The following is a 57,671-nucleotide window of genomic DNA, read 5'->3' on the forward strand; positions in this document are numbered from 1 at the left end:
TCGCGGTCCATGTACCAGTCCGTGTCTCCCAACTGATGACTTCTCTCCCAAAGAGCCTTCTTACGGTACGTTCCCGTTTCGGGATCGTGCTGACTCGGGCGCAGTTTTGCGGGGACTGACTTTCACCACACAACAGCCGGCGCTTTCAGCCTTACTTGTCATCCGGGTTATCAATCCTGCAATACCGCTTTTGCCCAAACTCTTGCCGTATCCGGCTCTCTGAAATGCTTTGTATGAGTTCTTCTCCACAATGACGATGCCGGCCCTGCCGAACACCTGGTTAATCACTTCGCCGTGCAGGCAGCGGCGGGTTTGCGCCTGGCGGCGGTACAGATCCGCAAGTTTTGCCTTTGTTGCCTTATAGGTCTTGGATTCCTTCCAGACAATCTTTTTTCCGGCGGCTTTAACGGTGTCGTCCGCGTTGTAGCACTCCCGATTCGTGTCTCTGCGGGAGCGGTCCATGGCACGTAAAAGACGCGCAATCTCCTTTTCCTGAGAGACAGTGCCCGCGCTCACCAAAATCTTCTGCTGCCACTCGGAGCTGTAAAAAGTCATGATCCTCGGGCCCGGGTCAACAGCCACCTTGAGATCCTTGGGAGCATAAACGTGCTTGACGGGCGGTACGCCTTCGACAATGAGCTGAACAAAGTAGCGCATACGGCCGCGGATCATCCGCCAGAGAAGACGGCAGTATTTGACACGCTTAAAGCCGGACGGATCTGTTGCTGAAAGAAGCGCTTCAGCCTTTATCACCAGATCCAGTACCTCGAGCGTCCACGTCTTAGCCTTCCAAAGCAACCCTGTTTTGTTTGATTTTCCCTCAACGCTGTGCAAGCCCCGTTTAGCACTCTTAAACCGCGGCTGACCTCCCTGATGAAGCAGCCAGCGCTCAATGCCCTGCCAGACACGTGTGGCAATTTTCTGCGCTTCGTTGATGCCGATGCGCTTTGTAAAGCCGCCCTTGGCACGGTGCTCTTTCACGACATCATGCAGGGCATGCTCGGAAAGGCGGGCGGACTTTCTGAATTTCCTTAAACCGCTTGTTACGGTCTTTGCCCTTGGGCATCGCGGCCATGAGCTTTCATGCTTCAGTGCTTTTCATGGCGCGCACGCGTTTCGTTGCTGTTCCAAGAACAGCATTGAAGCGCTGGCGTGCATCGGAGAAGTAGGTCTCCAGCGCACTTTCCTGATCCTCTCCGGTTTTCAGGTCCAGCTCGATGACAAAGGACGGGGTGCGCGATTTCATTGCGGCTGAATATACCTTAAGCGAAAACTATGTGCATGGTTTGGCTGCGTTTGGGCCAAGATTAAAAAAATTTCGAAAGCCCGCATTCCTCCCGGGACTCAAGCCCCGGACTTCCTGCGGGAAATTCTGTGACCGGAGTAGCAACCGCCATTGTCCTCCCGTTTTGCATTCCTCTTGAGAACAGCCTCAAGTGCCCCTATATATTTTAAGATGCGCCGCACAACCGCTCCGGGGCACAATCCGGGCGACAACAAGGAAAACAACGAATGGCCGACGACAAACTCGTAAAACTTCTTTTTCTCGACAAGAACTGCCACGCCGAGGTTCTGCATTTGGGTGAATGCTGGCAGAACATCATCCGCAATCAGCACCTGCCGGTGCCGGTTGCGCATATGCTCGGGGAACTCACCTGTGCAGCCCTTATGCTTGCCGTCAACCTTAAGTTCAAGGGGTCCGTCATACTGCAGATCCAGGGGGACGGCCCGGTGCGGCTTGCGCTCGTTGAAGTCCGTGATGGGCTCACGGTGCGCGCGACCGCCCAGATGAACGTGAAGGCCGAGGAAGTGCCTGAAAACGCGACCTTTAAGGACCTTGTGAACGCTCACGGTAACGGCCGCTGCGCGATGATTCTCGATGCCGCTGACCGTGCGGCGGGCGAGCAGCCCTACCAGAGCGTGGTGCCGCTTACGGGTGAAACCGTTGCGAAGACGCTGGAGAGCTTTCTCACGCAGTCCGATCAGTTAAGCACGCGCCTGTGGCTTGCCGCGGGCGAAACCAGTGCCGGCGGCATTCTCCTGCAGCATGTTGCCAACACCGGCGGCAAGGGCGGCGACAGCGAAAAAACGCCCGAAGAGACACTTGCTGAAATCACGGTTTACGCCGATACCGTAACGCGCGAAGAGCTTCTTAACGACGATGCGATGACGCTCGCGCGCCACCTCTTCTGGGAATTAAATCCCACGGTCTCCAAGGAACTTAAACCGAAGTTTCAGTGCCGCTGCTCGATGGCCGGCATCCGCAGCATCGTCAAAAGCCTCGGTAAAGACGAAGCCGAAAGCATCATCAAAGAGCGCGGCACGATTGAAGTCACGTGCTCCTTCTGCGGCGCAAAGTACGTGATGGACGCGATCGACGTTGAAGCGCTCTTTCATCCGCAGACCGTGACCCCGCCCACCACGAGTCAGCCTCAGTAATTTCAAGCGCAATTTAAAAGCGCCGGAAAGCCAACAAATCTTCCGGCGCTTTTCTTTTGGAGTAACAGCCGGGGTGATTCAGAGAACCCCGGCATTACGCTGTTACACCCACCCCTTCTGACGGAATTCGCGCAGCTTCTTCACAAAGTACGCGGTCTCAGCGGGGGTGCCCAGCGAGACGCGGCACCACTCCACGGCCGGCGGGAAAGGACGGCCCACCAAAATGTGCTCAGCCTTCATGCGTTCGGCAAAGGGCTTTAAGGGGGCCTTCAAGTTCATAAAGACAAAGTTTGTCTGGCTCTTAAGGTATTCAATCCCGAGCTCGTCCAGCGCTTTGCACAGAAGCTTGCGGGCCTTTGCGTTTTCGCTGCGGCTGAAGTCAATGAACGCTTTGTCGGTGATTTCAGCAAGACCTGCCTCAATCGAGCAGATATTCATCATGACGTCGTAGGCGACATGACGGCGGATCTGGTTGATGGTCTTGGGGTGCGCAAAGGCAAACCCGAGACGCATGCCGGCCATGGCAAAGATCTTGGAGAAGGTCTTTAAGACCACGAGGTTTTCATACCCTTCCTTTACGAGCGTCGTCGCGGACACGAATTTCGGGTCGTCCACAAACTCCGTGTAGGCCTCGTCGATCACAAAGAAGGTCTTCGCGGGCTTACTGCGGATCCAGTCAAGAAGCGCCTTGCTGTCGGCAAGCGTCGACGTGGGATTATTGGGGTTCACAAAGTAGACGATCGAGTGGCCCTTATGTGCCGCTACCGCGCTTTTCATCGCGGGAATATCGATCGACCAGTTCTTGCCCATCGCAACGGTCGTCACCTTCATATTGTTCTTGCGGGCCGTGTCGGCGCCGTCACTGTAAGTGAGTTCCGGCACCACGACCTGCACATCAGGCGTGTTGTAGGCTTCAATGGAAGCGCGGATTGCTTCAGCTGAGCCGTGCGAAGGCATGATGTTGGCAGGCTTTGCGCCCATGTAGTCGGCAATCGCCTTTCTCAACACTTCCGTTCTTAAAAACGGATAGCGAGAGCCCTGCACCGTGGCGTGCGCGGCGGCCTTACGGGCAGCGGCACTCATCCCCAGGGGATTTTCGTTAAAGCACAGCAAAAGGGGGTTTTTCGCGGTCGGCGCCTTAAAGGCAGGTACGGCGGGTGCGGCTTCGGCGGCCGACACGGTTGTTCCCAAAAGTGCAGCTCCGGCGGAAGCTGCGGTCAAAAGCGAGCGGCGGTTAAGAGCCATCTTGTATCTCCCGTTAGTCTCATGAGCCGTCAGTGCGTAACCGACAGCATTATTGCCCGCTCATTTTGCCTTGCAGGACGACTCTTCAGAGCAAAGATCCCCTTCTCTTTCCGCTTAATTTCAACTTTCTTGAGCCGATACGGCACCATTTAGGCACAAACACCAAAAGCGAAAAACCCGCCGATACGGATATCGGCGGGCCNACGCCTTCGACAATGAGCTGAACAAAGTAGCGTATACGGCCGCGGATCATCCGCCAGACAAGACGGCAGTATTTGACACGCTTAAAGCCGGACGGATCTGTTGCTGAAAGAAGCGCTTCAGCCTTTATCACCAGATCCAGTACCTCGAGCGTCCACGTCTTAGCCTTCCAAAGCAACCCTGTTTTGTTTGATTTTCCCTCAACGCTGTGCAAGCCCCGTTTAGCACTCTTAAACCGCGGCTGACCGCCCTGATGAAGCAGCCGGCGCTCAATGCCCTGCCAGACACGTGTGGCAATTATCTGCGCTTCGTTGATGCCGATGCGCTTTGTAAAGCCGCCCTTGGCACGGTGCTCTTTCACGACATCATGCAGGGCATACTCGGAAAGGCAGGCGGATTTCTGAATTTCCTTAAACCGCTTGTTGCGGTCTTTGCCCTTGGGCATCGCGGCCGTGAGCTTTCATGCTTCAGTGCTTTTCATGGCGCGCACGCGTTTCTTTGCCGTTCCGAGAACAGCATTGAAGAGCTGGCGTGCATCGGAGAAGTAGGTCTCCAGTGCACTTTCCTGATCCTCTCCGATGTTCAGGCCCAGCTCGATGACAAAGGACGGTGTGCGCGATTTCATAGCGGCTGAATATGCCTTAAGCGAAAACTATGTGCATGGTTTGGCTGCGTTTGGGCCAAGATTAAAAAAATCGAAAGCCCGCATTCCTCCCGGGGCTCAAACCCCGGGCTTCCTGCGGGAAATTCTGTGAATGGACACAACCTTGTGGCCGAAGGGCTTAAAGGCCTTCTGCACGCGGGCTTCGTAGTCGCCGTAGGTACCCGCGACCATCGCGTACGGGATGAAAAGCAGATCGGGTTTCTTACTCTGGAAAAGAAGTTCGTACTGGTCACCCGCAAAATCGAGGTAGCCCGACTTGTGGTAGCGCGAGCTTGACTGGATGAGCACGCGGCGCTTGCTGCTCACAGGCATCGGTTGTAAAGGCGTCTTTTGTTTGGCGGCGGCTTCTAAAGCCGGCACCGTCAGCGCAGCGGCGCCCAGTGCGGCAGCGATCATCGAACGACGGGAAAGTTCCATGGTTAACCTCGGTTTGCCGCATTGTCCGCGGTGGGAATACCGCGGATGGCTTCGGTTAAGAGCCTTCCTTTTGTGTCGGCCCACACAAAAGATGCCGTTGAGCTTACCAAAGAAGTAAGCGATTTATCCTAGGCTTAAATAATTAGTTTCAGTCTTTACAGACAAAAAAAATCCCCGGCAGAAATCTCTTTCCACCGGAGACTCGATTGCCCGAATCCGAAACGGATTATTCGGCAGCCTTCGCGTCCTTGCGGACGAGACGTTCGCGGATGCGAGCGGCCTTGCCGGAACGGTCGCGCAGGTAGTAGAGCTTGGCGCGGCGCACGGCACCGTGGCGCTTCACTTCGATCGAGGCGATCGTGGGCGAATAAAGCTGGAACGTACGTTCAACGCCTTCGCCGGAAGAGATCTTGCGAACGATGAAGGACGAATTGAGACCGCGGTTGCGGCGGGCGATCACAACACCTTCAAACGCCTGAGTGCGCTTGTGGTTGCCTTCGATCACGTTGACGAGAACGCTGACAGTGTCGCCGGCCTGGAAGTCCGGGTAGGTCTTACCCTTGCTGACGCGTTCGATTTCTTCTTGTTCCAGTTTGTCGATGAGATTCATCTTTAACTCCGTTACCATCATTCGGCGGCTCATGAAATTGTCGTTTCTGACAGACCGTCCAGAGGATGGGGTTTCATGTTCCGGGAAGGGTTTGACGCCCGCCCCGGGCTTTAAGAATTTTTCCGCGGATTAATTTTTCCGCAGAAACGCTTCATCTTCAGACGACAAGCGTCCGAGTGAACGCGCGATTTTAATCAAATCCGGACGCTTTTGTCCAGTGATTTTCAAAGATTTTTCACGCGTCCAGCGCGCGATGTTGGCGTGATGGCCGGTGAGGAGCACCTCGGGCACCCCCTTGCCCCGCCAAACCTCGGGCCGCGTGTAGTGCGGTGCGTCAAGTAGCCCCGTCGAAAACGATTCGTCAGAAGCCGAAAGCTCCTTAATGGCCCCCGGCAACTGCCTTACCACCGCGTCAATCAGCGCACAGGCTGCAAGTTCTGCGCCTGACAGCACAAAGTCTCCGAGGCTGACGGTGTGGTCAACATAGGTCTCAAGAAAGCGCTCGTCAATGCCCTCATAGCGCCCGCACACCAGCACCATCTGCCCCGCGGGCTGCGAGGAGAAACTGCGGACATAAGCGTCGGTAAGACGCTCGCCTGTGGGCGAAAACGCAATCACGGGGCCGCTGTTGCCGGACGCGCGGACATATTCCAGTGTTTTTGCAAGAGGCTCAGCCATCATCACCATGCCGGGGCCGCCCCCGAAGGGCCGGTCATCGACCGTCCTGTGAACGTCCTCGGTGACGTCTCTGGGGTTCCAGAAGTGAATGTTCCAAAGGCCCCGCTTCATCGCGCGGGCACTGATCCCGTAGTCGGTGATCGAGGCAAAGATCTCGGGAAAAAGCGTAATAACGTCAATACGCATGGCGGTTAATCCCAGTCGGCGTGCCAGTCAACGTGCACCACGCCCGCTTCCGTATCGATTTTTTCCACGTAGGCGGGCACAAGGGGTATGAGGCGCATGCGCTTTTTGCCCTCTGCAGTAAATTCGATCTTCAACACCTGCTGACCGCCGTTATCCACCACGCTTTCCACGGTTCCGAGGTTCTCCCCTTCCCGGTTAACGACACTCGAACCTTCAATATCGGTCACCCAGTGTTCACCCTCTTCGAGTTCCGGAAAGTGCTCGCGCGGCACGGCAATGCGGCCCTTCATGCGGTCGGCGTCCTCTTTGCTCGTGCTCTCTTCAAAGCGCACGAGCAAAACGTCACCGTGCGCCTTCATCTCAACCGGTGTGAGGGGCTTCACATTGCCCCGGAGATCCTGCAGCCACCAGTCGTCCGTTTCCATGAGCGCCTCCCCCGTTCCCAGGGGCACCACGCGCACCCAGCCTCTGACGCCGTAAGCGCCTGCGGTACGGGCTACCGGCACCAGGTCTTCAGGCGGCGTCAGTGTTTCGTGAGTTGATGCGGTCATGGCACGTGTTCCTAAAAAATGACGGGCAAAAGAAAAGCGGCCTTGGCGTCCTTACTGGAAGGCGCAAAGACCGCTATCCGGTTTATCGGTTCATTGAGGGTTTTGTTTAACTATCCGCACCGAAGGTAGATACCGGACTCATCTCAAAAGAGGAAAGTCGGCTGTCGCATTCGAGTGTGCTTTGACACGGGAGGCACGGCGAGGCAGTCGGCATGGTCCGCGGTCGGAGCGGCGTTAATTAAAACGCAAACCCTTCTTGCCGAAAAACTTATTCAGCAGCAGCCGGAGCAGCGGCGGCAGCCTTCTTGGCCGTCTTGATGATACGGGCCACGGTATCGCTCATAGTGGCGCCCTTTTCAACCCAGTAGTTCAGGCGGTCTTCCTGATAGGTCAGACGCTGCGGACCTTCGGCGATCATCGGGTTGTAAAAGCCGATGCGTTCGTTGAAACGGCCGTCGCGGCGGTGACGGGATTCGGTCACAACGATGTTGAAGAACGGACGCTTCTTGGCGCCGGAGCGGGAGAGACGAATAACAACCATTTTTTCCTCTTTTGCTTGAAATGACGCCCGTACCAGGCGTCGGGAATATGTTTTTTCTGAAGCGGGAACACACGCCCGAGATCAGAAAACGTGTGATTTTACACGCCGAAAGCACTAAAAATCAAGCCTCTGCAAAGCGGCGAAATCCTGAGCCCCCCGCACCGGCGTTTCGGCGGCGGTACCGCGGCCGATCTGAGGCTTCAAGGCAACGATTCCGTGTTCCTCTTTCCTTTTCCGCGGCTTCCGCAATACAAATAAATAATAAAATATTATCAAATAAATGGATTTTCTAGCTCTAACAATAATATGTTGTCAATTAAAGCCAAAACGCCGCCCGACGTTGCGAGCGAACTTGCCGGGCGCGTTAAGGCCAGACGCCTGGAACTTAACCTCACACAGGCAGCCTTTGCCGCGAAGGCGGGACTGAAGCTCCCCACGTACCGGCTGTTTGAACGGACAGGTCAGATTTCGCTGCGCGGGCTTTTGCAGTGCGGCTTTGCGCTGGACATGCTTGCGGACTTCGATGCCGTCTTTGCCCAAAGAAAATTCCGTACGATGGAAGAATATCTGGCAGCAGAAAAACCGCCGCGCAAAAGAGCGTCCTCCCGCAGCAAATGACTGCTGTAGTGTCTTCGAAGAACATCTCATCACAGCCTGCCGGAACAATTCGCTGTCCTGACGAACAAAAACAAAGTTCCGGAAGCGATAAGCCCGGTGCGCTAACACCGGGCCCGTCCTTCACGAGGCGCTTAAGATGCCGCACCATCTGTCCTCGGCGCCGACAGCAACGGGACAGCTCTTCCTCTCGCCCCTTCTTTTGGCATTTATCTGACAAAAGTCAAACAGCCGCTTCGCGTTTTTGCAGGAATTGATCCTCAGGGCAAATCCAACAACAAAGCCCGCCCGCAAAGCATCAGCAATCCGTCAGCACCAAAATATCGCGGTTTTAAGCGGTCTCCGCCACAAGAAGCAGAAGATCAATCATTGAGTTTTTCCGTTTGAGCAGTCGCTTCTCTCACACCACAATGCGGTTCATAACGATCCGTTTTGCGAAAAGCGTCATGAGTACCGTTTTACAAAACCGCCATCCGTGCGAAAAAGCCCGTCAGATTCCTGTCATTGAGCTTGATGCGCCCCTGCACCTGGCGCCCGCGCTCTTTGACTACTTTGCAGGTAAGACGCGCGCGGCTTTTGTGACGACCGGGTCCGGCGCGGCACTCCCCAAAGCCCGAGGGCATTTCGTGAGTCCGTGCGCCACCGTCAAAAGCGCTCTGTGGTGTCTGGAAACCGTGCTTTCCGGCGAAGCCGATGTCCGGTGCCTCTTTGTTGCCGTCACGGACGAAACGGACGCTGACCTCTACCGGCTTTTTGCGGTACTCGGCAACCTTGCTCAACGCCGCTTAATTCCGGTCGTTCTTTTAAGAGCGCCGTCAGCGGCGGCACTTCCCTCGCCCGCCTCCCGACGCTTTGCCGTAACAAGCCGGCCGGGACTTTTCTCAGAAACCGTCTTCATCGCGGAAACAGTGCTCGGGCAGCCGCAATACGCTGATCTCCCGTTACTTGCGGCGCCCGGGCGACTGGCCGCTTATGCAGAATCGGCCGGCCGTTATCTGCACGCGATCACAGAGCGCATGAAGCGGGCAAAAACAGCTCAGAGCCGCCGCACGGTCCCCGCCTGAGACACTGCCTTAGGCGCTGGCGGTAAGCCAGAAGCGTCCCGCGATATAGTCGCCCACGGCGGGACGCTCACCCAAGAGCTTTCTGGAAATCAAAAGATGCACTTCAAAGGGTGCAGCCCCTTCGGCGCGGATACATTCCGCCTGCACGGCAAAGCAGCGCTGCCCGCAGTAGTCACTGTTAAAGACCTTCTTGACAAGCACCCGTCCGTCGTAATAGGCCGGATAGTCCGTAGGAACGAGAAACACGGCGTCCCCCATTGCTAGACCCGTCGCCTTATTCTCTCCGTCCGTAAACTTCGTGCCGGCAGGGATGATTTCTGCCGTAAGTGCCACCGCGGAAAAAACGACCGGCACATCTTTGCCGAGCTGATCCTCGGGAAGCCGTGCTTCCATCACGGGAGCCATGGCGGTGACGGCCCTCTCAGGCGCCACCATAAAGGCCACATCCCCGCACGGGCGCTTTTCCCAGGGACGTGCCGCAACGTAGCGGACCGTGCGCTCGATCCCGGGCATCAGGGGCACAGGCTCATGCACGCCGAACTGATTGCCTTCTTCGAGCTGAAAGCGCATCATCAGCACGGGGTTCTTCGGGGGCATCTGCGTACAGCACACCGGGTGCGGCACACCGGCCTTGGTGCGCTCGGCAAGCATGCGCCCCACCTCAAGCATTTCCTTTTCATTGGCCTTTGCCAGGCCCCCCATAAAGCGGCCGAGCTCTTCTTTACTCTGAAAGCCGATTGCTTCCCAGACTTCCCAGAGATTCTCATCGCTTTTTTCCGGGAAAAGATCCGTTTCCCCGAAGGGTTCGGGGCGGTTTGATAAAAACTGAAACTCTTCGTTTGCTGCGTCTGCCATTTTTTCTTCCTAAAAAAGCGATCCTGTTGTGCCCACCGGCGGGGTCTTTGTGCCTTCAGTCTGTCCCAAAAGGCGCCTTAAGTCATCTTCATCAATCACAAGAACGCCTAGCGCGCGGGCCTTTTCAAGTTTGCTTCCGGCCTCAGCACCGGCCACCACGTAGTTGGTCTTTTTGGAAACAGACCCCGAAACCTTGGCGCCCGCGGCAATCAGCATATCCTTGGCTTCATCGCGCGAAAGCGTGGGGAGCGTCCCCGTGAGAACAAAGGTTTTACCGGCCACTTCCGACGTTTTGGCTTCGGAAGCCGCAATCACGGGCCAGGTGATGCCTTCATTGACGAGTTCCTTAATGACCTTACGGTTGTGTTCCTCGGCAAAAAACGCCGTCACCGACTCGGCAATCACTTCGCCCACGTCGCTTACTTCCATGAGGGCCTCACAATCGGCCTTCATTAAAGCGTCAAGCGTTTTAAAGTGCGCCGCAAGGTCCAGGGCGGTGGATTCCCCGACGTGGCGGATGCCGAGCGCAAAGATAAAGCGCCCGAAGGTAGTGCTGCGGCTCTTTGCAATCGACGTTACAAGGTTTGAGGCACTTTTTGTGCCCATGCGGTCCAGAGCCGCAAGGTCTTCGATCTCGAGACGGTAAAGATCCGTGGGCGTTTTTACCAACCCCTTGTCAACAAGGACGTCCACCATCTTTTCCCCGAGCCCGTCGATGCCCATCGCGCGGCGCGAGGCGTAGTGCACAAGGGACAACTTCATCTGCGCGGGGCACACGAGTCCCCCGGTGCAGCGGCTGTCTTTTTCTTCTTCGTCACGCACGACAGCGCTGCCGCAGACCGGGCACACCGCGGGCATCACAAAAGGCCGTGCGTCCTCAGGGCGCTTTTCGGGGAGCACCCGAACGATTTCAGGAATCACATCTCCGGCACGGCGCACAACGACGGTGTCTCCGATCATGAGGCCGAGCTCGGCAATATGGTCGGCGTTGTGAAGCGTTGAATTAGTGACGGTTGCGCCCCCCACAAAGACGGGCGTGAGACGCGCGACCGGCGTCATGCGGCCCGTGCGGCCCACCTGCACGTCAATGGCCTTGACGACACTCAAAGCTTCCTGCGGCGGATACTTGTGCGCGCAGGCCCAGCGCGGTTCCCGCGCCACAAACCCCAGGCGCTTTTGCTCGTCAAAGGAATTCACCTTGTAGACAACGCCGTCAATTTCAAAGGGAAGTGTCTCCCGGATCTGGGCCACGTGATCATGAAATTCGGCGAGCGGCGCAGGGCCCTCAACGACACGGCGTTCAGAGGCCACCGGAAAACCCGCGGCCTTCAGTTTGTCAAGGAGCTCAGACTGCGACTTGACCCAGGAGGCGTCTGAAATCTCGCCCACGCTGTAGGCGTAAAAGTGCAGCGGCCTTTCCGCCGTAATGCGGCTGTCAAGCTGCCTTAAAGCACCTGCCGCGGCATTGCGGGGATTCACAAAGAGCTTCTGGCCCGCGGCCTTTTGCCGGTCATTCAACTTTTCAAAGTCCGCCTTGTGCATGATCACTTCGCCGCGCACTTCGATCACTTCAGGGACGGCCTTGGCGTCCACCACCAGAGGAATCGAGCGGATCGTGCGGACGTTCGCGGTAACGTCTTCGCCGACGGTACCGTCACCGCGCGTGGCGGCAGAGGTGAGACGGCCGTTCACGTAATGCAGATTGACCGCAAGGCCGTCAAACTTGAGTTCACAGTCGTACTGAACGGGACGGTCGGCGTCGGTGAGATCAAGCTCCTTTCTCACGCGCCCGTCAAAGGCAAAGGCCCCCTGGGCGGAGAAGTCCGTTTCCGTGTGAATGGAGAGCATCGGCACACGGTGCGTGATTTTGGCGAGGTCACTGCGCACTTCGCCCCCCACACGCTGTGTGGGCGAATGCGGCGTCTTTAAGGACGGATACTCGCTTTCGAGCTTTTCAAGCTCCTGAAAGGCGGCATCGTACACGGAGTCCGGTACCGACGGATTGTCGTTGACGTAGTACTCAATGTTCCAGCGGTTGAGCTTTTCGGCAAGTTCCGCCGCACGGCGCGCGGCGTCTTCGGGCACCGTCACGACTTTGGCAGAATCAAACAAATCATCTTGCTGCATGGTTTATCTCAGAAAAAAGCGCGCGGGTTTACACGGCCGCGCGCTTTTTAATGTTCTTAACGGACGGACTCAGACAACCGAGAAAATGCGGCGCGCACGGGCGCTGCCGGCAGCGGCACCCGCAGCCTGCATTTCGCGGTAGCGCTCAGCAAGCTGACGCGCGACACCCGCGGCAGCACGGCTTCCCATGGGAGCGCCGAGCTGGTCGGTCAATTCGAGATCCAAGCGCGCCGCAAGGTCGTTGGCGACACTGAAAATCTGCGCCAAGGGGTCGGAGGCCGGCACCGAGAGCGCAATGTTTAACGCAAGTCCTAGTTCGTTTTTAAATTCGGGCATGCGTCCGAGCACGATCAGGGGTTCGGTCTGCGTGCCCTCACGCTTTTCATAGTGCCCCTCGGTGTAGGAAAAACCGCAGGCCACGGCCGCCTGATTCAGCGCCGAATCATCGATGTCACGGCACCCCACGAGCTTAAAGGTGAGGTACTGCGAGAAGCGCTCCACGATGCGGCGCACTTTTTCGCTTTTTGCAAGAATCGTCTCGCCGTCGGGAACTTCGGCTTCGGCCGGAAGGTCAATCGCCAGGCGCTCAGCCAGCGAAATAAAGCGGGAGGCCGACATGCTGTCAAGGCCTTTCAGGCTGTCCGCGGTCTGCACCGAGAGGTAAATCTGAGAGCACGTGCGGCAGCCGGCAGGCAAAGACGCCGACCAAAGCCCCGTATCGGCATTGAAGAAGCTGAGGTTTAAGGGGAAGGGCATCTCGGTGTCCCTCACCGCGGCCTCACACATCGCAATCGCTTCGGGCGTAAAGTATTCGCCCGCTTCCGGCGTAAAGTGCGCGACCGCCTCAACCCCTTCGTCGATCTCGGCGAGGCGGTGTCCGGCCGGACGCACGTAACGCGGCACTTCAACCGAAGTCTGCGAGAAATTCAGTTCCTTTTGTTCGGGCTCACGGGGCGCTGGCTTTTCTTCCGGGGCTTGCGCAGATTCAGACTCCGCAGCGGCCGAAGCCTTCACTTCCGGCATGATCTGGTCTGCGGCCGAGAGCATCGGCGCCTCTTCTTCGTCGGCGGCGAGTTTGTCCTTGAGTTTTTCCTGATCGGGATCGACCTCGCCCTTTAAGGGGTCGTTTTTCCCCTTCTGATTGCGCAGTTCGTCAAGGATTTTGCGGTCTTCCTTATCGGTTTTGACGTTTTTCTGACGGTAAAACCAATAAGCCCCGCCGCCGATCACGGCAACAGCAAGCGCAATGTGCCACGGCTCGATTTGAAACGACATGAACGTATACCCTGTGTTCTTTCTGTGCTCTTTATTTCAGCAGAGGGCTCACTTACACGCGCACTGTGCGCGCAAAAAGATTCCCTTTGTTCCCTTTGCCAAGCAAATCAGACGAATCATAAGAGAAAGGAGCGCGGCGGGAAAGCGGCGGGACGGAAAAACCGAAAAATTTTCTGTGAGGCGAAGAAAACCCACCTTAATGCTGCGCCATGCGGTCGGCTTCGGCAATGTCCACGCTCACCACGCGGGAAACGCCGGGCTCACGCATCGTCACACCCACAAGCTGCCCCATGTATTCCATCGTCACGCGGTGGTGCGTAATCATCATGAACTGGGTGGAGCTGCTCATCGCCACGATCTGACGCGCAAGGCGGTCCTGGTTGGCTTCGTCAAGCGGGGCGTCAACTTCGTCCAAAAGACAGAAGGGAGCCGGATTAAGCCGGAAAATCGCAAACACCAGTGCCGTTGCGGTCATGGCCTGCTCACCGCCCGACAAAAGCATAATCGTCTTATTTTTCTTGCCCGGGGGCTGCGCCATGACTTCCACACCGCACTCAAGGATTTCGTCTCCGGTCATCTCAAGGCGCGCAGTGCCGCCGGAGAAAAGCGCCGTAAACATTTCGGCAAAGTTGGCGTTTACGGCTTCAAAGGTGGATTTGAGAAGCCCGCGGGTTTCGGTGTCGATTTCGCGGATCGTGGCTTCAAGGTTTCTGATCGCTTTTTCAAGGTCCTCCACCTGCCTCGCGGTCTCTTCCATCGCTTTTTTGCTCTGCTCGAGATTTTCGAGCGCCGCGTGGTTTACGGGCCCCAAAGCCGCCATACTTTCCGCGAGCTTCGTGACGCGGGCCTTCATCTGAGAGGCCTTATAGTGCTCGGTCTCGGCTTCGACCGTGAGTTTTTCACGGTCGGAACCGAGTTCGTTAAGGCGCGCGGTGAAAATTTCGGTCTGCGTCAAACCCGCCTGGCGCTTCGTTTTAAGGTCACCGATCACTTCAAGTAGCGGCCCCTGCTCTGCGGTTAACGCGCGGCTGCGTTCGCTTGCTTCAGCGAGCTTTGCTTCGGCAGCGTCTGACGCCGCAAGCGCCTCAGCTTCCGCGGCCTTAAAGCGCTCAAGCTCCTCAATGACGGCCGCAAGCCCCTCACGCTCTGCGGTTTCATCCAGGCCCTCAAACTGCGCGCGCAATTCCTCGATTTCCGCGGCGGTCATTTCGATTTCGCCGTCGGCATCCTGAAGCTGCCGTTCGGCGTCGGTCTGACGGTCTTTGGTGGCCTGCGCCTCAATCTGTGCGCTCTTGGCTTTCGCCTGCACCGCGCGCTGCCGCTCTTGGGTCATCGCCTGCGCTTCTTCGGCTTCTTCAAGGTGCGTCTGCGCGTCCCCGGCCTTTTGCTGCAGTTCCGAAAGTTTGGCGTCCAGGGTCTCAAACCGTCCTTCGGCTTCTTCCTGACGGCGCGCCAGTTCCTCGGCGCGGGCCGTGAGTTCCTTTAAGGTCTCTTCAATCTGTCCCCGGCGGTTTTTCCAGGCCGCCAATTTTTCGCTTTCGCGCGAATAGTCAAGTTCGAGCGCATGCACTTCACTTTCCAGGCGCTCGGCACTTTGCTGCCGCTCGTCCAAATCGCGCCGGTCGGCGTCAAGCGCGGCTTTGGCGCGCGTCATCGCGGCGTCCGCGGCCTCAAACTGTGCCTTAAGTTGCGCGAGGGCTTCCGTTAAGTGCTTGATTTCCGCGATGCGGCTCATCAGGCCCGCGGCCGCATTTTCTTCGGCCCAGAAGCTCACGCTGTCGCGCTCAACGATGTGGCCTTCCGGCGTCACAAAGCGGGCACCGGCAGGCAAATCCGTCCTCACTTTAAGGGCCGCCGCAAGATCGGGAGCTGTGAGGCTCGTCCCAAGCCATAGTGTCAAAAGTGCCGCCACCGCCGGATCGGAGCTTGTGACGAAGTCCGTCAGGGGCTTGGAATCGATCCCTGCCGGGGGCGTCACGGCCTCTGCCTTTTCCGTAAAAAGCGTGTTGTAAAACACGAGCCGCGCGGGCGGCGCGTCAAGCGCAAACCCCGCCACACGCGCGAGGTCGGAAACCCCGATCGCAAGCGACCGCACGCTTAAAACCGCCTCAACGGCCTTAGCCCACTGCGCGTTAACCATCGTGCGCTCAAAAAAGCGCTTCACGGAACTTAACCCCATTTTTTCGAGCCACTCGGGGAGTTTGCCTTCCGCCTGCGCCTTCGCCTGGACGGCTTCCAGGGTCTGAAGCCTTGCTTCACTGCGGCTGACCTCACCCTGCATCCGCGTTTTTTCTTCGCGGGTTTCTTCTAAAACGGCTTCGCTTTCTTCAAGGGACGCCCTCACGTCCTCCATAACCGCCTTTTGTTCGTCAAGCGCCGCACGCTTTTCACTGAGCTTTTCGCCGAGCTCGGCGACCGCGGCTTCGTCGGGAGCGTCCGAGGCTTTCCTTTCCCCCTCCAATTTTTCTTTCTGGCGGTCAAGTTCAATCGCTTCGCGCTGCATCGATTCGATTTCAACGCTCACAACACTGATGCTTTTTTCCGCTTCCTGCGCATCCGCCCGGGTGTCTTCATAGCGTGAGCGCGCTTCCTCGCACTGCGCGGCGCGCTCTTCGACTTCGTCCGTAAGAGCCTCAGCTTCCGCAGCAGCTTCTTCCGCTTGCGCATTTAATTCCTCGATTTTGGCAGAGAGCATCGCAATACGTTCAGCCGCCTCTTTTTTTGCGTCTTTACGGCGCTCAAGTGCGGCCTGCGTCTGAGAGATACGCTCTTCAAGCGTTCGGCGCTGCTCGATGATGTGGCGGACGTTGCCTTCGGCCTCCGTCACGCGGGCATTGGCTTGCCAGGCGGCTTCGCGGGCTTTGTCGGCGGCTTCGCGCTTTTTGCGGGCGGCTTCTCTTAAGCCCGCTTCTTCTGCGACGAGCTTTGCGGCTTCGCCTTTAGCCGAAATCAGGGCATTTTCTTTTTCGGCAATCTGCGCTGAGAGTTTGTCGGTTGAATTCTTGGCGTCACGCTCCTGAAGGAAGTACCACATCTCTTCCGAGCGCGCTCTTTCGTCGTCCAGTTTTTTCCAGGACTGCGCGGTTTCGGCTTCGGCGGTGAGGCGCTCCACCTCCTCGGCTTTATTGGCCTGCAGCATCGCGACCTTTTCAAGGTTGGCGCGTGTGGAATTAAGGCTTGTTTCGGTTTCCCTGCGGCGCTCTTTGTATTTACTCACGCCCGCGGCTTCTTCAAGGTAAACGCGCAGTTCCTCGGGTTTTGCCTTGATGAAGTTACTGATCATCCCCTGGCTGATGATGGCGTAGGACCGCGGCCCCAGGCCCGTGCCCATAAAGATATCCTGAACGTCGCGGCGCCTCACCTGCTGGCCGTTAATAAAGTAGGCGTTTGTGCCGTCACGGGTCACCACGCGCCGCACGGCGATTTCTCCGTAGCGCCCCCAGGCACCCTTCACCGACCCGTCGTTATTGTCGAGAACCATCTCAACGCTTGCGCGGGAGCTCGCTGGTCTCCCCTGAGATCCGGCAAAGATGAGTTCGCTCATCGAACCTTTACCCCGGAGTTCGCTTACGCGCCCCTCGCCCAGGACCCAGCGGATCGCGTCAATGACGTTGGATTTTCCGCAGCCGTTGGGGCCCACGATGCCGCTTACCGCCCCCGGGAATTCAATCACCGTGGTATCGGCAAAACTTTTAAACCCGCTGATTTTGAGCTGACGCAGACGCACGGCAATGGAACCTGACGGTTAAGGAAAAGACGGAAATGAGCGGGACAAACCCCGATCTCGGGCGGTACGTTAACAGATTTCCGGGAGGCTGCCGCGGTTAACGGGCCCTGAACCGGCTTTCGTCTTTACGCAGCAAACGAAAAACCGCCCGGCAGCCGGTCCACAAACAAAGACCGGCCGCACGGGCGGCGTCTGACTTTAAACGCCTGTCAAACTCAGAACTTCCAGGACGTATTGAGCATAAACGCGTGGTTTTCGCTCTTATCCGACCCGTTGAAGCTGTAACTTAACGTGGAAGAGAACATCTCGCCGGTGATAAACCTCAGGCCCGCGGACACGCCGTAGGAGAGATCCCCGATGGTTTCAGGCCGCACATGGTCAGTACTCGTCAACCCCTGCCCCGTCACAACGTTATCGGCTTCCGTGTCCCGGAAGTTGGGCTGCACGTAAACGTCCATCCGCGGGCGGAGGATGCGGCCTTCCTCAAACTTAAAGTCAGCCTTCATCTTTAAGCCCGCGGAGACGCTCCCGATATGCCGGTTGCTTGCTTCCGTATGGAAGGCGTTAAGGCCGTTGAGTTTCGAGGTGTAGCTTCCGGTTCTAAGCCACGTGTACTGCAGTGACGCGTGCGGCGTCACAGAATTTCCCGCAGGAAGCCCGGGGCTTGAGCCCCGGGAGGAATGCGGGCTTTCGAAATTTTTTAATCTTGGCCCAAACGCAGCCAAACCATGCACATAGTTTTCGCTTAAGGTATATTAGGCCGCTATGAAATCGCGCACACCGTCCTTTGTCATCGAGCTGGGCCTGAAAACCGGAGAGGATCAGGAAAGTGCACTGGAGACCTACTTCTCCGATGCACGCCAGCTCTTCAATGCTGTTCTCGGAACGGCAAAGAAACGCGTGCGCGCCATGAAAAGCACTGAAGCATGGAAGCTGACGGCCGCGATGCCCAAGGGCAAAGACCGCAACAAGCGGTTTAAGGAAATTCAGAAGTCCGCCCACCTTTCCGAGTATTCCCTGCATGATGTCGTGAAAGAGCACCGTGCCAAGGGCGGCTTTACAAAGCGCATCGGCATCAACGAAGCGCAGAAAATTGCCACACGTGTCTGGCAGGGCATTGAGCGCTGGCTGCTTCATCAGGGCGGTCAGCCGCGGTTTAAGAGTGCTAAACGGGGCTTGCACAGCGTTGAGGGATAATCAAACAAAACAGGGTTGCGTTGGAAGGCCAAGACGTGGACGCTCGAGGTTCTGGATCTAGTGATAAAGGCTGAAGCGCCGGATGCCTGGCAGAAAGAAGCTCTTCTTTCAGCAACAGATCCGTCCGGTTTTAAGCGTGTCAAATACTGCCGTCTTGTCCGGCGGATGATCCGCGGCCGTATGCGCTACTTTGTTCAGCTCATTGTCGAAGGCGTACCGCCTGTCAAGCACGTTTATGCTCCCAAGGATCTCAAGGTGGCTGTTGACCCGGGCCCGAGGACCATGACTTTTTACAGCCCCGAGTGGCAGCAAAAGATTTTGGTGAGCGTGGGCACTGTCTCTCAGGAAAAGGAGATTGCGCGTCTTTTACGTGCCATGGACCGCTCCCGCAGAGACACGAATTGGGAGTGCTACAACGCGGACGGCACCGTTAAAGTCGCAGGAAAAAAGATTGTCTGGAAGGAATCCAAGACCTATAAGGCAACAAAGGCAAAACTTGCGGATCTGTACCGCCGCCAGGCGCAAACCCGCCGTTGCCTGCACGGCGAAGTGATTAACCAGGTGTTCGGCTGGGCCGGCACCGTCATTGTGGAGAAGAACTCATACAAAGCATTTCAGAGAGCCGGATACGGCAAGAGTTTGGGCAAAAGCGGTATTGCAGGATTGATAACCCGGATGACAAGTAAGGCTGAAAGCGCCGGCTGTTGTGTGGTGAAAGTCAGTCCCCGCAAAACTGCGCCCGAGTNGAAACCCCGCGCTTTCAAGCACGGGTTGTTTAGGGACACGTTTGTGAGGTTGATAAGCATTACTCGATACGTTTTATTCATTTTTGCAGGTCGAGACTCAATGGCCCGCTCAATGGTTACTGAAAGTTATAATTTTATAAATTTCCACCTTCGTACGCCTCTATCAACCCCATATTTTCCGCGGCTTTCAAGGCTTTGCACACACCCCTTAGGCAACTTTTTTCCAACGAACGCTGGCTCATTCGGACTTCTCCCTGACTTCGACAACCGCACTCAGCTCAGAGAGCACTCCCTCCCACCCCTAAGCCAAACCGCCCAAATGCCCTCAGGCATCCGCCCATATAATGCGGGATTACCAACGGGAAACCGTTTCCCAATTCCACTTTTTGTGTGACGGAGTTTTATCCATGTCAACCACCGCAAGCCGCGCGCTTGAAACGTTCGACAATCCCAATCCCGCACGCGACTATCTCGTGCATATTGAAATCCCAGAGTTCACGTGCCTGTGCCCTCTCACGGGCCAGCCTGACTTCGCAACGCTCGTTCTTGACTACATTCCGGATCAGAAGAACCTGGAATTGAAGGCGCTCAAACTTTACATGTGGAGCTTCCGCAACGAAGGGCACTTCCACGAGGATGTCACGAACAGAATTTTGAACGACTTCGTCGAAAAGACCGATCCGCGCTTTATGCGCCTTGAAGCCCGCTGGTGGGTCCGCGGCGGCATCTACACGACCGTGCGCGCCGAACACCGCAAACCCGGCTGGGAGCCGCAGCCCACGGTGGACCTTCCGCACTTTGCCGACAACAACCCAATGCGCACCATCGGTTAAGAGGATTAACGCCCGTGACAACTCCCCGCCTGCGCGAAACCCGTCCCTACCCGTTTGCCCGGTTACGAAAACTCTTTGAGGGTGTGACACCCAACCCGGCATTCAACCCGGTGTCGCTCGGAATCGGAGAACCCAGGCATCCGACGCCCGAGTGCATTACGAAGGCCCTGGCAGCAAACTTCGCGGGCCTTGCAAAGTACCCCGGCACAGCGGGCAGCCCCGAATTTAAGGCGGCCGTCATCTCGTGGTGCGAAAAGCGCTACGGCGTGACGCTCACGGCAAACCAGGTGCTGCCGTGCCTCGGAAGCCGCGAGGCGCTCTTTAGTTTCGTGCAGTCGGCGGTGGACAGTACGCGCGAGGCGTATGTCGTCATGCCCACGCCCTTTTATCAGATCTATGAGGGCGCGGCGATTTTGGCGGGTGCGAAGCCCTACTTTGTGCCCCTGACACCGGCAAATCACTTCCGGATGAATATTGAGGCGGTACCCGCCGAGGTGCTCACCAAAACCCAGGTCGTTTTTGTCTGCTCGCCCTCCAACCCCACGGGAAGCGTGATGCGCTTAGCTGACTGGAAGCGCATTTTTGAGCTTTCCGACACCTACGGGTTTGTTGTCGCAAGCGACGAGTGCTACAGCGAAATTTATTTTGAAGAAGGCAAAGCTCCCTTGGGCGCCTTAACGGCCGCCAAAGAACTCGGCCGCACCGACTTCAGAAACCTCATCGTCTTTCAGAGTCTCTCCAAACGCAGCAACGCCCCGGGCTTACGAAGCGGCTTTACCGCAGGCGACGCCCGCCTCATGGAAGACTTTCTCCTGTACCGCACCTATCACGGCTCTGCGATGAGCCTTACGGTGCAGGCGGCTAGCATCGCGGCCTGGAGCGATGAAGCGCACGTCATCGAAAACCGCCGTTTGTACCGCGAAAAATTTGCAGCGGCGCAGCCGGTGCTCGCCTCGGTCCTTGCAGCCCCGATGCCGGAAGCGGCGTTTTACCTCTGGGTCAAAACGCCCGGAGATGATCAGATTTTTGCGCGCGAGCTCTACCGCGAAAAAGCGGTGACGGTGCTCCCCGGGAGTTTCCTTTCCCGGCCCGTCAACGGCATTGATCCGGCGGCCGGCTTCGTACGCCTGGCGCTTGTCTCGGAACCAGAGCTCGGGCTCGAAGCCGCGCAGCGCATCCGCGATTTTGTGAAAGAACACTACTGATTAACAAACAACAAAACAGGGAGTCAACGAAAATGACCGACCAGAACCTCATCCGCGTGATCGACACCGCGTGGGACAGCAGAAGCGAATGGAAAGACGCGACAGTCGAACTTAAGGACGCCGTCGAAACCGTGATCGCAGGGCTTGATAACGGCACGCTCAGAGTCGCCGAAAAAATCGACGGCAATTGGGTCACGAACCAGTGGATCAAAAAGGCGGTGCTCCTTTCTTTCCGCCTCACACCCAACACCCTGATGACGGCAGGCCCTGCCGCTTATTACGACAAGGTCCCTCTGAAGTTTTCCGGGGCCTCCGCAGAAGACTTCGCGGCAGCGGGCGTGCGCTTTGTGCCGGGCGCCGTGGCCCGCCGCGGGTGCTTCCTTGAAAAAGGCGTCATTCTGATGCCGAGTTTTGTCAACATCGGTGCGCGCGTGGGCGAAGGCACGATGGTTGATACGTGGGCAACAGTGGGGTCCTGCGCTCAGGTGGGCGCTCACTGCCATTTATCCGGCGGCGCCGGTATCGGCGGGGTTCTTGAACCCGTTCAGGCCGGTCCCACCATCATTGAAGACAACTGCTTTATCGGTGCGCGCAGTGAAATAGTCGAAGGCGTCATCGTGGAAGAAAATTCCGTGATTTCGATGGGCGTCTTTATTGGTCAGAGCACGAAGATTCTGGACCGTGCCACAGGCGAAATCTACCGCGGCCGCGTGCCCGCGGGCTCCGTCGTGGTCCCGGGTTCGATGCCTTCCAAAGACGGCACCCACAGCCTCTACTGCGCTGTGATCGTAAAGCGCGTGGACGCGAAGACCCGTGCCAAAACGTCAGTGAACGAACTGCTGCGCGACTAATCTTTCCAGAGATCAGGCCGGGCCGCATGCCCGGCCGCTTTTTTCTATTCCCCGCCATGACCAAAGCCCTCTCGCTTGCCCAAAGTCTCATCAACTGCCCGTCGGTGACGCCCGATGAAGCCGGCACGATCCGGCTTCTTTCCGACGTTCTCTCGCCCGCGGGCTTTACCGCGGACGTTGAAACAACGCCAAACGGCACCACAAACGCGGTCTTTGCGCACGGCTCCGGCCGCCCCGTCTACGCCTTTGCCGGGCACGTGGACGTGGTGCCCGCAGGGGACCCCGCGCGCTGGGCAACGCCCCCGTTTACCGCGACCGTTAAGGACGGCGAATTACGCGGCCGGGGCGCGGCGGACATGAAAAGTTCCGACGCTGCCGCAGCTGTTGCCTTTGCGCGGTTTGCTGAGGAACACCCCGATCACCCGGGCACATTGATGCTCATCATCACAAGTGACGAAGAAGGTGACGGCGATGAAGGCACGCGCCTTGTGGTGGAAAAAATGAAGGCACAAGGCGTCACGATTGACGCCTGCATCGTGGGAGAGCCCACCAGCAGCAAAGTGTTCGGCGACACCGTCAAAAACGGCCGCCGGGGGTCGTTAAACGGCGTACTCACCGTCAAAGGTAAGCAGGGCCATGTGGCCTATCCGCATCTTGCGGACAACCCCGTGCACCGGGCGGCACCGGTTTTAGCCGAACTCACCTCCCGCGTCTGGGACAACGGCAACACCTTTTTCGGACCCACCACCTTTCAGATTTCCAACATTCATGCGGGTGTGGGCGCCACAAACGTCGTTCCGGGTGAATGCGTCATCACCTTTAACTTCCGCTTTAACACCGAGTGGACGGCAGAAAAATTGAAGGCTGCCGTGACGGATGTCTGTGACAAGGCGGGCATCCGTTATGAAATCAAGTGGCAGTTGTCTGCCGAGCCCTTCCAGTCAACGCCCGCCAAACTCACCGCGGCGCTTACCGCAGCGATCACCAAAGAAACCGGTGTAACGCCGGCTCTGAACACCGCGGGCGGGACGTCCGACGCCCGCTACATCAGCCGGATCTGTCCGGAGACCGTAGAATTCGGGCCGGTGAACGCCACGATTCACGCGGTTGATGAAAGGATTGACGCGCGTGACGTAGAGCGTCTTGCCGCCATTTACCACGACACACTCAAAACGCTTTTTTCCTGAGGAACACTGCCATGCCCCATCAACCCGTTGCCAATTTACTCACCATTCGCGACGTGACCCGCTGGGCCATGACGGAAATGGAAAAAAACTCCATTTCGCTCGGGCACGGCACCGAGGACTTCTGGGAAGAAGCAACCTTTCTTGTGATGCGCACGTTAAAGCTCCCCTTTGACCGCCTGCAGGCCTTCTGGGAAGCGCATTTAACGCCCGAAGAACTTGAAGAGGTGCTCTGCAACATCGATCTTCGCGTGCACATGAAAAAGCCTGTGCCCTACCTCATTAAGGAAGCGTGGCTCTCAGAGCACTGCTTCTACGTGGACGAACGGGTGCTGATTCCGCGAAGCTTCATTGCGGAGCTCCTTGAAGAAAGCCTCTCCCCGTGGATCGAGGATCCGGAGTCCGTCACAAGTGTGCTCGATATGTGCACGGGCAGCGGCTGTCTTGCGATTCTTGCCGCTGAAACCTTCCCCAACGCTAAAGTGACGGGCGCTGACGTGAGCCCCGATGCCTTGGACGTTGCGGTCATCAACCGCAAGCGCTTCGGGATGGAAGACACGCTGGAACTCGTTGAGACCGACCTCTTTGAAAATCTGCAGGGCCGAAAATACGATCTCATCATCAGCAACCCCCCGTACGTGACGCAGGCCGCGATGGACGCGCTGCCGAAGGAATACCAGCATGAGCCGGCGCTTGCTTTGGGCGCCGGTGTTGACGGCATGGACATCATGCGCCGCATGATGCCGGTGCTTGCCGACCACCTCACTGAAAACGGGATCGCCGTCATCGAAATCGGCGACGGGCGTGAAGCCTTTGAAGCGATCTGGCCGGAACTTCCCGTCACGTGGCTTACCACATCAGGGGGCGATGACATGGTCTTTATGGTAAAGGCCGAAGATCTCAGTAACCACCTCAAAGCAGCTGAATAACGCAGTTTATGTTGAGACTCAACGACGTCACCATCGCGCGCGGCACGCGCATTCTCTACGAACACGCCACGGCGGTCGCCGATGCCGCCGACCGCGTGGGGCTTGTGGGCGAAAACGGCTGCGGCAAAAGCTCTCTTTTTGCCGCCATTCTCGGGGAACTCGCGCCGGAAGCAGGCACGATTGACGCGCCGCCCTTAGAGCGCATTTCCCACGTTGCCCAGTCCGTCGTTGAAACTGACGAAGAGGCACTTGCCTACGTTTTAAGCGGCCACGCGCCGCTCATGGCAGCCAAAAAGGAAGCCGAAGAAGCCGCAGAGTCCGGTGACGCGATGCGGGAAGCCGCAGCGCTTGCACAACTCGCGGAAGTCAACGAAGGTGCCGTGCGCGCTCAGGCCTTGACCATTATGGGGGGCTTGGGGTTTCTGCCCGCGGACGCAACGGCCTTGGTTAAAAGCTTTTCGGGCGGCTGGCGAAACCGCCTGGCTTTGGCGCGCGCCCTGATGCGCCCCGCAGACCTCTTGCTTTTGGACGAACCCACCAACCACCTTGACATGGACAGCCTCATCTGGCTTGAGGCGTGGCTTAAACGCGTGCACTGCACCGTTATCATCATCAGCCACGACCGTGAGTTTCTGGATCGGGCCACCAACACCACCTGGGCGATTGAAAACGGAAAGCTTGAGCGCTACGGCGGCAACTACTCCTTTTACGAAACGCAGCGCATTGAAAAAATGCGCCTGCAGGATGCGGCTGCCAAAGCCTATGAACGGCAGGCCTCGCACCTTGCGGCCTTCATTGAGCGCTTCCGCTACAAAGCAACGAAGGCCCGTCAGGCGCAGTCGCGCATCAAGATGCTCGATAAGCTGCAGGCCGTCGAACCCGTGCGTGCGCGGCGCGAATGGCGTTTTGAATTTCCGGTGCCGGAAAGAACGCCTGAGCATCTGATCGACATCGAGCATCTCACCCTCGGATACGGCGAACACGTCGTTTTAAAAGACGTGACGCTCACGATCCGAAGCGGCGACCGTGTGGGTGTTTTAGGTGTGAACGGCGCGGGCAAATCCACGCTCATCAAAGCGATTGCCGGGACTTTAGAGCCCATGTCAGGCACATTGCGGCGCGGCCAGGGTCTTGTGATCGGGTACTTTGCCCAACATCAGCTCGAGCAACTCGATCTTGAGAGCACCCCTCTTGAAGTCTTTAAGCACAAGGCCCCCACGGTGCGCGAACAGGAACTTCGTGACTGGCTCGGGCGCTTTCGCTTTTCCGGGGACTTTGCCGACACCAAAATCCGGACGTTTTCAGGGGGCGAAAAAGCGCGTCTGGCGCTCGCGCTCATTGCCTGGGATAAGCCGAACCTACTCGTTCTTGACGAACCCACAAACCACCTGGATATGGCAACGCGCGAGGCGCTTACGATGGCGCTTTCGCAGTTTGAGGGGGCATTGCTTCTCGTCTCGCACGACCGGCACCTCCTTCGCAGCACCTGCGACAGTCTGATCCTTGTGCATGACGGGAGCTGCGGCGCCTACGACGGAGACCTCGACGACTACGCGGCGCTTGTGCTCGAACACCGAAAGTCCGTTTTGGAAGCCGACCGTCAGAGCCGTGCCGTGCCTCAGGCCGAACCTCAGGTGAACCGTAGGGAAGAGCGCCGCCAGGCCGCGCAGGAGCGTGCGCAAAAAGCGGCCCTTAAAAAACCGCTTTTAAAAAAGCTCGCGGACCTTGAAAAGCGCATGAATGAGGGGAACGCGAAACTTGCGGAACTTGATGCCAAGATCGCCGACAGCGGCTGGTACGCCTCCGCCGCCCCCGAAGAAGTGCAGACGGTGATGAAGGAGCGCGGTCTGCTTGCCGATGAAGTCGCCAAGATTGAAGAAGAGTGGCTCACGGTTTCAGAAGAAATTGAGGCGATCGGCTAAGCTGTCTGGAAAGGAACCTGACAAACGGGTTCCTTTTTTTCATAGCGGCGGACTTTCCTGCACGTGCCCGCATAGGGCAAACTTCCCAGCCCGCTTGACTTTCGAAGAAGCCCGCCCACGGCAAAACCCTGAGCCCAGCCTCTGCCTGATAATCTCCGATACGAAAAAAAACAAAGGCCGCGGATTTACCCCGGCCGCCAGGGAGTATCAACACAAATGCAGGAGACAAACAATCCGGCCCTCAGGCGTTGCTTCGGCATGCGCGAGGCCGTCACGATTACCGCGGGGTCCGTGATCGGCGTGGGCCTTTTTACCGTGGGCTCCAACATCGTGGGCTCGATGGGCTCAAGCGTCATTTTCGCAACGCTGGCGGCGCTCTTGATCAGCATCTATCCGGCGCTTTTGTACGCCGAGATGGGCGCGGCGCTTCCCTACGCAGGCGGCACGTACCAGTTTGCTTCGCTCGGCCTTGGGCGCGCAGCGGGCGTTCTGGCGGGCTGGAACTTCATCATTTCGCTTGTGGCTGTGACGGGCGGCGAAGCGCTTGCCTTCAGCTATTACTTCAAAACTCTCTTTTCCGCGTTCGGTTACACGCTTCCGGTCTCGGACGTTGCGCTCGCGCTCGTTGTGACGCTCGGCTTTATTGTCGCGAACGTCTGCGGCGTCAAAATCGCGGGCAGGCTGCAAAACGGCTTCATGTTCTTTTTCTGGGGCGTGGCGGTCATCTGGTTTCTCACGATGATCCCGAACATTTCGCTTCCCGCCTTTGTGCAGACACCCTCTTTCCTGCCGCAATCCGCGGACATGAGTTTCGGCGCAGCCGTGTGCATGATCTGGTGGTGCTTTGCCGGGTTTGAAGCGTGTGTGGCGATGGGCGAAGAAATCAAGTACCCGCGCATCAACATTCCGCGGGCCCTCTTTTTGGCGCCCTTCGTTGTGTTCGCCGTCAACGCCCTTTTCCAGTGGTTCTTGATCGGCATTACGCCTGTTGACAAGCTCGCGGGCTTGGCAACCGCGCAGGCTCCCTACGCCGACGCCATGGCTGCAGCAGGTATTCTCGGCTTTCCGCTCGCACTTTTAGCCGCGGGCATTGCCTTCGGCGGGGACTTCTCGACGCTTAACGCCTCCACCGCCACCACGAGCCGCTACCTCTTTACGATGGCCCGCGACGGCGTGATGCCGGCCGTTTTTGCCAAAACAAGCAAACGCTTTCAAACGCCCTACGTTGCGGTCATTGCGCTCGGCATTCTGACGCTTGCACTGATTGCAACGGACTCGCTCATTTACATTGCGTCGCTTTCGCTTTTTGCCGATTTGTTCTATTACGTGATCGGCATTGTCGCAGCCTGGGCCCTGCGCCGGAAGTGCCCCGGTCTTGAACGCCCCTACCGGGCACCGTGGCTGATGATCGGCGCGCCGGTCTCCGCGGTCATTTACCTCTACATGATGACGCAGCTTGACACAAACGCCTTTGTGACCGGCATCATCTGGAGCGTTCTGGGGCTAGTGATTTACTTCGTCTGCCGCAAAACACGCGGCACGGCACCGGTGATGACGCCCTCTCCAGAAGAAACAGGTGCGGCTGAGCTTCCCGCAACCGAAAGCGAAAAACGGGCGATGGACCGGGAGTACCGCCTCTGGCAAGTGATTGTGGGAGCGGCGGTGGTGATTTCTCTGGCGCTTTACGCCCTGCCCTGGCTCATGCGTTAACAGCACCGCCTTCAGACGTGGTGCCAAAGCCGGAAGTCTTAAAAAAGACCTCCGGCTTTTTTCAGACCTTCGGTTTAGCAAAGACCGTGGAGGCCCAGCAGATTAAAGATCCCGCCACCACAAAGCCGACGCCTTTCCAGAAGTTGGCGGAAAGCTCCGCCCCCAGAAACATCCAGCAGAAAATGCAGGAGAGCACCGGCGTAAAGTAACTCACGACCGCAAGAACCGTCATGTTGCCGTTCATCATGCCGATGGTCCAGAGCGCGTACGCCAGGCCCATCACCACGGCAGCAACCGCAACCACCACACCTCCCTCAAGGTCAATATGCATGGGTTCACCGACATCTGCGGCCGCCATCGCGATAAAAACGCAGGTGTTGATGAAAAAGATAAGGACGACGGGGTTTGCGCCGTGCGAGAGCGCCCGCGTAATGGAACTATATGCCGCCCAGGAGAGGGCCGATCCGAGCGCAAAAAGGTAGCAGGCCGGGTTACTTTCCATGTTGCGGGCCATTGCCATAAAGTCAAAGCCCCCGGGGCCGGATAAAACCGTGCAGACGCCGTAAATGCAGGAAACAAACCCGAAGACAATCCACCACTTTGCCTTCTGGCCGTTAAAGATCACGGCAAAGACCATCGTGAGGCACGGCCAGAGGTAATTGACCATTCCGGCTTCGGCGGTCTGGGTGCCGCCCCCTGAAAGTGCCAGAGCCCACGTAAAGCAGATCTCACAGGCGACCGCCGTCGTAAGCCCGAAGAAAAGATATTTGCCGGAAAAGTGCGAGAGCCTGGGGCAGCCGAAGATACACGCAAGAATCACGCAGGCAAGCCCGCACAGAAGAATCATGCCGCCCGGCTGTCCGATATGCTCGGACACCAGGCGCACGAAGGGAACGCTCATTCCCCAGCAGATCGGTGCAATGCACCCGATTAACGTAGCATGCGAGCGGGAAAGCTGCATACTCCACCTGCAACCAAAAAAGAGTTACGAAAGCGTGCGGACCTACACAAGCTTAAAGCGCACGGCTCCGGCTCCGGAAACGCCGGCGTTGACCGTTTCACCGCGGTTGACGGCGCCAACGCCCCCGGGAGTGCCCGTAAGAATCAGGTCGCCCGGGGCAAGTTCCCAGTACTTCGAGATTTCGGCAATGACTTCAGCCACCGACCAGATCATGTCGGCCGTCGTGCCGTTCTGGCGCTTTTCGGCATTGATGTAAAGCCAGACGTCTGCCTTATCCATCGCGGGGCACTTTGCTGCCGGACGGATATAGGAAATCGGCGCGGAATGGTCAAAGGCTTTTGCGGCTTCCCAGGGACGGCCCTTGGCTTTGGCTTCAGCCTGCAGATCGCGGCGCGTGAGGTCAACGGCCACGGCCCAGCCCCAGACATGTTTCGCCGCTTCTTCGACCGGAATATTGCGGCCGCCTTTGCCGATTGCGGCCACGAGTTCCACCTCGTGGTGCAGATCATTTGTCATCGGGGGATACGGGATCTCGGCGATGTCGTTGTCGGCAACCGGAAAAACGGCGTCCGCGGGCTTCATGAAAAAGCACGGCAGCGACCGACCCGTGCCGCCCATTTCGAGGTCATGCGCACGGTAGTTGCGGCCCACGCAGTAGATGCGGTGCACCGGAAAGTAATCGTCTTTGCGGCCCCAGACGGGAACAACGGCCTGCTGGCCGGGAGAAAACACGAACATGACTGAACCTGCCTTAATGGTGGTGTGTGTCGGGCAATTCTAGCGGGAGGCAAGGGCTCTCGGAGCCGGTTTAACGGCCGGCTTTTTGAGCAAAACGAAATGCCGGTTGCGGCGGTGCGGCAGGCGGGCCGAAAGCAACACGAGCCAGGCTCAATATTCCCGGGGAAAACGGCTGGCCCCCGGTTAAATCTGCTTAAGCAGCGCAAAACCATGCACCGTTTTTCTAGGACTGCCAAAATGCGGGCAATACCGGACGAATACAGGGAATGCAATGCCGTCAGTAACGTGCAGAATGCATTCTCCGTGTGGGGTGAAGAGTTCGTCAATTTCATTGCCGCAACGCTGACCTGCCGTATTCTGAGACGGGCCGAGAAAGCAAAACTTCTGGACAAAATGACTTTCGGCGAGATGCTCGAGGACCTGGAGCAGTCTTGGCGCCCTGTGAAGGATGCGGAGATAAACGCGATTCCTGACTCCACCGACGGAAAGTGGGTAAATACAACGATCGGGACGATGGAGATGCTTTCGGCTTTGGGTTTGGTTAAATTCCCCGATAAACCTGAGCATAAGAAGCCCGGCAGGCCGAGAAAGCAGAAGTTGGAGTTTGTGGGACCGAAACGCCCGCGCGGGCGTCCCCGTAAAGTTACACCGGCCGCCAGCTCTGCTGCGACGCCTGCCTAAGCGGCTATAGTTCCACAGGTTGAGAAACTTTTAATTCAGCGTATTTTTCATATGCGTATTTTTAATACGCAAAATTCAACAAGACAACACTGCCGCACAAAACTCACCGCCAATCTGCCGCTTTAACAGCAATTCCGCCTACAATCAGAGCATAACAACACGTTTATCCCGCCATGACCACGACCGCCAAAGATCCGATGGCTGCAGTACCCTCTCAGGCCTTTGCCCGCGTCGTTTTCGTTGACTGCGAAACAAACGGCACAGGGACGGAACTGCTTGACTTCGGTGCGGCGGACACCGCAGGGGACGTGCTCCACTCGACCAACCCCCAATCCGTACGAGGCTTTATCGGAGACGCGCGGTTTTTGTGCGGCCACAACGTCTTTGCGCTCGATAAGCGCTTTACGACGGCACTTACCGGGCTCGTGCCCGGAGGACACGCATGGATTGATACGCTCGCGCTTTCCGTACTTCTTTTCCCGCAAAAGCGTTTTCACGCGTTACTAAAAGACGAAAAACTTCTCACGGGCGAAATGAATAACCCGGCCACAGACGCCCTCAAAGCCCGCGATCTCTTTTTCGAGGAACTCACAGCCTGGCAGAAACTCGCGCCCGCGGTCCGCACAATCCTTGCCGCGCTTCTTTCCCGTGACATTCGCTACCGGGGGTTTTTCGCGTACGCCGGTGAAACACCGGCCGAGGACTCAGCGGAGAGCCTTGCCCGTACGATCCGGGAGGCCTTCCCTGACGCCTTCTGCGCCAACGCAAACCTCCCGCTTCTCATTAAAACTAAGCCCGCCGATCTCGGTCTCGTGCTCGCGTTTTTGGCGGCGGGTGACTCTGCCGAATTGCTCCCTCTTTGGACCGTCAAAACGTTTCCGGCCGCGGAAGACGTCTTAACCGCGCTCTGCGGCACGCCCTGCCGCGCAGGTTGCCCCTGGTGCAGCCGCACGTTTAATGCCCGACACGGCCTTAAAACCATTTTCGGGTTTGAGGCTTTCCGCACCTACGGAGGAGAACCTCTGCAGGAAAGAGCCGCGCAGGCAGCCTTAGAGGGCGACTCACTGCTTGCGGTCTTTCCGACGGGCGGCGGAAAGTCAATTACCTTTCAGATTCCGGCTCTGATGCAGGCAAAGGCGACACGGTCTCTCACGGTCGTCATTTCACCGCTGCAGTCGCTGATGAAGGATCAGGTTGATAACCTCACCGCCAAAGGTATTGACGGCGCCTATACGGTAAACGGCCTTTTAAGCCCGGTGGAGCGTGCCCGCGCGTTTGATGCGGTGGTCACAGGCGAGGCGTCACTTCTTTACATCTCGCCGGAACAGCTGCGCTCGGTAAGTATCGAGCGAGTGCTCTCAACACGCCGCATCGCGCGCTTTGTGATTGATGAAGCGCACTGCTTTTCGGCCTGGGGACACGACTTTCGGACCGACTACCTTTACATCGGGGACTTCATCGCAAGGCTTGAAAAGCTTCAGGGCGCGCGGCACCGGATTGCCGTCTCCTGCTTTACCGCCACCGCCAAACAAAAAGTCATTCAGGATATCTGCGAGTATTTTCGGGAGAAGCTCGGACTTGAACTCAAGCTTTTTACCACCGAAGAAGCCCGCAAAAACCTCCGCTACAAGGTGCTGCACGCAGAAAACGACACGGAAAAGATGACGCTCGTCCGGGAGCTTCTTTCCCGTCATCCGTGCCCGACGATTATCTACATGTCAAGCACCAAGGGCACGGAAAAACTCGCGGAAAAGCTCACTGCTGAAGGCTTTAAGGCCCTTCCCTACCACGGCCAGATGGACGCGGCGCTTAAGATCGAGCATCAGGAAGCGTTTCTTTCGGGGGCAGCTCAAGTGATCACTGCCACAAACGCTTTTGGGATGGGCGTGGACAAAAAAGACGTGGGATTGGTCATTCACTATGACATTTCGGCGTCTCTTGAAAACTACGTGCAGGAAGCCGGCCGCGCCGGGCGTGATCCGAACCTTGAAGCCGACTGCTACGTGCTTTTTAATGAGGATGACCTCGACCGCCACTTTGCGATGCTCACGCAGTCCAAGCTCTCGCAGGCCGATATTCAGCTCGTGTGGCGCGCGATCAAACAGATGACGCGCACTCAGGAGAGCGTCCCGGTGTCGGCTCTCGAACTCTCGCGAACCGCCGGGTGGGACACGGAAACGATTCCGGATCTTGAAACACGGATTAAAACCGCGCTTTCGGCCTTGGAAACCGCGGGCTACATCCGCCGCGGCCGCAATGTGAGCCGCGTCTACGCCACAAGTATCGCTGCCAAGAGTTTTGAGGAAGCGCGGCAGCGTATGGAAGTCTCCCCCTACTTTCAGGATGATGAAAGCCGCGTGAGAGCCGGCCGCATTCTGCAGGCACTCATTTCCAAACGCAGCCGCAGTAAAGCCGATGCCGGAGAATCGCGCACCGACTACCTCTCAGACCGCCTCGGGATCCCCGTCGACAAAGTTGTGGAGTCCGTAAATGCCCTGAAACTTGCCGGGATCCTGCGTAACGAAAACGACATGGCGGGGGTTCTCATGAAAAACGCCCGCACGAAGACCGCGGACGCCGTGAGGCTCGAGCAGTTTCTTTTCACGGAGCTCTCCAAGGCCGAGCACGTCACGGAAGTAAACCTCAAGGCGCTTAATGCAGCTGCCGGGGCCGCGGGCCTTACGCGCATCACGCCGCGCTTAATCGGCACCTTGCTGCGGCATATGAAGCGGACCGGCGTTTTGAGTAACCTCCACACCATTCCCGCAACGTCCGTCGTGCGCATTAAAAAGGCGGAGACCTTTGCTGATGCGCTTGAGTCACTGCCCGTCAAAGCCGCGCTTTCTGAATTCATTCTCACGACCTTTGAAAAAGCCGCCAGAGCGGAACCCCCGGAAGGCGCCACCCGTGAAACCGCCTTTTCCACGACGGGGCTTTTAACGGCCTGGGAAGAAGACGCCTTCCGGCAGCAGGCGTACAGTCAGAAGGTGACCGTCCGAGACATCGAAAACACGCTCCTTTTTATGGCAGACGCCGGGGCATTGCGGCTGCAAGGGGGCTTTATGGTGCTCTACCAAGGCATGCTCATCACACGCCTTGTGACCGATCCCAAACGGCGCTACCGGTCCGAAGACTATAAGCTTCTTGACGGCTACTACCGCCAAAAGCTGCAGCAGATTCACATCGTGGGCGAGTACGCAAACCTCATGATGAGAGACTACGAAGCGGCGCTCACCTACGTACACGACTACTTTGCGCTTGACTACAACGTTTTCCTGCGCAAATACTTTGCCGCCGACCGCCGGGAAGAAATGCGGCGCGGAATGACCGCGGCGCGCTTTAAAAAGCTCTTTGCAGATCTCACCGAAACGCAGTTTTCGATCATCGATGAAAAAGCGCAGTTTGTGGTGGTTGCCGCGGGCCCGGGAAGCGGAAAAACGCGGGTACTGGTGCATAAGCTCGCCGCCCTTTTGCTCTTAGAAGACGTCAGGCCCGAGCAGCTTTTGATGCTCACGTTTTCGCGGGCCGCAGCCGGCGAATTTAAAAAGCGCCTGATTGAGCTTATCGGCAAAAAGGCCGCGTACGTAGACATCAAGACGTTTCATTCCTACGCCTTTGACCTCCTCGGACGCCCGGGGACGCTGGAAGAAACGAGGGACGTCGTAAGGCGCGCGGCCGCTCTCGTCAAGGCCGGGGGCGCCGATCCGGCCCGTACCGCCAAAACCACGCTTGTAATTGACGAAGCGCAGGACATGAGCCGTGAGGACTTTGAGCTTGTGATGAGCCTTATTGACTCGAATAATGCGCTGAGAGTCATTGCCGTAGGTGACGACGATCAGAACATCTATGCCTTCCGGGGCTCGGACTCCCACTACCTCAAAGCGCTTCTTTTGGACAAAGACGCCGCCCGCTATGAGATGACGGAAAACTGGCGCAGTACCCCGGCGATTGTCACGCTCGCAGACGCCTTTGCGGGAATGCTGCACGGGCGGCTTAAAACGACACCGAACCGGGCCGTGAAAACCGAAAACGGGATTGTGCGGATTGTGCGGCACACAAGGCCCGGCTTTGAAGCAGCTATCTCGGAAGAAATTGTCGCGGCCCTCAAAGCCGGAACGCTCAAAGGGTCAACGGCGCTTTTAACCGTCACCAATGAAGAAGCCCGGCTCTGCGCCGTGCTTTTAGCGGATGCGGGCGTCAGGGTGCGGCTTATTGAAGGCGAAAAGAAGCTTAACTTCTGTGACCTTCTGGAAACACGCACACTGCTGCATTTCCTTAAAAAACGCGCGGGAGCCGGTGGGCTCATCGAAAAAGGCGTCTGGAATGAAGCCCGGGACTTTGTGAAGGACCGCTACCAGGGGAGCCCCTGGGTAGAAAACGTGACGACCGTCATGACGGCCTTTGAAGGGCTCACGCCCACAGAACACCTCTATCTCTCGGACTTCGCGGACACCGTCACGGAATTGAAACTTGAAGAAACCTACACGGCCGCCCGAGGGCTCGTGACGGTTTCAACGATGCATAAAGCCAAGGGCCGCGAATTTGAGAATGTGTGGCTTTTAGCCTCCCGCACGACGTATCCCGACGATGAAGCGCGGCGGGTTCTCTACGTTGCGATGACGCGCGCCAAAACAAATCTCTTTGTGCATGCGGCAAGCGGCGTGCTCTCGGACTTTACGGTGGAGGGGGTAGAACACAGCATTGACACGCGCACCTTCCCCGCGCCCCGCGAGATTGCCGTGGCGCTCGGGCACGACGATGTGTTTCTTGACTGGTTTATTGCCCGCAAGCAGCGGATCTTTACGATGACGGCCGGAATGCTTCTTACGCCCGCCGAGCATGGCCTCACGATTGCCGGGCCCGAAGGCCGTGACATGATCGTGCGGTTCAGTAAATCCTTTGAAGAGAAACTTGCGGGGCTCACCGCCAAAGGCTACCGCATCACGCGCGCCGCAATCCGTGCGATTGTGGCCTGGAAGAAAACAGAGGATGAAACCCTCTACCCCGTGGTGTTGCCGGAATTAAGGCTCACGAAAGCTACGGACAATGCCGTCATTTCGCCTTAAAAACAAAGGGGTATCCGTGAAGTGTCATACGCAGGTGTAAACATACAGGGCGGGATCTGTTACACCCGCACCGGGGAAGGCAAGCAATTTGTCTTGACAAATAACGCCGGCCGGAAGATCTGCCAAGGCAGCATAATAATGAAAAGAGACATACCCTGAATTACCCAAAGAACCCTCTGCCAATCTGAAGACACCGAGCACTGCATAGCCGACAATCCGAGCTCGATGGAAGAGATTCTCGAAACAGCTATTTTTCGCTCTGTCGTTTCATCACCCACTTCCTGCAGGTTGAGGCACTGATCCCGGTGCGCGCCTGGATTGCCCTCCAGGAGATTCCCTGCGCACGCATTTCAATCACTTTTTCATGGTCTTCTTCGCTGTGCCGCATCTGGTTGCGGGATAACGCAAGACCAAAACGACCGGTCCTGTAGGCCTTGGCCCAATCCCTGACGGTATAAACCGGTAAGCCCAGGATTTCGGCCGCTTTATGGTAGCCAAAGCCGTGAGCAAACAATTCCGCAGCGTGACGCCGTTTGTCATCTGAAGCGAAATTCGGGCGGACTCTGTTCGGCGCAGCGTCTTCAGACGTTGTCATTGTCTTTCTCACCACAACAATCGAAAAAAGACCCCGCTTCCGAACCGGGAAACGGGGTGTGAAATTTGCCTGACATGGAGTTTTGACGCCCGGACTCTAAGTCTCGGAGTTCGGGTCAACCGGCTCAAGCAAAACCGGGGATTTCCTCATCGGAAACCACTTCGTACTGCTTGGCGCACCATCTTGGATACGGGATTAAGAATCTCACCTGGAGTGTTATTCCTTTCTCCCCTCTCCCTTCGGTGCTCTTCCGGCCGGCTCTGTTTCCCGCAGAACGCGACCGGAAGCACTGCTGTTCAAACCTTTCGGTTAGAACGTGTAGCGGACGTTCGCATTGAGCGAGTTGTTCATGCGGTCATCGCCGCCGGCCGTCAGACCATAGTTGATGCCGAAGGTCCAGGCACCGGACTGAGCTGTGACACCGAGCTTGGCCTGCACCGGGTTGGTGTCAACCACGCGGGTGGTGACATCCTGGCCGATGAAGGAAGCCACGGCATCCTTGTCGCCGAAGGTCGGGACAACAGAGACGTCAACCATCGGAGCGACCTTGAAACCGGCAGCTTCAAAGTTGCCGGAGAAGGTGACGCCCAACGGGAGCTGGTAGACCGTCATCTTGTCGTAGTCGGCACCGAACTTGCTCGCGTCCATATCGATCGTCGTCAGACGGATGCCGGCGTGCGGCACAACGTTGACCATACCGGCCGAAGCGAGGAACTCAGTACCCACACCGAACGTGAAGACGTCAGCGTCGAGGCTTTCGGAGTAAGCACCATAGGCACCGTTGGTCTTCAGGTCGTTGGAGGTCTGGGTGTAGCCCAAATCCGCCTGGACGTTGAAGTCACCGAACTGACGTGCGGCGTAGAGGCTCACACCGTAGAAGTCCGTGTCGTTGTCGACCTTGACGCCGTCGCCCACGGAGTTGCCGTCAGCGGTACCGACGTTGAGAGCCAGACCAATGACGCTGCCGCAGGGAGCGGTGTAGTCAAAGCCCAGCACTGCGCCGTAGATATCAGCTTCGTAGCCAGCGTTAGAACCGTAGAGGCGCTTCGCTTCATTCGTCGTACCGAAGACATCAACCCAGGGGGTGATGCCGACTTCAGCGCGCGAAACGTTGAGGTTAGCCAAAGAGGTACGGCGGTTCAGAGTTGCCGTCACCTGGTCGTTGATGTCCAGAGCCGTGGTGAAGGCGCCGCCCGCAACAGCCATGTTGGCAGCAGCGTTCAGAGAGGCGACTTCGTAGGCACCAGCTGCATTTTCAATCGCATCCATCTGAGCGTTGAGAGCTTCGAGCCGGGCCTTGAGCGTGGCGTCCCCCACCTGCGTCGTATCGAAACGGTCCTTCTGAGTGTTGAAGTAAGCGTCATCAATAACAATACCGGCTTCCGTTACCAAAGCCTTGCCGTTTTCAGCCAAAGCATCGATCTTGGCATCCTGCGCTGCCCTGAAAGCATCATGGGCAGCATTACCGTAGATCACGTCACGCACAAGCTGGTTGCCGGAATTGGTCATCGTACGGACATCCTGAGCAACGGCACCGGCGATGTAGACACCGGCATCCTTCAGGTTCTGGAGTTCCGTTTCGTCTGCAGCAACAACAAGGCTCTTAGAGGCCTCATCAAAGCTTGCAGTGTAGAAGCCCGCATCCGTTGCAACCTGACCGGCAACCGTTACGTTGTCACCGAGGAGCATAGAGAACGAACCGTCCGCATTCTTCGTGAAGGCCTTGTTCGTGAGGTTCGTCAGCACCACATCCCCGCTGAGCGTACCGTTATTGGCTGTCACACCGGTAAAGAGTCCTTCCGTCGGAGCATAGTTATGTGCGGCAATGGCCTGCGTGTCGATGACAACAGCCGTATTGACATCAGAAGTCAGCGTACCGTTATTGGCCGGGGCCGGGGCCTTAGCGCCGAGAGCAACAGCGCCGCTTGCCAGGCTGAGATGCTTGTCAACATAGAGGACAGCGGTGGAACCGGACACTTCAGCGCTTTCCAACGCCTTGAGAGCCTTGGCCTTTACAGCCGTATCCGTTGTTCCAAAGACAACAAAGTTAGGGGTAGTACCCTCCGTACCAACCTTGGTTTCAACAGCGAAGGCTGTTTCATACTTCGGCGTTTCCTCTGCAGAAGGTGCAGCAGCACGCAGAGCGAAGGTCCTCTCCCTGGTTTCAGCCTTCGGCGCCGTGCCGGCGACATAGAGATCACCGCCCGTGAGCGTCACGGTGCCGCCCGCCAGAGAAGCGGCAGCAAGCGAACCCGTGACAGTGATGGCACCGCTGTTGGTGATGTCCTTCGCTGTGACAGACGTATCAATACCGAGCTTTGCTGCTTCGCCGACAACAAGCTTATTGGCAACATTGATGGCCTTAGCGTCCGTCACACCGTCAATACCGGCCCCGAGCGTCACATTGCCGGAAACATTGACAGCCTTACCCGAGGCTACACCGGTGAAGGCATTGCCGGAAGCGTCACCGGCGAGAACCACGGCCCCCGAGCTCGGACCGGTAATCGTGACATCGGTCGTCACCTTGGTGGAATCAAAGGCAAGGGCACCGAGCATCGAATCCTTCGAGAAGGTTACTGCAGCATTATCAGACGTTGCGACCGTATTGAGGCTCTTCGTGCCGTCAACAGCTTTAAACGTCAGGTTCTTGCCGTCATTAGCAACGAGGGAAGAATTGGCAAAAAGCAGGGTCGTCTTAACCGAGTCAGTGATACCAAGAGCCGTCTTAATGGCATTGAGTTCGCCAATCTTCATCGCGGTGGTACGTGTTGTATCAACGATCGTGCCGCCGGCCTTACCCGCTGCCGTACCAAATTCAGTGGCAGTAGCCGTAAAGTTGCTGCCGGCTTCTTCAACCTTGGAAATCAGGCTGGCAACACCGACGTTGATTGTGCCGGAGTTGGTAACTGTTGCTCCGGCCTGCGCCGTCGCCGTACCGGTAACAGTCAGCGTGCCGCTATTGACAAGAACACCCTTGGTGAGATCCAGAGCGTTCACCGTCAGCGTGGCATCCGGACCGATCGTAGCAGTCGACTTCACGGTGCTCCCGCTTACAGTGATCGTGCCATGCCAAACAGAGAGCGTATCGAGTTTGTAGTCACCGTTGCCCAAGGTGAGCTGACCAACCGCATCATTGCTGCCGAGCTTGAGATTACCCTGATACACCTTACCCTGGTAGGTCACCTGACCGCCTTTCAACGTCAGAGTGGCGGCACTGGTGGTGTTGCCATAAATCACAATGCCGTCAAACTTTTCAGAGTTCAGCGCCGTAACGGCGAGTTCACCGCCTTCGTTAACCGTGGTGTGAGCCACCTGATAGTTCTTAACCTTGGTTTCCTGGCCGCCGGCATCCTTCGTCGTTGTGGAAATAGCCGTCGTGAGCTTGCCGCCCTTCTTGATCTCCACGGAGCCTGCAATCAGTTCACCGGCAGCGGTATTGGTAAATGCACCGTCACCGTCAACAACCACCTTCTGGGCGTAGAACTTACCGGAGTTTTCGACAACTGCCGCACCATTCAGAACATCGGTGTTGCCGATTGTGACCTCCTTGGTCGGGCCTGCAGCGTCGCCAAACGTACCGGCATTAACAAGCTTGCCGCTCTTCATGGTGAGCGTATCAGGGGCAAGCGTAGCCTTGGCAGCATTAGTCAGCGTGGAGTTTTTAACCGTCAGATTGGCAAGACCCAGCGTACCGGCGTTTGTAACAGCAGTGTCTTCAAGCGTGGCATCATCCATGGAGAACTCGCCGCTGGCGCCGACGTTAACCGTACTGTTTGTGAATGTAGCGGTCGAAGTCTTTTGTGCGTTGCCGGCAAAGAGGGTGGCAGTGTCCGCACCCTGAGCAATCGCACCGACGCTCAGAGAGCCGTTTACGTTGATCGCCGCATTGTCAACGACCAACTTGCGGGTATTGAGAACACCGAACTTATCCTTGGCCACAGAGAGCGTTGTGCCGTTTGTCAACGCCAATGTCACGGCATTGCCTTCTTCGGTGGAGGATGCTGCAAAAATCACAGAAGCCTTCGCTTTGGTAGAACCCGCGAGCGTCACTTGGGCTCCGTCGAAGACGAACTTCGCATCCTTATAACCTTCTTTGGCATGTGCGCCGACACCGAAGTTGGCAGAGTCCGTAATCGTAACCGTAGCCCCCTTCACGAGCGTGGTCTTCGAATCGGTCGGTTCATCAGCAGAGGCACCTTTCACAGCGTTATAGCCGACTAAACCGGCCTTATCCCACGTACCCGTGTTCTTGGAACCGTCAATAACCACAGAGCCACCGAGAACCTGCACGTCGTAGGCATCGTTGTAGCCTTCAAGCTTCACCGTACCTGCATTGATCGTCACGGATTCCTGCTTGGCACCTGTAACTGCGCTCCAGGTGCCGCCGGCAACCGTCGTGTCCGTATCGATCACGATCGTTTTTTCCGTCGACTGGGCGGCCATCGCACCGCCGGCAATCATCGCAGCAGCGGCTGCAGCGATCACCGTCTTTGTGCCCTTGGCCTGAATGGAAGAAGTCGCTTCATTAACGACCATCAGCGCAGAGCGCGCCTTGGAGAAGACGACCTTAAAAGACTTGTTCATTTAACAAAACTCCGAAAATTTTCGTTTTTCTGCACGGCGCTTTGTGTGCCCCGCGCACCCCCGCCTATCGAGGCGGTACACCCGCAGAATAGGAATTTCTTCGCTTGTCTACAGGGGGGGGGTATTCCCTTATATTTTTCGGTAGTTTTTAGCAAAATTTTTTATTTACTGTTGTTTTTCAGCAACAGATAGACCGTTTTTCACCCAGATCTTCGGAATAAATCTTTCATGACGGGTGGCCAGAACACGGTTTGTCAAATCCATCCGGATTCATGTACCGAACACCCGAAGCAATCCCTTAAATGCGCCGGTCACAACACCGGCTCGGCAACATCAGGCGCTCTCCTTTGCTACTTCCACACCAAGGCTCTCAGCTTCCGTCACGGTGCTGATGAATTCGGCACTCACTTCAACGTGGTACTGACTTCTGATGAACTCAGCGATTTCACGGGTAGACAATCCGCGTCCATATAAATCGATGATGGCGTCATCGAAGTCATTGAAATGCCGTGAGTGCTTGGGTACCAGGCGGGGAACATAAGTCCCCTTGCGATCCCGGGGAACCTGGATTTCTAAATCGCCTTTATTGCCGTGAAGCGTTTTCTTGCTGTACCTATTGCGTTTGTTTTCAACGCGCTCAGCCGACTATTCATCTTCGTTGAGATTTTCGTCTTCCTGTGTCAAATGGTGCTCCAGTTCCCCTTGCAGGGCGGCGTTGATGAAGCGTTGGGCTACGATCTTCATCGCTTCGTTAAAATGAGCCTGCGTTAAGGCCGTTAAGCCGCCGGCTTCCATCAGTTGCTCTACGGCATCGTTCAGAATGGCCTGCTGCTGGTCGGTAAATTTTGCGGTGTCGTTTATTTTGGGTGTACGGTGTGCCACGGTGATTCCTTTCGCGCCCTCTACGGGAGCGCTATTATCGCCTGGACACAAAAAACCTTACATCCTCTGGGATTTCCTTTGTTGGGCAGCGTGCCGCAGACTGCTTGCTCTCTGGCAATCCTGAGCCAGTACGAGATCGTTGATTTGCCGATCGAGTACCGCTCCACGGCTTCAGAGATACTGAGCTCCTTGCTCAGCAGGCGCGCTACGACGTTGTCTTTGAACTCCTGCGAATATCGCATGTTTTGCCACTCCATGAAAGGTTGAAGGGGTGGCGAAAGGTAGTATGACATCTAATGCCAGCATCGCTCTAAAACCGTAGCTGGTCACTGAGAAGGTATTGTCGTAAGCGTACGAGAGTATCTGTGCAACTGCCTGTTGAACAAGACGGTCAATGACCGTCGGAATTCCAAGATCTCTGTATTTACCTCTTTCAGGTTTCGGTATAGATACCCGTTTCACGGGAGAAGGGCGGTATTTACCCGTCAGAATCGCACTCCTAAGCTCGCCCGGATGCGCAAAGATATACGCTCGAATTTCTTCAGTCGTCATCCCGTCGACACCGGGAGCACCTCTGTTGCTCTCGACGCGTTTGAGCGCCGTGAGCAGGTTTTCAGTGCTCAGTATCGCTTCAAGTGTGATCCCCGTGAAAGCAGGCGGGGTATGTGCGGTGTTTTCCATGTCCATCACGGCCGTTGCGCCCTCCTGAGTTCCTCTTCCCATTCCGTGGGTACCAAAACTCAGACAGGTTTCTTATGTTTTCTGCGCCATGCGACTTTGTGTCTACGGCACCGTACTCCTATAAATTTGGTCCTTCGTCAGGTACTGCCCTGCTTACTATGACCGTTGCTGACTACTCAGGGCAAGCTTTACTCCGACAATGCTGTTGCATTGAAGTCCGTGAGTCCTCCTCGGGTAAGAACGCGTTCTTTCCCACCATGTACCTGCTGCATCTACACCTCGGATTCCGTGTAGCTTCGGGCTTCATCTTGTTCAGCAGACTTACCCATCTTCAAATGCCTTATGCAGTTTCTGTACGTCAGGTCAGTGGTTTGCCTCCAGCTTCCTTCAGATCCCGCCTCGCGGCGGACACCCTTGCTCTTGGCTATGTGCTTGGTGCTACCCCCTGCACTCGGGACTTTCACCCGTTAGAACGCGCTCATGCCGAGCGCACTGTCAGGAAACCCCGCGCTTTCAAGCGCTGGTTGTTTAGACAGAAGCATCAGCCATAAAAATAAGGGGGTGTTGATAAAGTCGTCAGTTGACGATGAGACAACACCCCTTGTTTTTTCTAGAAAGTCTCGACCGACGTATCGCTAAACGAGCGAAGTTTCGGGGTACGTCTGGCACATTTCTGAATTCCCGGAACCCCAGGCTTGTCGTGATAGGCATCTTGCTACACATAGGTTCGGGAGTTCTTGCACCCGCTGGAAGCTTTTTCGCCAAAAAAACTCGCCGCCGCACGAAAAATCAATGCGTTGCGGCGGGTTTCTCGGGGGCGACTTTATCAACACCCCCTTATTTTTTGCCCAGAACGTCTTGGGCGATGGGAATCTTACCTGAAAAGGCTTACTTCGCCTTCTCTTCCTCAGCTGCAGAAGCAGCAGGCACCGCCTCCTTTTCCCCCGGCACCACGGGATTGGGCTTATCCGCAAAGAAGAGATACGCCTGGTAAACGTAGCCGCTCAAAGCGTACAAGCAGAAGAGAATGAAGACGGCAAGCGACGGGCGGCTTGAAACAAGGATAAAGACGATGCTTCCGAGCACAATCACCCAGAAGGGGACACACTTTAAGCTTATGCCGCTTTTGCCCGAGTAAAAGGGCGCGTTACAGACCATCGTAAGCCCTGCGTAAAGCGTTAAAACAAACGCAATCCACGCGAGGTGTCCGGAGATAAATTCAGGGAGCTTATTTTCCACCGCAAGCCACACAAAGCCCGCGATCAAAGCCGCAGCTGCGGGGCTGGGCAACCCCTGGAAAAAGCGCTTGTCCACAACGCCCACATTGCAGTTAAAGCGCGCAAGGCGCACGCCCGCGCAGAGGCAAAAGACAAACGCCGCAGCCCAACCAAAACCACCTAATTCAAAGAGGCAGAACTTATACATCACCAGAGCCGGCGCCACACCAAAGGCCGTCATGTCGGCAATGGAGTCAAACTGCACGCCGAATTCGCTTTGCGTATGGGTTAACCGTGCCACACGCCCGTCCATGCCGTCAAAGATCATGGACAAAAGAATCATCAAAGCGGCGAAACTGAAGTTCTGATCCATCGCCTGCACGATGGAGAGAAACGCGCAGAAAAGAGAAGCTGCCGTAAAAAGGTTCGGTAGCACGAAAATACCGCGGGTACGCACAATATGCGCCTTACGGCGCCCGGCTTCAATCATGCGGGTGCGTGCCGGACGACGGCGGATGCGGGTAACGGTCATGGCTGACGGCTCCAGCAGGAAAACTGCTCAAAATGGAAGAAAAAGCCCGCACAAAAACTAGCGGGCTCTCATGTTAGGGCTTTTGCACCGCAATTTGCGTTGCAACACCCGTGACTTTCTGTCCGATTGTTACAGAGATGTCCCAATTTAAGGGAATGTAGACGTCAACGCGGGAACCAAACCGGATAAAGCCGTAACGCTCACCGCGGGAGATGGCTTCCCCAATCTGCTTGTAGCAGAGGATGCGGCGGGCAACGAGCCCCGCGATCTGTACAAAACACACGCGCGCCCCGGATTCGGTCGTCACCGTCACAGCGTTACGTTCATTGAGTTCACTGGCTTTATCAAGCGAGGCGTTTAAAAACTTCCCGGGCCAGTATTCGATCTTGTCGATTTTCCCGGACACAGGCGCCTTCTGGCTGTGCACGTTAAAAACATTCATGAAGATCGAAATCACGCGGGCTTTGTCCCCGGTGTACGGGCACACCGTCTCTTCGATCTTAATAACGCGCCCGTCCACGGGGCTCACAACAGCCTGGGGATCCGCCGGCGGTTCACGGCAGGGATCACGGAAAAACTGCAGCACAAAGGCAAAGAGCACCCAGAAAATGAGGGCCGCCCAGCCGCCCGCAAAAAGCTGCACAAGAAGCGCAACGATCAGCGTTCCGCCGATAAAGGGCCAGCCTTCACGGGCAAAGAAGGGATGCGGATAGAGTTTTTGGTTCACGGTAGAAAATACTCCGAAAGAATCCGGACAGAAGTTTTTTAAGCACCCCGTCTCAGAGACGCTTTTCAAGGTGATGACGGACAACGTCAAGGTCTTCAAGGAGCTTGGCGTCCGCCGGGTACGTCTTTTTCACGTACTCGATCGTGCGCACGAGTTTTTCCCAAGCGCGGCGGTTTGCTTCAAGTTCACTTTGAACCGCCATCGCGGAGCGTTGGGAATCTTCCGGTTTGATGTCCAGGAAATTGACATCGGTTTCGTCCTGGCGAAGCGTCGTCATTGCCGTAATCCTCAAGGTTCGTTGTGCTTTATGGGACCGCAGTCCCGCATTTTGATTAGTTTAGGTGAATTATAGAAGCGCGAAGGCCCGATCTTGGGCAGAGTCTCAGAATCAGTGCCGAGTCACGGGCTCCGGGGATTCTTCAGAAGCGTCGTCCTCATCATCGCCCTCATCGATAATCTTGTCGGCAAACCCGAGAAACGAGGGCACCACCGTATCGTCCGTCCCCACAGCTTCCTTGCCGTCAGTGTCTTCCACGTTTAAAACCGTGATGTCAAAGGCAAGCCCCCAGCCTGCGAGCGGGTGATTGGCGTCCAACACGGCCTTGCCGTCAGCAACATCCGTCACACGGTAATGCCGCCCGTCGTTTGCCTCCCCCGGAACATGGTCAAACACAAGACCCGGAACAATCGTTTCAGGGTCCCCGAGCTTTTCCACGTCGGTCACAAAAACCGCGTCGGGATCAAATTCGCCGAAGGCGTCTTCGGGTTCAAGGCGCACACTTGCCTTGTCGCCTTTTTTAAGGCCCTCAAGCGCCGCTTCAATCTTGGGGAAAATATCGGCGTGCCCGTGCAGGTACGCCACACCCTCTTCGGGCGTTTCTTCCAGAAGATTTCCCTGCAGGTCCGACATCCGCACGCGGATCGTGACAAGCGAATCCTTGTTAATCGTTAATTCAGGCATTTACTGTCCTTTGAGAATCCGTTCTTTCTGAGCTCTAAATTCGGCGTCCGTAATGAGGCCCTTGTCTTTGAGGGCCGCAAGTTCCGTGAGCGCCCGCACCGTCTGATCCGCGGGCGTCTCACCGGCGGGTGCGTTCCAGCCCGGCCCCCAGCGGTTTGCTCCGTCGCTACCCGCAAGGCAACCGAGAATCAGAATCCCGATCTGCCCCAGAACCGGCACGATGAGGAGCAGAATCACCCAGAGACCGCTTCGTCCGATATCGTGCAGCCGCCGCACGATAAGCGCAACACCGAAGCAAAAGACAACGAGCGTTGCGAGAACAATCAGTACCTGCGACAGATTCCAGGCGTTTTCGGTCATCTGCACCCAGTAGAGGCCGTCGCTCACGTTCTGCAGAAGCGTCGTCGCGACCGTAAGCAGTATCAACCCCGCCCAGTAGTGTGAGCGCTTTGTGCGGGCGTTAAGCCTGAAACTCAGAATATCTCCCATGTTCTTTTCCTTACCGCTGTCTCATAAAAAACCGGCATCCCGCACTTGTTGAGGACACCGGTTTTTATGCGAGCGGCAAAACCAAAAGGCTTAGCGCGTCTGCTCACCAATGAGGGTCACGATGTTGGGAGCGACTCCCGTGGTGTCGGCCCGGCCCTCGGCGCCCGTCACCGTCACGCGGGTCTTTTCACCCTCAGGCTGCAGACGGATCTGATAGGGAACGGGATCAACGGCAGAGCCCTTACCGAACATATTCGTAAAGAACCCCTGCTCCTGCTTCTGGGCCTTTTCATAGTCCGGATCGAGGTACTTCACCATAAAGAGCCCGCGGCTTCTGTCGCGGTCGGTGACATCAAACCCGGAGCGGTCAAGCGCAAGGCCCACACGGCGCCATGCGCGGTCAAAGGGCTCATTGATCAAAACAGCTTCGGCCTTACCGTCTGCGCCCTTCACGATTTCGCTCTGCGGGGTGTACTTGACAGCAGCCAGGGCATCAAGCTGCTTTTGCTCTTCGGGCTTAGCCTGCGGGTTAAATTCGCTTTCAAGCTTCTGCGCAAGGCGCGTGAGCATCTCGGCCTCAAGCTGCGGGTCCGAGGGGCCCGGCTGCCAAATCGTCGAATCTTCCTGCTTACCCTTTAACACTTCCACCATCTGACGGTGCGTGATGTAGATGTTGCAGGTGTTGTCGTCGTTCCGTTCCATGCGGGCGCGGTACTGATCACGCTCCCCCGTGTCGTAGACGAAGTCGAGAACCTTACCCAAGGTGCCGCGGATGATGTCGCGCGGCAGGTTTGCCTTGTTTTCCGCCCACTCCGTCTGAATCACGCCGCTTGCCGCGTCCTGATCCTTAATCTGAAGACCCATCGTGGCCCAGAAGTCCTGAAGCACCGGCCAGACTTTTTCCGCCGGGGCATTCACGTGCACCCAGCGCACCTGGCCGTCGCGCATGACTTTGGCAACCTGCGTCACAGGGAGCAGCGACCCCGGCTTATCACCGCTTTTTTCCGCGTTAAGTTCCACCTTGGCGGCTTCAGCGTTCGCGCTCACAATCTGCGGGCGCTGCGGCACCGTGTAGCGGTCGTTTTTCGGAATGGCCGTCAGATCCGGCGGGATTTCCAGCGGAGCACGCGACGTGCTCGATTCGTACTGCACCGAGTCGTCGGAAAAGTTGATGCCGAGCATAGAGCAGCCCGACAATGCGGCGGCACACGCCGTAAGCGTCGCTGCACGGATCGCTGTTTTGACCATGAGACGAAGATTCCTTAGGAAAATGCGGTAACGGGCGCGGCAACCAAGTATATACAGTTTCATATACGCATTGCCCCACCCTGAGTAATTCGGGAGTTTAGCAAAGCCCGGTCACAATATACGGGCCATTTGCAGTTCGAAAAGAATTTGAACGGGCCTGCTGATGCTCCAACTTTTCTCCGATCAAACTGCTGACACACATATACCTGAGTTTTAAAGCAGAAAATCGACAAAACCAGTAACCACAAGGTCTAACGGCTGGTTTTGATTATTTTCTTGTTGTACTTCTACCGCTGTCCCAGTTCACGGAGCATGGGTACGGCGGAGCGATTGGTGGGGAAGCGGGTGCCGAGGCAGGAGGCAAGTTCCGGCCTCGNTCCTCGAGCACACCCGAGGCGGCAGCGATAGGCCGCAGGCCTGCAGGATGTCAGCTTTGTGGTTGCGTGCTTTGCCGGCAACGTACTGAGCACCAAGTTCTTCTTCTGTCAGCAACTCATTTCCTTTTCGCAGTTTCGGGCCAAAGCCGCACCGGTAGAAGGTGATTTGGTTGTCATCGATGATTTGAGCCATCACGGTTGAGTCGTGCAGTTCACGGCACAGTGTGTCAATGCTGATTGGCGTTCCCTGCTTTTTCAGTTTGTCCTGCAGCAGCCTCAGCAGCAACAGGGCCAGTACACAAGCCGTAATATGGCCGTAAATATGGCTGGAAGTCCAGACGTACATCGGGTGCAAGCCGATGTTGGATTTCATGATCCGGAAGCACGTTTCAATCTGATTCAGGCAGTGGTACATCGAGGCGATTTCCTTGCCCGTTTTCAGTATCCGTTCTCCCTTGTCAACCGGCTGATTTACCTCGGCACCTGATGCTGCTCCCCTTGCTTTGTTCTCCTGCTCGTCAGCCATTTCCGTCCGCTCAATGCAGTACTCGTCATAAACAACAGCAGCAAACCCGCAGAGCGCTTTGCGCTCTGCCAAGGCGCTTTCGTCAATACCGGTGATCACCTGCTTTTTTTCCTTAGTGTCGGTGGTGGCGATACCTGCCCAAGCCGGCTTTCTTGTTTTAAGTTCCTGCCCGCTTCTTCTGCGGATCAAATCAGCCCAGATCTCAAGCATTTTTTCATCGCGGCGCTTACGTTTTTCGCTCCAGGTCAGAACCAGTGAGCATTTGACTGAGCCGCTCTTGCCGGTGCGCTCCCAGTCCTCAATAACGCGGTATTTGTTGCTTTCAGGATCTTTGTCGTTAATCGATTGATAGGCCGACAGATCAAGCATCTGCTTAAGTGTTTCGTCATTGAGATTACTCACTTTTTGGGCCACCAGGTAGCCCAGCTCAAGCCGCTGGAGCATCAACAGATTTTCAGCTGAATTGAGTCCTCTGTCGGCAACAACAATGGCATGACCGATGTTGTATTTATCCTTGAGTTTTCTGATGGCGGATTCCATGGTTCTGTACTCGGAGCTGTTGCCTTTGAAAACCTCAAAGTCCATCGGAAAACCATTCTTGTCAATGACCAGAGCAATGGATACCAGCGGCAGATCCGAGCGGTGTTCCTTTGAGGGACCGCGCATTCTCAAAAATTCAGGATTGTGATCATCAGCCACGGCATCGATGAAGTCCTGCGGCAGAGTGTCCGGCAGAACGGAGCCGTCATCGTCAAAACACGCTTCCGGAAGTTCTTTTTCTGCGCGGGCCTGCTCAGCAGCAGCCTGCAGTTTGTCCAGAAAATCCTGGTGGTAGTTTTCCATCTCGGCATCTGTCAGAGGTGCCTCAAAATACGCATTGGTGACGTCATAAAAAACAAGCGTGGCTCTGTCAGTACCGTAGTGCTTGTCCATCTGACGGTTGACCCAGTTGAAAATCTCATCCTTGTTCTCTTTCAGAAAATCAAGCGTCCTGTAGCAGGCCTGCAGAGAGATTCCCTGCAGCGGAGCGCCGAGATACTCATCCTGATCATGGAAACCGGCCAACACAGAGCTCGGTCTCATGGCTTTTCTGAAAATCATGAAAGAAGCGGCGGCATTGAAGCTGAACTGCACTTTCTGATTGAGCTTGCTTTGCAGGTAATCAAATTTGCGGGGTAAGCACAAGGTCTTATTCCAGATTTGCTTCAGTGCATAGTGACCATACCGAAGCAGAGGAAAGTCCTCTGCCGGACTCTCACTTTGCCCAAGGATCTGCGCCACCGCTTCGGCCGTCTGGGCCCGAAGGGCTGCAACGGCCTGCTTTTTGCTTGCACGTTCACTGCCGAACTGCTGTTTGAGATTTTCCAGATAGTCGGGATCGTTGGCTGTCAGTTCATCAAGGCGTCCCAGGGTTTTGACGGTGCGGTGCCGCACCCGGCCTTTCTCGTCCCGATACCCTTCCACGAGTTTCACATAGGAGAACTTGCCGTTGCCGCTTTTGGTGATTTTTACGAACATAGTCTTTCCCCAAAGAGACCTTGATTTTCTAAGGAAATTATACCATGACAGACAACGGAATACAACAAGAAAACAATTTAGAAAAAGGCGCAAAAATAAGAGCCCGTGCGGTTTTACGGGCTCTCAAAAAGTTAGTTTGCTTTAAAAGTCAGGTATTCTTCCCATGTCTTGCCACACATATTTGTGGCCAATTGACATCAGGACCAGCCACGACCATTTTTTTGGGAGAAACCAAATGAATCGAGTCTTCAAGACAAAGTGGAGCGCAGCTCATCAGCAGTACGTCGTGACCGACGAACATCATGCAACCAAGGGCAAGTCCTCGAAGAGCGCCGTCGCTCTCGCCGTTTCCGCCCTCATGCTTGCTGCCGGCAGCGCCTCCGCCGCATACATGGGAGCCGGCTTCCTCACCCAGGACTCCTCCGCTGAATCCGTTCAGGCTGCCGTTGCCTCCTGGCAGACTGCCGAATACAAGAAGGACTGGGGTCTTGAAGCCATGGGCGCCGCCAATGCGTACGCTCTGGGCTTCAACGGCAGGTCCGTAACTGTCGGCGTGATGGACTCCGGTGCTCTTCTTCAGAAGCACCCGGATCTTGCCGGCGACCGTTTCTCCGCCACTCACGTCAAGGGTGAATACTCCACCACTGGCAACCGCTATCCGCAGGGTGCCCTCGAACAGTTCGAAGGTAACTACAAGGCTGGCGACACGTATGACATCACGGGCGACTGGAAGCTCAATGTCAATGACTCCCACGGCACGCACGTTCTCGGCACCGTCGGCGCCAACCGCGACGGCAATCAATTCCACGGCGTGGCTTGGGGCGCCAACATCATCTCCGGTAACACCGGCGGCACCGACGACAGCAACTACGGTCCGTTCCTTGACCCGGGCTACTTCCTCAATGCCTGGACGACCCTCGCTGACGCCGTCAACGAAGGCAACAACGGCCGCGGCGGTGTGATCAACAACTCGTTCGGCACCAACACCCGCATTACCATTGAGAACAAGCCCACGTCCGACGCCGAAGCAGAAGCCTGGAATGCTGCGCTCGTTGCCAGCGAAGGCGAACGTCATCACACCTGAAAGAAGGATAAGAAGGGCAACTGGCTACTCTATGGTCCTGACAATGGTAACGTGACCGTTCACTTCCCGGTTGACACGGCTGCTCAGTCCGAATACGAATACTTCCTCTTCAACAACGTCTACGGCAAAGATGCCGATGGCAAGCTCAACAAGAACTTTGTTGACTCCGCTTGGGATGCCGTCAAGGGCAAGAAGGTTGTTCAGGTGATGACCACCGGCAACCGCGACATTGCCAACCCGTTCTTCCGTCCGAACTATCCGTACTTCAATCCGGAAGCAGAAAACCAGTGGATCGCCGTGGCTGGTCTGAAGCAGTCTGCCGACGGCAAGAAGCTTGAACTCATCAAGACCTTCAACGAAGCCGGTACAGGCAAGTGGTGGACTCTCACCGCTCCGGGCAACGCCATCTACTCTTCCGCCGTTGTGGAAGGCAGCTATGTTGAACCTGGTTCTGGTGTAGGTGCAGGCAAGCAGCTCGGCGACTACACCTACGCAGCTTGGAGCGGCACCTCGATGGCTGCTCCTCACGTGACCGGCGCCTTCGGCGTTCTGTTGTCCCGCTACGCCGAAATGGATGCGCTTCAGGTTCGCGAAGTCCTTCTCACGACGGCCAAGCACACGAACACTGACGGCTCCCTCATGGAAGGCTGGATCAACACCGACGGCTCGACGCCCAAGGAAGGTGAAGTTTCCGACCGCATGGGTTGGGGTGTTCCCGACCTGAACAAGGGCATGTATGGTCCCGGCCAGCTCCTGAGCAACTTCGAATACAACATGAAGGGCGGTTCGCTCGACGTGTGGTCCAACAACATCTCCGCCGTGGCTCTCGCTCAGCGCCAGAGAGAAGATACCGCTTGGAAGAATGCTGCCCAGAAGTGGCTCGACCACGGCACGCCTCTGAAGCTTGACGACACCTACACGGACGCTGAAAAGAAACTCATCGGCGACATCATCCTCACCTCGCCCGACACCCTCAAGGGCATCGGCGACAAAAAGACGATCTCCGAAGCCGACGCCATCCAGTGGCGTAAGGACTACTTCCAGAAGCGCATTGACGCCATCAACGCTCGTACGTACAAGGGTTCTCTCGTCAAGATGGGCGAAGGCACGCTCGTCATGACCGGTAACAACACCTATGAAGGCACGACCACCGTCAAGGGCGGCAAGCTCCTCGCCTTTGCCGAATCCATCGGTACGGACAACAAGGTGACGGTTGAAGGCGGGACGTTCGGCGTTCTTGAAAAGTACGACGACAAGTTCACGATGAAGGGCAAGCTTGAAAGCGCCAAGGCCGGTGCCAAGGAACTCGACATCGACATCAAGAACGGCGGCTCCCTCTATATTGATGCAGCTTCCACCGTTGCGGTCAAACAGGTCAACTTCACGGGCGCCAAGAAGGTTGTGGTCGGTCTGGCCGGTGCCAACGCCGATGACCTTCTCGCCATCTACAACGGTGACAACGCCCGCGCAGCTGTTGCCGGCAAGTTCACGGCCAACAACGCTACCACCGCCTTTGACGGTCTGACGGCCGACAACGTCGTTACCGACTCCCTCTTCTTCGAATTTGACTCCCACGCCCTCGCCGGCGGCACGCTCACTGTCAAGATGAAGAAGGCCGACACCACGTTCGAATCCTTCGCCAAGACGGAAAACCAGCGCCGCATCGCCACCGCGATCGCGGCTTCCGGCAATGACCTCACGGCCAACATTCTCGCCGCCACCAATGGCGACAGCGTTACCGCGGTCTACAGCGCTCTGGACGACGACTTCTATGCCACGGCTCGCAACGGTCTCGTGATGAACTCGACCGCCGTCAGCCAGGCTGTCATGGATCAGGCTCGCGGCATGGGTGAAGGCCGCTCCGTTGAAATCGACAACGGTCGTGCCCGTATCTGGGCTGCCGGCATCGGTCACTGGGGCGAAGCCGACGGCACCAAGTCCACGATGGACGTTGACTTCCGCACGGGCTTCCTCGGCGCTGAAGCGATTGTCGTCGACAACACCAAGGTCGGCGCCTTCTTCGGCTATGGCACGTCCAACTACAAGTCCGGTCTGAGCAAGATTGACGCCGATGACATGCACTTCGGTATCTATGGTCTTACCGACATCGCTGACGCCACGATTACGTACGGCGTTGCCTACACGGATGAAGACCGCGACACGAAGCGCGCTCTCAACGGTGCCGGCACGGCTCACAGCGAAAAGGCTTCCGTCCTCCAGGGCTTTGTTGAAGGTGCCTACAACTTCGACCTGAGCGTCGCCAAGGTTTCCCCGTACGTCGGCTTCACGTGGGCCCACGTAAAGGCTGACGGCGCTACGGACGTTGCCATGGGCCAGCAGTTCAAGACCGCAGACATCAAGGACGACATCCAGATCGCCACGCTCGGCGTTCGCACCTCCATGCCGTTCATGATGGGCACCATGCCGGTCGCCGTTAAGGCCGACCTCGGCTGGTCGCACTACTTCGGAGATACCGAAGCTGTTGCCAACGTCCAGATGGGCGCTGACGGCCAGTTCGCCAAGATCGAAGGCAACGAACTCCAGGATCAGTTCAATGTCGGTCTCGGCATCACGGGCCAGGTTGCCAAGCATGCCACGGTTGGCGTGTCCTACTCCGGTGCTTGGGGTAACGACATTAAGACCCACGGCATCTTCGCCAACGTTCGCTTCAACTTCTAAGAAGCATCCTTCTGATGCAAGCTTGACCGCTTGCGGATGACTCAAAACGGCCGGCAGTCCTTCGGGATTGTCGGCCGTTCCGGGTCGGCACGTCAAATGCCGTTCTTTTGTCCCTTTTGGAGGTGGGTCAATTTTTATGTCGTTTTGAGGGTCAATTCTTATGTCGCTTGACATCCCTGGCCCACCAGGATTACACCTCACCGATACAAACTACCGTCAATATTTATCCGAAGCGCATTGTCTTTATCACGCCCGGCGGCATTCCGCCGGAAATAACTCTTGATGATGCACTCACTGAGGGAGTTAGCTTCTGCCGGAACGAAAAGCTTGCAGACCTTTTTCTGCGCCTTCGGTGGATGGAAAAAGCCGGTTCCGGTTTTTCAGATATTTTCCGTGCCTACGCACCCTATGCCGTCAAACCCATACTGCAGCACATTGTCCGCATTTTCCGCGTTGAACTGCCTAGAACCGATACCCCCGTTGACAGTCGGGCCGGAGCAGTACTCTCCTTTGTCCGAGCAGACAAAAACGGCCGCACACGCGCCGATATCGAAAACTATTTAGGCGTCAGCCGTCCGACAGCCCGTAAAATCATCGAGGGCCTTCTTGCCTCCGGCGAGCTCATGCGCATCGGAAAAACACGAGCCGTACGCTACTGTCTGTCCTCCAATAATTCTTAAAAAGTACACTGCGGCCATCCATTTTGAACCATAGGAGAACGGGACTTTACAGAAACCCAAAACTTCAGCCGGCAAAAAGCCCTATGCAACCAACTGATTACAAAGGGCTTCTTCGGTTTCTGTAAACCTTTCTGCCAAAATCTGTAAAGGCCTCTGCTTTACAGATTGGCAGAAAAACGTCAGAGCTTCATGCCGGCTTCGCGCATCGCAGCTTCCACCACCTGTTGATTCGCTTCCGACAAGAGCGTGAGCGGCAGACGGATCGCCTTCCCGATTAAGCCCATACGGTAAAGGGCCCACTTCGGTGCCACGGGATTGGGTTCCACAAAAAGCTTCTGATGCAGGGGCATCAGGCGGTCATTTAACGCACGGGCCGTTTTGATGTCGCCCGAAAGGGCCGCCGCAGCCATCTGATGCATTTCTTTGGGCAAGAGGTTCGCGGTCACGGAAATGACACCGGCCCCGCCCACAAGCATCAGCGCGAGGGCCGAGTCGTCGTTACCGGAATACACCGCAAAATCGCGGCCCCCGGTGGCCGCAGGAAGCCTTCTGATCAGATCAATCGCGCGGGCAAGATCGCCGGTCGCGTCTTTAAGACCCACGATGGAGGGAAGTTTCGCGAGACGCAGCACCGTGTCGTTTTTAAGGTCCGCAACCGTGCGGCCCGGCACGTTATAGAGAATCACCGGAATGTCAACGGCTTCAGTAATCGCCTTAAAGTGCTGGTAAAGCCCTTCCTGCGGGGGCTTATTGTAGTAAGGCACCACCTGCAGGGAGGCGTCCGCGCCCACTTTCTTTGCAAAGCGCGTGAGTTCAATGGCTTCCGTGGTGGAGTTGCCCCCGGTGCCCGCAATCACGGGCACGCGCCCGGCGGCGCTCTTAACCGCACACTCCACAACCGCGTTATGTTCGTCAATGGAAAGCGTGGGCGATTCGCCCGTCGTTCCCATCGAAACGATGCCGTCGGTGCCGGCTTCGATCTGCCAGTTAATGAGCTTTTTATAAGCGTCAAAATCAACCGATTCGTCATCCTTCATGGGCGTGACGATCGCCGTCAGTGATCCGCGCGCAATCATGATTGTTTTCTCCCTGTGTATCGGCGCTTTTGAAAATTCGTATTTTATGCGGCAGGCGTCGCTTTTTTGCCGAGAAGCGCAACGAGTTCGGCAATAACCGGACGCAACTCCCGACGGTCCACGATCATGTCGACGGCGCCTTTTTCGAGAAGCATCTCCGCCCTCTGAAAGCCCTCCGGCAATTTTTCCCGCACCGTCTGCTCGATGACGCGGGGCCCGGCAAAGCCGATTAAGGCATGGGGTTCGGCAATCACAACGTCACCCATAAAGGCAAAGGACGCGGAGACGCCCCCCATCGTGGGATCGGTTAAAACCGACACGTAAGGAATGCGCGCTTCACCCAAAAGCCCCACGGCCGCGTTGGTCTTAGCCATCTGCATAAGCGAGAGCAACCCTTCCTGCATGCGGGCGCCCCCGGAACTAGCAAAGGTCACAAAGGGGATGCGCTCACGTAAGGCGCGCTCAACGCCCAGCACAAAGCGCTCACCCACGACGCTTCCCATCGAGCCACCCATAAAGTCAAACTCAAAGGCGGCGGCTACGATCGGTTCTTTTCTCAGTTCCCCGCGCATCACAACGAGCGCATCCGTCTCATCAGTCTTGGCCTGGGCTACTGCCACACGCGCCGGATAGGGCTTGCTGTCCACGAAGTTCAGGGGGTTGGTGGGTCTTACCTCCGCGCCGATTTCTTCGTGCGTTCCCTTCCAGTCAAGAAAGGCCTTGAGACGTTCACGTGCGGAAAGGCGCATGTGGTAGCCGCACTTGGGGCACACCCTGATGCTGTCCTTTAATTCGCTTTGATAGAGCACCTGCTCGCAGTTGGGGCACTTCACCCAAAGGCCCGCGGGAATCGGGCTCTTGCGCTTTTCGGTCCCTTCATTGGACTTGGCGGAGATTTTCGGAAGGATACGTGTGAGCCAACTCATAAACTGTCTTGTGTTTTTTACGTGTTCGGGCGGGAGCCAGTGTCCGTCAGAGACACGGACGCATTCAGTACGTCTCCCGCAGATAAGTTCAGTCATTTTAAGCCGCAAAGCGCGTTAACGCCTGAGATTTTGTCGGTATCAGTCGCAAAAAGTGCCCAACATCAGCCGATTGGATGACACGGAAAGCGATTTTGCCCATAGATTTTTAACTTCAGGCCGCGAAAATCCGGGGCGCCGCGACCTAAAATAAGCGCAACTTTTATTTGAATGCGCCTCCTTACACCATTTCCCTTTTTCCCCTGCGGTCTGACGCGCATTCCGCACACAAAAACTTATGTCCGACCTTGCCGCTCAGATTACTTCTTTGATGGCCTTAGGGCCTTTTGCAGCCGTTGCCGCCGCAACGGGCTTTACCTTTTCCATGACCGCGCTCGGCGCGTCGTTCGTGTACTTTATCCGCGACACGCACAATCAGTTCATGCAGAGTCTCACATTGGGCTTTGCCGCAGGCGTGATGATTGCCGCGAGTATCTGGTCACTGTTAATTCCCGCGATTGACGCGGCGGAAGCCAGAGGCGACATCGGCTGGATTCCGGCAGCCGGGGGCTTTGTGCTCGGGGTGGCGTTTCTGGCGCTTTTAGATAAGCTCCTGCCGCACCAGCACGCTGACAGCAATACGCCGGAAGGCCCCGTGTGTGACCTCGACAAAACAACACTGCTCGTCTTTGCCGTGACGCTGCACAATATTCCGGAAGGCATGAGCGTGGGGCTTACCTTTGCCGCTGCAGCGTTAACGGGCGACCCCCTCGCCTACTCCGCGGCTGCGGCGCTTGCCATCGGTATCGGGATTCAGAATATCCCGGAAGGCACAGCTGTGGCCCTCCCCTTAAAGGGCTGCGGGTTTTCCGCCAACAAATCGTTTGTCGTGGGGGCACTTTCGGGCATCGTGGAACCCATTTTCGGGATTCTCACGGTCGCGATCGTTCCCTTTGTGAGTCCCTATCTTCCCTGGCTTTTGGCGTTTGCCGCGGGCGCGATGCTTTACGTCGTCGTGGAAGAACTCATCCCGGCCGCGCACCTTAACTCCCATTCGGACACCGGGACCCTTGCGGTGATGACGGGCTTCTTACTCATGATGATTCTTGATACGTCGCTCGGCTAAAGTCCGGTTAACAATTGGCAAAACAACCGCCGGCGGTGCCCTGCTCGGGCCTGCCGGCGATTTTTTAAAATATCGGATTGTTTTTCAATCTTTTGCACGAAGCCCGTCATGCAGTTTCTCATTGTTGACGACCACACCCTGATTGTTTCCGCTTTAAAGGCACTTCTTACCGCCAAATTTCCGGACGCCGTGATTCACACGGGGTCTACGGCTGATGAAGCCCGGGAACTTGCGCGCACCTACGGCGCCGACACCGACCTCATGATTCTGGACCTCAACCTCCCCGGAGCTCAGTCGACCACCGGGTTACTTGAGGAACTCGTTGCCGCGGAAAACGCAATGAAGATTCTGGTGCTCTCGGGAATCGTTGATCAGCAAAATATCCTTAAGGTCCTGCAGCTCGGGGCCGCGGGCTTTGTACCGAAGTCACTGGACGCCGCGATGCTCACGGCCGCCATTGACTTTGTACTGAAAGGCGGAGTCTTTATTCCGACGAAACTTTTGTCTGA

Annotated in this window: 47 protein-coding genes and 1 pseudogene (1 of these 48 cut by a window edge); 19 read left to right on the forward strand and 29 right to left on the reverse strand. The window is 56.7% G+C overall.

The genetic code is table 11. The features are described from left to right. Positions 1-60 precede the first annotated feature (60 nt). Entirely contained in the window at positions 61-981 is a 921-nt protein-coding gene (locus tag BQ7486_RS03125; protein ID WP_074008941.1) for a hypothetical protein, read from the reverse strand. 100 nt (positions 982-1,081) lie between these two features. After that, positions 1,082-1,246: a hypothetical protein gene (locus tag BQ7486_RS11880; RefSeq protein WP_154666304.1), complete on the reverse strand. Its 165-nt coding sequence runs from the start codon at positions 1,244-1,246 to the stop codon at positions 1,082-1,084. A 266-nt stretch (positions 1,247-1,512) separates the two neighbouring features. Here BQ7486_RS11880 and hslO point away from each other — a divergent pair, with 266 nt between their 5' ends. Then, positions 1,513-2,439 (forward strand): Hsp33 family molecular chaperone HslO, encoded by a 927-nt coding sequence (gene hslO, locus BQ7486_RS03130; protein ID WP_074008942.1) that lies wholly within the window; start codon positions 1,513-1,515, stop codon positions 2,437-2,439. Positions 2,440-2,541: 102 nt separating this feature from the next. Here hslO and BQ7486_RS03135 read toward each other — a convergent pair whose 3' ends face one another. The 7 genes from BQ7486_RS03135 to rpsP all read right to left on the reverse strand — a co-directional run bounded on the left by BQ7486_RS03135 (position 2,542) and on the right by rpsP (position 7,532). Next, positions 2,542-3,684 carry a pyridoxal phosphate-dependent aminotransferase gene (locus BQ7486_RS03135; protein ID WP_074008943.1) on the reverse strand — a complete coding sequence of 381 codons (1,143 nt, stop codon included), beginning with the start codon at positions 3,682-3,684 and terminating at the stop codon, positions 2,542-2,544. A gap of 661 nt (positions 3,685-4,345) precedes the next feature. Continuing rightward, the gene (locus tag BQ7486_RS11885; RefSeq protein WP_154666305.1) at positions 4,346-4,510 is read right to left on the reverse strand and encodes a hypothetical protein; all 165 of its coding nucleotides are present in this window, start codon (positions 4,508-4,510) and stop codon (positions 4,346-4,348) included. A 96-nt stretch (positions 4,511-4,606) separates the two neighbouring features. After that, complete coding sequence (locus BQ7486_RS03145) at positions 4,607-4,966, reverse strand: Type 1 glutamine amidotransferase-like domain-containing protein (protein ID WP_084765621.1); 360 nt, start codon at positions 4,964-4,966, stop codon at positions 4,607-4,609. A gap of 226 nt (positions 4,967-5,192) precedes the next feature. After that, positions 5,193-5,576 carry a 50S ribosomal protein L19 gene (gene rplS / locus BQ7486_RS03150; RefSeq protein ID WP_074009220.1) on the reverse strand — a complete coding sequence of 128 codons (384 nt, stop codon included), beginning with the start codon at positions 5,574-5,576 and terminating at the stop codon, positions 5,193-5,195. 129 nt (positions 5,577-5,705) lie between these two features. Beyond that, positions 5,706-6,440, reverse strand: coding sequence for a tRNA (guanosine(37)-N1)-methyltransferase TrmD (trmD, locus tag BQ7486_RS03155; RefSeq protein WP_074008946.1), 735 nt, complete (start codon positions 6,438-6,440; stop codon positions 5,706-5,708). Between the two features lie 5 nt (positions 6,441-6,445). Further along, positions 6,446-6,991 carry a ribosome maturation factor RimM gene (rimM, locus tag BQ7486_RS03160; RefSeq protein ID WP_022372863.1) on the reverse strand — a complete coding sequence of 182 codons (546 nt, stop codon included), beginning with the start codon at positions 6,989-6,991 and terminating at the stop codon, positions 6,446-6,448. 268 nt (positions 6,992-7,259) lie between these two features. Next, entirely contained in the window at positions 7,260-7,532 is a 273-nt protein-coding gene (rpsP, locus tag BQ7486_RS03165; RefSeq protein ID WP_074008947.1) for a 30S ribosomal protein S16, read from the reverse strand. 306 nt (positions 7,533-7,838) lie between these two features. On the opposite strand from rpsP, the gene BQ7486_RS03170 reads away from it, so the two are divergent. Together BQ7486_RS03170 and BQ7486_RS03175 are read left to right on the forward strand one after the other, a co-directional pair. Beyond that, the gene (locus BQ7486_RS03170; protein ID WP_074008948.1) at positions 7,839-8,150 is read left to right on the forward strand and encodes a helix-turn-helix domain-containing protein; all 312 of its coding nucleotides are present in this window, start codon (positions 7,839-7,841) and stop codon (positions 8,148-8,150) included. Between the two features lie 443 nt (positions 8,151-8,593). Next, complete coding sequence (locus BQ7486_RS03175; protein WP_143183021.1) at positions 8,594-9,211, forward strand: hypothetical protein; 618 nt, start codon at positions 8,594-8,596, stop codon at positions 9,209-9,211. 9 nt (positions 9,212-9,220) lie between these two features. Here BQ7486_RS03175 and BQ7486_RS03180 read toward each other — a convergent pair whose 3' ends face one another. The 5 genes from BQ7486_RS03180 to BQ7486_RS03200 form a co-directional block, all read right to left on the reverse strand. Beyond that, positions 9,221-10,066, reverse strand: a complete 846-nt coding sequence (locus tag BQ7486_RS03180; RefSeq protein WP_022372858.1) for a hypothetical protein — start codon at positions 10,064-10,066, stop codon at positions 9,221-9,223. Positions 10,067-10,075: 9 nt separating this feature from the next. Beyond that, the gene (ligA, locus tag BQ7486_RS03185) at positions 10,076-12,193 is read right to left on the reverse strand and encodes an NAD-dependent DNA ligase LigA (RefSeq protein WP_074008950.1); all 2,118 of its coding nucleotides are present in this window, start codon (positions 12,191-12,193) and stop codon (positions 10,076-10,078) included. Positions 12,194-12,262: 69 nt separating this feature from the next. Then, entirely contained in the window at positions 12,263-13,468 is a 1,206-nt protein-coding gene (locus BQ7486_RS03190) for a hypothetical protein (protein ID WP_074008951.1), read from the reverse strand. A 196-nt stretch (positions 13,469-13,664) separates the two neighbouring features. Then, positions 13,665-17,195: a chromosome segregation protein SMC gene (smc, locus tag BQ7486_RS03195; protein WP_074008952.1), complete on the reverse strand. Its 3,531-nt coding sequence runs from the start codon at positions 17,193-17,195 to the stop codon at positions 13,665-13,667. A 215-nt stretch (positions 17,196-17,410) separates the two neighbouring features. Further along, positions 17,411-17,833: an autotransporter domain-containing protein gene (locus BQ7486_RS03200; protein WP_074008953.1), complete on the reverse strand. Its 423-nt coding sequence runs from the start codon at positions 17,831-17,833 to the stop codon at positions 17,411-17,413. A 127-nt stretch (positions 17,834-17,960) separates the two neighbouring features. Here BQ7486_RS03200 and BQ7486_RS03205 point away from each other — a divergent pair, with 127 nt between their 5' ends. From BQ7486_RS03205 to BQ7486_RS03245, 8 genes are all read left to right on the forward strand, one after another. Further along, positions 17,961-18,392, forward strand: a complete 432-nt coding sequence (locus BQ7486_RS03205; RefSeq protein WP_074008954.1) for a hypothetical protein — start codon at positions 17,961-17,963, stop codon at positions 18,390-18,392. 1,153 nt (positions 18,393-19,545) lie between these two features. Then, entirely contained in the window at positions 19,546-19,971 is a 426-nt protein-coding gene (gene queF / locus BQ7486_RS03215; RefSeq protein ID WP_022372853.1) for a preQ(1) synthase, read from the forward strand. A 14-nt stretch (positions 19,972-19,985) separates the two neighbouring features. Further along, positions 19,986-21,176, forward strand: a complete 1,191-nt coding sequence (gene dapC, locus BQ7486_RS03220; RefSeq protein WP_204206984.1) for a succinyldiaminopimelate transaminase — start codon at positions 19,986-19,988, stop codon at positions 21,174-21,176. A gap of 32 nt (positions 21,177-21,208) precedes the next feature. Beyond that, on the forward strand, positions 21,209-22,027 hold the full coding sequence (dapD, locus tag BQ7486_RS03225; RefSeq protein ID WP_074008956.1) for a 2,3,4,5-tetrahydropyridine-2,6-dicarboxylate N-succinyltransferase: 819 nt from the start codon (positions 21,209-21,211) through the stop codon (positions 22,025-22,027). 56 nt (positions 22,028-22,083) lie between these two features. Continuing rightward, complete coding sequence (gene dapE / locus BQ7486_RS03230) at positions 22,084-23,214, forward strand: succinyl-diaminopimelate desuccinylase (protein ID WP_074008957.1); 1,131 nt, start codon at positions 22,084-22,086, stop codon at positions 23,212-23,214. Between the two features lie 11 nt (positions 23,215-23,225). Beyond that, on the forward strand, positions 23,226-24,140 hold the full coding sequence (gene prmB, locus BQ7486_RS03235) for a 50S ribosomal protein L3 N(5)-glutamine methyltransferase (protein ID WP_074008958.1): 915 nt from the start codon (positions 23,226-23,228) through the stop codon (positions 24,138-24,140). A gap of 8 nt (positions 24,141-24,148) precedes the next feature. After that, the gene (locus BQ7486_RS03240; RefSeq protein WP_074008959.1) at positions 24,149-26,062 is read left to right on the forward strand and encodes an ABC-F family ATP-binding cassette domain-containing protein; all 1,914 of its coding nucleotides are present in this window, start codon (positions 24,149-24,151) and stop codon (positions 26,060-26,062) included. A gap of 216 nt (positions 26,063-26,278) precedes the next feature. Continuing rightward, positions 26,279-27,772, forward strand: a complete 1,494-nt coding sequence (locus tag BQ7486_RS03245; protein ID WP_074008960.1) for an APC family permease — start codon at positions 26,279-26,281, stop codon at positions 27,770-27,772. 61 nt (positions 27,773-27,833) lie between these two features. Here the strand turns inward: BQ7486_RS03245 and yddG are convergent, their stop codons facing one another. Then, entirely contained in the window at positions 27,834-28,733 is a 900-nt protein-coding gene (gene yddG, locus BQ7486_RS03250; protein WP_074008961.1) for an aromatic amino acid DMT transporter YddG, read from the reverse strand. A gap of 42 nt (positions 28,734-28,775) precedes the next feature. Further along, positions 28,776-29,471: a fumarylacetoacetate hydrolase family protein gene (locus BQ7486_RS03255; RefSeq protein ID WP_074008962.1), complete on the reverse strand. Its 696-nt coding sequence runs from the start codon at positions 29,469-29,471 to the stop codon at positions 28,776-28,778. 99 nt (positions 29,472-29,570) lie between these two features. On the opposite strand from BQ7486_RS03255, the gene BQ7486_RS03260 reads away from it, so the two are divergent. Together BQ7486_RS03260 and BQ7486_RS03265 are read left to right on the forward strand one after the other, a co-directional pair. After that, positions 29,571-30,152, forward strand: a complete 582-nt coding sequence (locus tag BQ7486_RS03260) for a hypothetical protein (RefSeq protein WP_143183023.1) — start codon at positions 29,571-29,573, stop codon at positions 30,150-30,152. 173 nt (positions 30,153-30,325) lie between these two features. After that, positions 30,326-35,218 (forward strand): RecQ family ATP-dependent DNA helicase, encoded by a 4,893-nt coding sequence (locus BQ7486_RS03265; RefSeq protein ID WP_084765626.1) that lies wholly within the window; start codon positions 30,326-30,328, stop codon positions 35,216-35,218. A gap of 247 nt (positions 35,219-35,465) precedes the next feature. On the opposite strand, the gene BQ7486_RS03270 is transcribed toward BQ7486_RS03265, so the two are convergent. From BQ7486_RS03270 to BQ7486_RS12190, 11 genes and pseudogenes are all read right to left on the reverse strand, one after another. Next, entirely contained in the window at positions 35,466-35,813 is a 348-nt protein-coding gene (locus BQ7486_RS03270; RefSeq protein WP_074008964.1) for a helix-turn-helix domain-containing protein, read from the reverse strand. A 309-nt stretch (positions 35,814-36,122) separates the two neighbouring features. Then, positions 36,123-40,397 carry an autotransporter domain-containing protein gene (locus tag BQ7486_RS03275; protein WP_074008965.1) on the reverse strand — a complete coding sequence of 1,425 codons (4,275 nt, stop codon included), beginning with the start codon at positions 40,395-40,397 and terminating at the stop codon, positions 36,123-36,125. 375 nt (positions 40,398-40,772) lie between these two features. Next, positions 40,773-41,258 (reverse strand): annotated as a pseudogene (locus BQ7486_RS12465) (transposase); the annotation flags it as partial. Between the two features lie 192 nt (positions 41,259-41,450). Next, positions 41,451-41,969: a reverse transcriptase family protein gene (locus BQ7486_RS03290; protein ID WP_143183024.1), complete on the reverse strand. Its 519-nt coding sequence runs from the start codon at positions 41,967-41,969 to the stop codon at positions 41,451-41,453. An 879-nt stretch (positions 41,970-42,848) separates the two neighbouring features. Further along, positions 42,849-43,709 (reverse strand): CDP-diacylglycerol--serine O-phosphatidyltransferase, encoded by an 861-nt coding sequence (pssA, locus tag BQ7486_RS03295; RefSeq protein ID WP_074008968.1) that lies wholly within the window; start codon positions 43,707-43,709, stop codon positions 42,849-42,851. A gap of 73 nt (positions 43,710-43,782) precedes the next feature. Further along, positions 43,783-44,436, reverse strand: coding sequence for a phosphatidylserine decarboxylase (locus BQ7486_RS03300; protein WP_022373132.1), 654 nt, complete (start codon positions 44,434-44,436; stop codon positions 43,783-43,785). 52 nt (positions 44,437-44,488) lie between these two features. After that, positions 44,489-44,713 (reverse strand): hypothetical protein, encoded by a 225-nt coding sequence (locus tag BQ7486_RS03305; protein ID WP_022373133.1) that lies wholly within the window; start codon positions 44,711-44,713, stop codon positions 44,489-44,491. Between the two features lie 111 nt (positions 44,714-44,824). Further along, positions 44,825-45,397 carry an FKBP-type peptidyl-prolyl cis-trans isomerase gene (locus tag BQ7486_RS03310; protein WP_074008969.1) on the reverse strand — a complete coding sequence of 191 codons (573 nt, stop codon included), beginning with the start codon at positions 45,395-45,397 and terminating at the stop codon, positions 44,825-44,827. Next, complete coding sequence (locus BQ7486_RS03315; RefSeq protein WP_074008970.1) at positions 45,398-45,886, reverse strand: DUF805 domain-containing protein; 489 nt, start codon at positions 45,884-45,886, stop codon at positions 45,398-45,400. It abuts the gene before it with no gap. Positions 45,887-45,976: 90 nt separating this feature from the next. Continuing rightward, on the reverse strand, positions 45,977-47,134 hold the full coding sequence (gene bamC / locus BQ7486_RS03320) for an outer membrane protein assembly factor BamC (protein ID WP_022373136.1): 1,158 nt from the start codon (positions 47,132-47,134) through the stop codon (positions 45,977-45,979). Positions 47,135-47,437: 303 nt separating this feature from the next. Next, positions 47,438-49,555 (reverse strand): IS1634 family transposase, encoded by a 2,118-nt coding sequence (locus tag BQ7486_RS12190; protein ID WP_074008971.1) that lies wholly within the window; start codon positions 49,553-49,555, stop codon positions 47,438-47,440. Positions 49,556-49,599: 44 nt separating this feature from the next. Between BQ7486_RS12190 and BQ7486_RS11595 the strand changes: the two genes are divergently transcribed. The 4 genes from BQ7486_RS11595 to BQ7486_RS03340 all read left to right on the forward strand — a co-directional run bounded on the left by BQ7486_RS11595 (position 49,600) and on the right by BQ7486_RS03340 (position 53,998). After that, positions 49,600-49,794 (forward strand): hypothetical protein, encoded by a 195-nt coding sequence (locus BQ7486_RS11595; RefSeq protein WP_143183026.1) that lies wholly within the window; start codon positions 49,600-49,602, stop codon positions 49,792-49,794. Next, positions 49,791-50,639 carry an ESPR-type extended signal peptide-containing protein gene (locus tag BQ7486_RS03330; RefSeq protein WP_074008972.1) on the forward strand — a complete coding sequence of 283 codons (849 nt, stop codon included), beginning with the start codon at positions 49,791-49,793 and terminating at the stop codon, positions 50,637-50,639. The genes BQ7486_RS11595 and BQ7486_RS03330 overlap by 4 nt, the downstream gene beginning before the upstream one ends. 51 nt (positions 50,640-50,690) lie before the next feature. Next, positions 50,691-53,318, forward strand: a complete 2,628-nt coding sequence (locus BQ7486_RS03335; RefSeq protein ID WP_074008973.1) for an autotransporter domain-containing protein — start codon at positions 50,691-50,693, stop codon at positions 53,316-53,318. 122 nt (positions 53,319-53,440) lie between these two features. Next, positions 53,441-53,998 carry an ATP-binding protein gene (locus BQ7486_RS03340; protein ID WP_204206985.1) on the forward strand — a complete coding sequence of 186 codons (558 nt, stop codon included), beginning with the start codon at positions 53,441-53,443 and terminating at the stop codon, positions 53,996-53,998. Between the two features lie 179 nt (positions 53,999-54,177). Here the strand turns inward: BQ7486_RS03340 and dapA are convergent, their stop codons facing one another. Together dapA and accD are read right to left on the reverse strand one after the other, a co-directional pair. After that, positions 54,178-55,074: a 4-hydroxy-tetrahydrodipicolinate synthase gene (gene dapA, locus BQ7486_RS03345; protein WP_204206986.1), complete on the reverse strand. Its 897-nt coding sequence runs from the start codon at positions 55,072-55,074 to the stop codon at positions 54,178-54,180. 44 nt (positions 55,075-55,118) lie between these two features. After that, positions 55,119-56,000: an acetyl-CoA carboxylase, carboxyltransferase subunit beta gene (gene accD, locus BQ7486_RS03350; RefSeq protein WP_074009224.1), complete on the reverse strand. Its 882-nt coding sequence runs from the start codon at positions 55,998-56,000 to the stop codon at positions 55,119-55,121. 334 nt (positions 56,001-56,334) lie between these two features. On the opposite strand from accD, the gene BQ7486_RS03355 reads away from it, so the two are divergent. Next, the gene (locus BQ7486_RS03355; RefSeq protein ID WP_235836720.1) at positions 56,335-57,162 is read left to right on the forward strand and encodes a ZIP family metal transporter; all 828 of its coding nucleotides are present in this window, start codon (positions 56,335-56,337) and stop codon (positions 57,160-57,162) included. Positions 57,163-57,270: 108 nt separating this feature from the next. Beyond that, positions 57,271-57,671: the 5' portion of a response regulator transcription factor gene (locus tag BQ7486_RS03360; RefSeq protein ID WP_022373141.1), read on the forward strand. Its footprint extends 265 nt past the window's final position; only the first 401 of its 666 coding nucleotides appear in the window; the start codon lies at positions 57,271-57,273; its stop codon lies beyond the right edge, outside the window.

The sequence above is a fragment of the Duodenibacillus massiliensis genome, from assembly GCF_900128485.1.
In the GTDB taxonomy this organism is placed as follows: Bacteria; Pseudomonadota; Gammaproteobacteria; order Burkholderiales; family Burkholderiaceae_F; genus Duodenibacillus; species Duodenibacillus massiliensis.

Bases quoted from the DNA above. Each gene is read 5' to 3' on its own strand.
- BQ7486_RS11880 (WP_154666304.1), bottom strand. From the start codon at position 1,246: ATGAAATCGCGCACCCCGTCCTTTGTCATCGAGCTGGACCTGAAAACC.
- hslO (WP_074008942.1), top strand. From the start codon at position 1,513: ATGGCCGACGACAAACTCGTAAAACTTCTTTTTCTCGACAAGAACTGC.
- BQ7486_RS03135 (WP_074008943.1), bottom strand. From the start codon at position 3,684: ATGGCTCTTAACCGCCGCTCGCTTTTGACCGCAGCTTCCGCCGGAGCT.
- BQ7486_RS11885 (WP_154666305.1), bottom strand. From the start codon at position 4,510: ATGAAATCGCGCACACCGTCCTTTGTCATCGAGCTGGGCCTGAACATC.
- BQ7486_RS03145 (WP_084765621.1), bottom strand. From the start codon at position 4,966: ATGGAACTTTCCCGTCGTTCGATGATCGCTGCCGCACTGGGCGCCGCT.
- rplS (WP_074009220.1), bottom strand. From the start codon at position 5,576: ATGAATCTCATCGACAAACTGGAACAAGAAGAAATCGAACGCGTCAGC.
- trmD (WP_074008946.1), bottom strand. From the start codon at position 6,440: ATGCGTATTGACGTTATTACGCTTTTTCCCGAGATCTTTGCCTCGATC.
- rimM (WP_022372863.1), bottom strand. From the start codon at position 6,991: ATGACCGCATCAACTCACGAAACACTGACGCCGCCTGAAGACCTGGTG.
- rpsP (WP_074008947.1), bottom strand. From the start codon at position 7,532: ATGGTTGTTATTCGTCTCTCCCGCTCCGGCGCCAAGAAGCGTCCGTTC.
- BQ7486_RS03170 (WP_074008948.1), top strand. From the start codon at position 7,839: ATGTTGTCAATTAAAGCCAAAACGCCGCCCGACGTTGCGAGCGAACTT.
- BQ7486_RS03175 (WP_143183021.1), top strand. From the start codon at position 8,594: ATGAGTACCGTTTTACAAAACCGCCATCCGTGCGAAAAAGCCCGTCAG.
- BQ7486_RS03180 (WP_022372858.1), bottom strand. From the start codon at position 10,066: ATGGCAGACGCAGCAAACGAAGAGTTTCAGTTTTTATCAAACCGCCCC.
- ligA (WP_074008950.1), bottom strand. From the start codon at position 12,193: ATGCAGCAAGATGATTTGTTTGATTCTGCCAAAGTCGTGACGGTGCCC.
- BQ7486_RS03190 (WP_074008951.1), bottom strand. From the start codon at position 13,468: ATGTCGTTTCAAATCGAGCCGTGGCACATTGCGCTTGCTGTTGCCGTG.
- BQ7486_RS03205 (WP_074008954.1), top strand. From the start codon at position 17,961: ATGAAATCGCGCACACCGTCCTTTGTCATCGAGCTGGGCCTGAAAACC.
- queF (WP_022372853.1), top strand. From the start codon at position 19,546: ATGTCAACCACCGCAAGCCGCGCGCTTGAAACGTTCGACAATCCCAAT.
- dapD (WP_074008956.1), top strand. From the start codon at position 21,209: ATGACCGACCAGAACCTCATCCGCGTGATCGACACCGCGTGGGACAGC.
- dapE (WP_074008957.1), top strand. From the start codon at position 22,084: ATGACCAAAGCCCTCTCGCTTGCCCAAAGTCTCATCAACTGCCCGTCG.
- prmB (WP_074008958.1), top strand. From the start codon at position 23,226: ATGCCCCATCAACCCGTTGCCAATTTACTCACCATTCGCGACGTGACC.
- BQ7486_RS03240 (WP_074008959.1), top strand. From the start codon at position 24,149: ATGTTGAGACTCAACGACGTCACCATCGCGCGCGGCACGCGCATTCTC.
- BQ7486_RS03245 (WP_074008960.1), top strand. From the start codon at position 26,279: ATGCAGGAGACAAACAATCCGGCCCTCAGGCGTTGCTTCGGCATGCGC.
- yddG (WP_074008961.1), bottom strand. From the start codon at position 28,733: ATGCAGCTTTCCCGCTCGCATGCTACGTTAATCGGGTGCATTGCACCG.
- BQ7486_RS03255 (WP_074008962.1), bottom strand. From the start codon at position 29,471: ATGTTCGTGTTTTCTCCCGGCCAGCAGGCCGTTGTTCCCGTCTGGGGC.
- BQ7486_RS03260 (WP_143183023.1), top strand. From the start codon at position 29,571: ATGCCGGTTGCGGCGGTGCGGCAGGCGGGCCGAAAGCAACACGAGCCA.
- BQ7486_RS03265 (WP_084765626.1), top strand. From the start codon at position 30,326: ATGACCACGACCGCCAAAGATCCGATGGCTGCAGTACCCTCTCAGGCC.
- BQ7486_RS03270 (WP_074008964.1), bottom strand. From the start codon at position 35,813: ATGACAACGTCTGAAGACGCTGCGCCGAACAGAGTCCGCCCGAATTTC.
- BQ7486_RS03275 (WP_074008965.1), bottom strand. From the start codon at position 40,397: ATGAACAAGTCTTTTAAGGTCGTCTTCTCCAAGGCGCGCTCTGCGCTG.
- pssA (WP_074008968.1), bottom strand. From the start codon at position 43,709: ATGACCGTTACCCGCATCCGCCGTCGTCCGGCACGCACCCGCATGATT.
- BQ7486_RS03305 (WP_022373133.1), bottom strand. From the start codon at position 44,713: ATGACGACGCTTCGCCAGGACGAAACCGATGTCAATTTCCTGGACATC.
- BQ7486_RS03310 (WP_074008969.1), bottom strand. From the start codon at position 45,397: ATGCCTGAATTAACGATTAACAAGGATTCGCTTGTCACGATCCGCGTG.
- BQ7486_RS03315 (WP_074008970.1), bottom strand. From the start codon at position 45,886: ATGGGAGATATTCTGAGTTTCAGGCTTAACGCCCGCACAAAGCGCTCA.
- bamC (WP_022373136.1), bottom strand. From the start codon at position 47,134: ATGGTCAAAACAGCGATCCGTGCAGCGACGCTTACGGCGTGTGCCGCC.
- BQ7486_RS11595 (WP_143183026.1), top strand. From the start codon at position 49,600: ATGACAGACAACGGAATACAACAAGAAAACAATTTAGAAAAAGGCGCA.
- BQ7486_RS03330 (WP_074008972.1), top strand. From the start codon at position 49,791: ATGAATCGAGTCTTCAAGACAAAGTGGAGCGCAGCTCATCAGCAGTAC.
- dapA (WP_204206986.1), bottom strand. From the start codon at position 55,074: ATGATTGCGCGCGGATCACTGACGGCGATCGTCACGCCCATGAAGGAT.
- accD (WP_074009224.1), bottom strand. From the start codon at position 56,000: ATGAGTTGGCTCACACGTATCCTTCCGAAAATCTCCGCCAAGTCCAAT.
- BQ7486_RS03355 (WP_235836720.1), top strand. From the start codon at position 56,335: ATGTCCGACCTTGCCGCTCAGATTACTTCTTTGATGGCCTTAGGGCCT.